Genomic DNA, 55345 nt, shown 5'->3' with positions numbered 1-55345 from the left:
CACCGCCGCCGGCGTGATGAAGAAGCTGGCCAGCGCGCACAGGAACATCACCGTAAAGCCCCACGCAACGGCACGCAGCATGAGCCGGTTGGCTTCCTTGAAGCGCCCGCCACCGATGAGGTGACCGATGACGATCTCCGTGCCGAAGCCGACGGAATTGACGAACAGCGCCACCAATTGCACCGATTGCCACACATAAGTGTGCGTGGCCAGTGCGGCGGCCCCCATGCTGCCGACCATTGCCACCGTCATGATGAAGCTCACGCGGTAGGCGACTTTTTCGCCGGCACCGGGCAAGCCGATATGAAGGATTCCCTTGAGCGCGTGAGTATCCGGGCGAAGACAATCGACGATGCCCGGCTGAACGCCCAGCTTGCTTTGCCAGCCCTGCCATAGCAACACGAGCGCAATCAGGCGCGACACGATCATCGCGATGGCAAGACCCGTCAGGCCAAAGCCGCCCCAGTCGCCGATGCCAAACATGAGCGGGAAACCCATCAGCACCTGCGCCACGTTCATCAGCAACACTATGCGCATCGACACGCGCGTATAAGTGTAGGCACGCAGCACGGCGATCATGGTCATCGCCACCGAATCCGCCGCCAGCGCCAGGGCGAGCAGGCCGAGGTACGGCACGCCGAGCGCGAACAGTTCGCCCGGCAAGTGCAGCGCGGTCAGTATCTGCGTGGCGCCAAGACCGACCAGCAAAGCCGTCACGACGCCGACCCACACCGCCGCCGACAGCCCCGCCAATGCCACGCGTCCGGCGCCGATCCGGTCGCCCGCACCGTGATGCTGGGTGACCACGACACTGGTACCGATACTGGCCACGCGGAAGACGATCTGCAGCGCACCGACGATCTGGTTGGACACGCCATACGTGGCGACGGCACCGTCCGAGAGGCGGCTCGCCATCCACAGACCGAGCAGCCCGATCAGGGCCATGAAAAGGTTTTCGACGAAGATCGGCCAGGTAATGCCGACCATATTGAGGCGGGAGGAGGAGTGCGACATGAATGCAACGATGCAGTAACACTGCTATCTTAACAGTTTGTCTGACATTTCTGGCTGCGCCCGATAGGCCTTGTCAGCATCCTCTTTTTCTTTCACACACGATAACGAGAGACATTTCCATGTTCCCAGACCTCAAAGGTAAACGCGTTCTGATCACCGGTTCATCGCAGGGCATCGGCCTTGCCACCGCCCGCCTCTTTGCCCGCGCGGGCGCGAAAGTCGGCCTGCATGGCCGCAAGGCTCCCGCCAATATCGACGAGATCATTGCCGGCATGCGCGCAGAAGGCGGCGACGCGGCATTCTTCGCGGCTGATCTGACCGCCTCGGACGCCTGCCAGCGGCTGGTCGATGAGTTCGTGGCGAAATTCGGCGGTATCGACGTGCTCATCAACAACGCTGGCGGCCTGGTCGCCCGCAAGCCGCTGCCCGAGATCGACGACACGTTCTACGACGCAGTCATGGATGCCAACATCCGCTCGGTCGTGATGACCACCAAATTCGCGCTGCCCCACCTGGCGGCCGCCGCCAAGGCATCAGGCCAGACCAGTGCCGTCATCAGCACCGGATCGATCGCCGGTCACACCGGAGGCGGCCCCGGCGCCGGCCTGTACGGCGCGGCAAAGGCCTTCCTGCACAACGTGCACAAGAACTGGGTCGATTTCCACACCAAGGACGGTGTGCGTTTCAACGTCGTGTCACCCGGCACGGTCGACACCGCGTTCCACGCCGACAAGACGCAGGACGTGCGTGACCGCATCTCGACTGGCATCCCGATGGGCCGTTTTGGCACCGCCGAAGAAATGGCGCCGGCATTCCTGTTTTTTGCCTCGCACATGGCAAGTGGATACATCACCGGGCAGGTGCTGGACATCAACGGCGGACAGTACAAGCACTGACCGCATGATGTGAGGATTGCGACGCTTCTCACCCACGAAAAGCCCGGTTTTCCGGGCTTTTTTCTCTCCGGTCGAAAGAAACGTCCGAATGGAACATTGGCATTATCCGATTTCCACCCTAGGCTTCGGAGCTAGCCATCAGATTGACTGGTTGCATTGATCCAGAGCAGCCGTCAAGACCTGCAGCACGACGAACATTCGGCCCGAACCGGCGCGAGCCGATCGGGTAATTCATTGCAAGGGGAGAAACATGGCAGTCACCATCGATTCGCTGAAGGCGAACTATCTGGACGTTCTGAAGAACAAGTACGTCGCCTTCCAGGGGCGCGCCAGCCGTGCCGAATTCTGGCAATTCGCACTGGTCAACTTCATCATCAGCATTGTCCTGGCCATCATTGACAGCATCATCGGCATGACGATCCTGGAAGTGATTTTCTCCCTGGCCGTGCTGCTGCCGGGCCTGGGCCTGACGGTACGCCGCCTGCATGACACCGACCGCAGTGGGTGGTGGATCCTCATCACGCTGATCCCCATCGTCGGCGCCATTATCCTGATCGTGTTCCTCGCGCAGCAGAGCAAGCCGGGCGCGAACCGCTTCGGCGCATAAGCCCGACGCAACACGAATGCAAACAAGGCCACCTGCGGGTGGCCTTTTTCATTCTGGCAACCGGACGATTCATATCAGCCCCAGATAGGCTTCGACCCTCTCGGTGTGACGCTCGCCATGGATCGCATAGGGCCGCGCGACCCAATGCGCGGCCAACGCGCGGTAGGCCCGCTCGCTGGCGCGCAGCTCGGCCGTGACGGGCTTGTCCCCGGCGAGCCGCCGCTCCAACGCGGCCTCGATTTCGCGTGCAATGAGCGCAAGTTGGCTATCGACATAGCGCATGCACCTTTGGCGACAGTTGGGAGACACATCGGCAAGTATCAGCAAGGCGGGCACGAGCGGCAGCGTGAGCATGCCGGCATCTCGCACACGTCCGCCAAGTTCGGGAAGCAGATGCTTAAATGCCGCGTCCGCCCAGATGCGGCGCTCGATGACGGACTCATCCAGTTGTCGCCGGAACGTCGCCGCATACCCGGCATCCACGATCAGCCCATCGTCGAAGAGCGGCGGCAGATCCCCATGTCTGCCCGGGCGGATGCAATCGGCGCCGATGTAGTGTTCGCCGCGGGCGCGGCGCAGCAACACCACGCCCTGCAGGCGTTCAGGCACCAATGGGTCGAGCGGCACGGCATGGCACATCGTCGGCTTGCGGTCACCGTGGATCGCGCACTGACCGTGCGGGTCGAGCGCCGGACAGGGCGCCGTCGGATAGCTCAACGCTTGCGCGTGCAGCGCAAAGCGGCGCGCCGCCGCGTCGCGCCACAGGTGCGCATCGGCGTGGGCGCGCACAGCCCTGGCGTCATCATCGTCGAACACATGCTCGCCATCGCCGGTCGCAATGCGATCGCCGGCACGAAACGCCGGTACGCAGCGCAGGCCGAGGGCACCGATGAAACGGCGCTCGTGATGGAACAACTCGGCCAGCGTCATCTGCGGCGCACTGTTGCAGCACTTGCCGCACGCCGTGCAACCGAACGAAATGGCCTGCCCGCTCACCAAGGCCGCCGCACGGAGTCGTTGTAGCGATGGAGGATGAACTGCTTCACCTCGGTCGATCGATACGCCGCCACCAACTGCCTGAGCCACCCGGCATCGACATCGCCCTGCCGCACGGCAAGCACCTGGGCATAGGGCACGCGGGCATCTTCCATACCGATGCCGTCGCGCGCGGGTTCCAGTTTCACGCGTGCCGCGGTGTCGGCGTTGGCCACTACGAAAGCAGACTGCGAACGAGCCCGCATCAAACGCGATTGGTCAACCTGACGGATTCGAAAACCCCGGCGATTCGACACGATGTCGTCGGGCGTGGCATTCAAGCCTGCGGCATCGTCGATCTCCAGCAGACCGTAGTTCTGCAGCAGGATCAACGCACGCGCCGCGTTGCGCCGGTCGCTGGGAATCGTGATGACATCACCGTTGTGCAGATCGTTGAGCCGCTGCAGGCGTGTGGAATAGAAACCCATCGGGAAGGTGACGGTGTAGCCGGCGTTCACGAGTCGATAACCATGCTTGCGGTTGGCGGCGTCCAGGTCGATCAGATCGCGCCCGGTCATGGCGTCAACGCGGCCCGATGCCAGGGCCGATTCGAGTTCAGAGGAACGCAAGGTCACCACCTTCAGATCCAGGCCGTTACGGGCGGCGACCTCGGCGGCAATCGCCATGATTTCGGCATGTGGGCCAGCCGGCACGCCGACACGGATGGTCTTCGCCGAGACAATCAATGGCAGCATCAGCACCAGCGTCGCGGCCAGACGAGTCAGACAAGAACGGATCATTGCTTCATCACTTCAGAAAGACAGGGGCGCAGAGAGGCTCGAGGTGCCCGCCCTGCGCCGGATCGCTTCATACGAAATGGCGCCCCGCCAGCAAGGCCGGGGCACCAGCGTCCACTACCTAGTAGTAGCCTCGCGGCTGCACCGGCTCGATTCCGCCGACGCTGCTCATGTAGGCCTTCCATTGCACCAGCAATTGCGCGAGCACGTCCGTATTCTGGCCGGAGATGTCCTGCGTCTCGCCACGGTCGGCGGCGATGTTGAACAACTGCCAGTGACCATCCAGCGGGCCCCACGGCGGCTCGGTCCACAACGCTTTCCACTTGCCGTCGGCGCTGTACACCTTGGCGCGGCCGTAGCTCTCTTCTCCGAGCGTGATGGCGTTATGCGCAACCGTCGTCGCCTCGCCGCGCAACACCGGCAGCAGCGAGGCGCCCGTCACGGGCCAGACATTGCGACCGTCATAGACCACCTTGCCCTTGTTCTTGTCGACACCATTGGAGTCGAGCAAGGGCGCGGCGGGCGTGGTCGGCGGCGTCACGCCGGCCAGCGCGAGGAAGGTCGCCGTGTTGTCGGTGACGTGAGTGAAGTTGCGGTATGCCGGTAGCTGCGCCGTCTGCCCGGGCAGGTGAACGATCGCCGGAACGCCGGTACCACCCTCGCCCATGAAGCCCTTGTGCAGCTTGAACGGCGTCGCGCTCACCTCCGCCCAGCGCAGGCCGTATTGCAGGCGCTGCGCGGATGCCAGGCCATTGTCCGTACCCAGTTTGGCGAACGCTGCCGCTTGTGCATTGGCCGTGTCGGTCGCCAGCGGGTCGGCACCGGAATCGATCGGCCAGCCTTCGGCGCCGTTGTCCGAGTGGAACATGATGAAGGTGTTGTCGTACTCGCCGATGTCCTTCAGGTGCTGGATCAGCAGGCCGATGTTGTAGTCGAGGTTCTCGACCATGCCGGCGTAGATCTCCATGTAGCGCGCCTGTGCCTTGCGCTCATCGGGCGTGAGACTGTCCCACTTCTTGTTGACCGGCCCCAGACCGTAGTCGGTGTAACCCTGTGCCGGTCCGTTCAGTGCGTTGATGTACTTGGGACTGCCCGCGACAGCCGGCGTGGTCGCAGCCGAACGCGTCAGCAGGTTGGGAGCACCCGGGTTTTCCTTGAAGTCCGTCGGGATGATGCCCAGCGCCTTCTGCCGCGCCAGCCGTTCGGCGCGGATCACTTCGTAGCCGACGTCATAGCGGCCCTTGTACTTCGACAACCAGGGTTCCGGCACTTGCAGCGGCCAGTGCGGCGAGGTGTACGCGGCATAGGCAAAGAAGGGCTTGCCGTCGGCCTTGTTGCTGTCGATGTATTTGATCAGGCGTTGCGTGTAGAAGTCGGTCGAGTAGAACTGGCCTTCGGCGCTGCCGGCCGCACCCGGTTGGCCGGACAGGCCGGGCTGCACGTAGGCGCCGTCTTCGGTGTAGTTCTTCGAGCCGGCGGCCTCATGCGCGAAGTGGTTGCTGGCCGCGCCCCCCAGTAGCGCAAAGCTGCGCTCGAAACCCCATTGGTCGGGCGTCTGCCCCGGACTGGCGGTGCCAAGCCCGGTGGTGACAGTGCCGGCCAGCGCGTTGCCAAGGTGCCACTTGCCGGCCATGTAGGTGTGATAGCCGGCGTCCTTGAGCAGTTGCGCGACGGACAGCGCACGGTCGTTCAGGTAACCCTCGTAGCCCGGCTGCCCCTTGCGCTCGGCATCGCTCGGCGCGCCCATGGTGCCCTCGCCGACGAGGTGGTGGTCGGTACCCGAAATCAGCATCGAACGCGTGATGGCGCACACGCTGCCGGTATGGTGATTGGTCAGCAGGCGGCCGCTCTGCACGAGAGCGTCGAGATTAGGCGTGTGGATTTCGCCGCCGAAGGCGGCGATATCGGAATAGCCCAGGTCGTCAGCCATGATGAACAGAATGTTCGGTTTGCGCTGCGCCACACTGCTGTTGCTACTGCTGGAGCCGGCACTGCTGCCGACGCTGCTGCTGATGCTCGAAGCACTGCTGGTGCTGCTGTTGCTGCTGCTCGCACCTGCGGGGGCAACGTTGTCGTCACTCGAATCGTCGCCGCATGCAGACAGCATCGACAGCGAAGCGATGGCCACGCTGATGAGTGCTTTTCGGTAGCGGGAAGGTACTGCGGGTAATGCGGCGTTCATCACACCCTCATTGGTCACGGAAAGGACCACAAGTTACGACTTGGGTTTCACTCTCCCAACCAAGAGTTTCTGCACTGTATATGACGTATAAATATATGGACAGGGTCGCTATTTGGGCGCTCACGCGTGCTGTGTCGTACGCGCCGCAAGCGGCGCAAAGTGCACCGGCTGCGCGCGGCGCGCCAGGTGTTGCTTGGCGATCTGGCGGATAGTGGGCGTGGCGTGATCGTAGAAACGCTTCCAGCCCGCGCACAGATAGCTGAGGTTGCCTTCACCCTCTCGCGTGCGCAGCAGACGGGTGCGCGGGCATTCACCCCAACACAGGTTGAGGTGACGGCAACTCTTGCATTCGCTTGGCAGCGAGTTCTTCTTGTCCAGTCCGAATTCGAGTTGCTGTAGCGAGAACACCATCTCGGCCATCGACTTGTCGCGGATGTTGCCCAGTTCGTGTTCCGGGTAGACGTAGTGGTCGCACGCGTAGACCGTCCCGTCGTGTTCCACGGCAACATTCTTGCCGCACACGGGGCTGCTGGTACACAACATCGACGGCTGCCCGAGCGTCTGCGCAATGGCCGTCTGGAACAGATTGACCTGCACGCGCTGCTGGTCGCGCGACGACCATTCATCGAACACGCGCGAGAGAAAATACCCCCAGTCTTCGGGATCGACCGACCATTCGGTGACCACCGACATCGGGTGATCGGGACGTGCGCGCGGGCTGCCGGCCAGCGGCAACGTGGACTGCGACCAGCGGCCCGTGGCCGTGTCCTTGAAGTCTCGCGGCTGCACGCACGGGATGAACTGCATGCGCGTCGAACCCAGTTCGTCGCGCAGGAACCGATACACATCGATCGGCCGGCGCGCGTTCTGCCGGTTGATGACGGTGAGCGTGTTGAACGGTACGCCGTGCTGCTTGAGCAGTCGGGCGCCCGCCACCACCGCGTCAAAGGTCGAAGCGCCCTGCTTGTCCGGGCGGAAGGCCTCATGCACGTCACGCGGGCCGTCGATGCTCAAACCGATTTCGAAATTGTTGCGCTTGAAGAAAGCGCACCAGGCGTCATCGAGCAGGGTGCCGTTGGTCTGCAGGTCGTTTTCGATACGCAGACCAGGGCGCGCGAACTGGCGCTGCAATTCGACGACCCGCTCAAAGTACGCCACGCCGAGCAGGGTCGGCTCACCGCCGTGCCAACTGAACACGACCTCGTCGCCGTCCTGGCTGGCGATGTAATTTTCGATGTAGCGCGCCAGCACGTCGTCGGCCATGCGACGGCTCTTCTGGTGAAGCAGTTGCTCCTTGCTCAGGTAGTAGCAGTAGGTGCAGTCCAGATTGCACGCAGAACCGACTGTCTTGACCATGGCGTACATGCGCCGCGCGACACCTTCGGCGAGGATGCCCTGCCCCGCGTCGAGGTACACCTTGAGCGCATCGGCCGGCAGGTTCAGTCGGGCGGCGTGCGCGAGCAGTTCGTCTTGCGTCATGGGGTTGATGTCTCGCTTCGGGCAAAGCGCCCGTGCGTTCGGGCAGATGCCGCAATCTACCAACCAGACCGGACACGCCGAACCACGAAAATCCGCTTAGCATTTTCGCTTTCGTGCAATACCGCGCCTCGCCGCGCGCCAGCGGCATTCCGGGCCGGGCAGGCCGCCCCGGCTTGGTGCATGACCGGGCCAAATGCGTGCCGGGGCCGCACGCACGGGATATATGAGTCATAAGGGCGCAAGGATGGGTAATATGCGACGCGGTTGATACAGTCTCGCCAACCGTGTACCGGCATGCCGCCGGCGCGAACCTGCCCTTAAGGAGAACACTTGATGTCTCGACTCAAAGTTTTCGCAGCCGGCGCCGCGCTCGCGCTGGGACTGACGACCGCCCTCACCGCGCCGGCCCAGGCGGCCGATCCGCTCAAGATGGGCTTCGTCTACATCGGCCCGACCGGCGACCATGGCTGGACGTATTCGCACGATGTCGCGCGCAAGAAGGTCGAGTCCGACATGGCCGGCAAGGTCGCCACGACCTACGTCGAGAACGTGCCCGAGACCGCCGACGCCGAACGCGTTTTTCGCGATCTGGCGCAGAAGGGCTACAAGGTCGTGATCGGCACCTCGTTCGGCTACATGAACCAGATGGAAAAGGTCGCCCGCGCCTTCCCCAACACCGTGTTCATGCACGCCACGGGCTACAAGACCGCCAAGAACCTGGGCGTCTACGACGTGCGCACCTATGAAGGCGCGTACATGCTCGGCGTGGTCGCCGGCAAGATGACCAAGAACGGCAAGCTCGGCGTGGTGGGCTCAATCCCCATCCCCGAGGTGATCCGCAACATCAACGCCTTCACCATCGGCGCACGCAGCGTCAATCCCAACGCCACCACACGCGTGATCTGGGTGAATTCCTGGTTCGATCCGGGCAAGGAGCGCGAAGCCGCCCTGGCACTCATCGCGCAAGGCGCCGACGTACTGATGCAGAACACCGATTCGCCGGCCGTCGTACAGGCCGCGCAGGAAAAGGGCGTCTATGCCTTTGGTTGGGATTCGGACATGAGCAAGTTCGGCGGCAAGGCGCACCTGGCGGCCTCCGTGCTGAACTGGAGCGTGGTGTACGACAAGGTTGCCGAGGATGTCATCGCCGGCAAGTGGAAGAGCGGCGACACCTGGGCCGGCGTGAAGGACAGTGCGGTCAACATCGAGGCCTTCGGCCCGTCGGTGCCGGCTGACGTGAAGAAGCTCGCCGAAGAGCGCCGCGACGCCATCAAGGCCGGCAAGCTGCATCCGTTCGCAGGCCCGCTCAAGGATCAGGCGGGCAAGGAATTCCTGCCCGCTGGCAAGACCATGGCCGACGCCGACCTGAAGAAGTTCAACTTCTACGTGGCCGGCGTGGAAGGCAGCATTCCCAAGTAAGCGACCCACTGCGCCAGCACATTGCGGCGCCATATTCGAGGCCGGCAAGCGTTGCGCTGCCGGCCTCGTCGTTTCATCATTGCCGCTTCCCTTGTTCCGCCCCTGACGAGCGACCCCATGGACGCACTCTCCTTCGCACTCGCCTGCCCCAAGGCCGAGCTTCACATGCACATCGAGGGCAGTCTCGAACCCGAACTGGCCTTTGAGCTGGCCCAGCGCAACGGGATCGCCCTGCCCTACGCCAACGCCGCCGAACTGCGTGCCGCGTACGACTTTGAAGACCTGCAGTCGTTTCTCGACCTGTACTACGCCTGCGCGCAGGTGCTGATCACCGAGCGCGACTTTCACGATCTGATGTTCGCGTACCTGCAACGCGCGCATGCGGACGGCATCGTCCGCGCGGAAGTTTTCTTCGACCCGCAGACGCACACCGAACGCGGCATCGACATCAAGACCGTGATCGACGGTCTGTGGTCGGGCGCGCAAGAAGCCGAACGCCGCTTCGGCATCAGTACGGCGCTGATCCTGTGCTTCCTGCGCCATCTGCCGGAACAAGCCGCCTTCGACACACTCCAGCAGGCCGAACCGTACCTTGACCGCATCGTTGGCTTCGGTCTGGACTCGTCGGAAAAGGGTCATCCGCCGTCGAAGTTCGAACGTGTCTTTGCCCGCTGCCGTGAACTGGGCAAGTACGTCGTCGCGCACGCAGGCGAAGAAGGCCCGCCCGCCTACATTACCGAAGCGCTCGATCTGCTCAAGGCAGACCGCATTGACCATGGCGTGCGCTCGGTCGAAGACGCCGCGGTGCTCGAACGCGTGGCGCGCGAACGTATCCCCCTGACCGTGTGTCCGTTGTCCAACGTGCGCCTGTGCGTGTTCGACAAGATGGAACTCCACACCCTCCCGCAATTGCTGGCCGCCGGTGCCAACGTCACGCTCAACTGCGACGATCCGGCGTATTTCGGCGGCTACCTGGGCGACAACATCCGCGCCGTACAGGCCGCCTTCGACTGGGACATCGCCACCTGGTACTCGCTGGCACGCAACAGCCTGGAATCGACGTTCGCATCGCCCGCGCAAAAGGCAAGCTGGGTCGCCAGGCTGGATGCGATGTTGCACGCGGCGTCATAGGCGTTTCGACGGCGCATGCGAAGAGGGGCGACGCAAACGCGTCGCCCCTCTTTTTTGAGTTACGGATCGGCCACACGCGCCAGCTACGTGGCGCGTTGGGGAACGCCGTCGATCAGCGCATCCCCGGCAGCATTCCCTTCATGCCTTTCATGCCGCGCATGAGCTTGCCGAGACCGCCCTTGCTGAACTGCTTCATCATCTTCTGCATCTGCTCGAACTGGTTGAGCAGGCGGTTGACCTCTTGCACCGACACGCCCGCACCCGTGGCAATGCGGCGCTTGCGACTGGCCTTGATGAGTTCAGGCTTCCTGCGCTCTTCGGGTGTCATCGAGTTGATGATGCCTTCGATGCGCCGCGTGGACTTGTCTTCCATGCCGGCCGGCATCTGCGCGGCCGCCTGGGCAATCTGCGCGGGCATCTTGTCCATGAGCGCGGACATGCCGCCCATTTTGCGCATCTGCGAAATCTGGTCCTTGAAGTCGTCGAGATCGAAACCCTTGCCCGTCTTGAGCTTCTGGGTGATCTCGCGCGCCTTTTCTTCGTCGACCGCCAGTCGCGCGTCTTCGACCAGGCCCATGATGTCGCCCATCCCGAGGATGCGCGAGGCCATGCGGTCGGGGTGGAATTCGTCCAGCCCGGTAAGCTTTTCGCCCACACCGGTGAACTTGATCGGCTTGCCGGTTACATGGCGCACCGACAGCGCCGCACCACCGCGCGAGTCGCCATCGAGCTTGGTCAGCACGACGCCGGTCAGCGGCAGTGCCTCACTGAAAGCCCGCGCGGTGTTGACGGCGTCCTGGCCGAGCATGGCGTCGACGACGAAGAGCGTTTCGATGGGGTCGAGCGCCGCGTGCAGGCGCTTGATCTCGTCCATCATCTGCTCGTCGATGGTCAGGCGGCCGGCCGTGTCGACCAGCAGCACGTCGAAGTAATGGCGCTTGGCGTAGTCCACCGCCGCGTTGGCGATGTCGACCGGCTTCTGGTCGGTCGTGGACGGGAAGAACTCTGCACCCGCCTGTTGCGTGACGGTCTGCAACTGCGTAATGGCCGCGGGGCGATACACGTCGCACGAGACCGTCAGCACTTTTTTCTTTTGCTTTTCGCGCAGGAACTTGGCGAGCTTACCGACGGTGGTGGTCTTGCCCGCGCCCTGCAGGCCCGCCATCAGGATGATCGCCGGCGGCTGCGTGTTGAACGACAGCCCGGCCTGCGTGCCGCCCATGATGCGGGCCAGCTCGTCATGCACCACGCCGACGAGCGCCTGCCCCGGCGAGAGCGAGCCGATCACTTCCTGGCCGACGGCTTTTTCCTTGACGCTGTTGATGAACTCTTTCACCACCGGCAGCGCGACGTCGGCCTCGAGCAGCGCCATGCGCACTTCGCGCATCATCTCGGTGATGTTCTCTTCGGTCAGGCGGGCCTGGCCGCGGAGCGTCTTGACGACTTTGGCGAGGCGGTTGGTCAGGTTGTCGAGCATGGGTATCGGTGTCGAGGCGACGCGCCAGGGCGCGAAGCGGGTTGCAGGAGTTGGCCGCGAAAATCGCCCCATGCCTGCGAACGGGCTGAGACGGAGGGACCGCGGGCGTTGTACAGTCACGGGTTGCGAAAAATGCTGAACCGTTTAGCGCTGTACACTTAGCAAATGCTGAACATTTTACTGCATCTGGTCCCCGCCGCGATTTACGCCGGTGTGGGCCTTGCCTACCGCCGGGTTGCCCCGTCCGAGGAGAGCGGGCACGTACGCCCATGGGCCCGCGTGCTGCTTTGCGCTGCGCTGGCGATCCATGGCGGCATTCTCTACGAGACCCTGTTCGGCGCCGGAGGCCTGACCTTCGGCTTTGCCGCCGCCTTGTCGCTGACCATGTGGGTGACGGTATTGGTGTATTTCGTCGAAAGTTTCTACGCCCGGCTCGAAGGGCTGCTGGCGCTGGTGATGCCCGTCGCGGCGCTGTGTGCCTTCCTGCCCGCCGTGATGCCGGGCCATCATTACACTGACATCCTCGAGTCATGGACCTTCCGCGCCCACTTCGTGGTGGCGATGCTGGCCTATGGTCTGTTTACGCTGGCCGCGCTGCATGCGCTGATGATGGCGCTGGCCGAGCGCCAGTTGCACCACGCCCAGTTGGGACGCGGACTCGCCGGTCTGCCACCGCTGCTGACGCTCGAAAATCTGCTCTTCCGCCTGATCGGCGTGGCATTCGTGTTGCTGACGCTGACGGTCGTGTCGGGCGTGTTTTTCTCGGAGCAGGTTTTCGGCAAGCCGCTGACGCTCAGTCACAAGACCGTATTCACGATTGCCTCGTGGCTGGTGTTCGGCGCCCTGCTGATCGGCCGGCGCGTACGCGGCTGGCGTGGGCGCACGGCCCAGCGCTGGACGCTGGCGGGCTTCATATGCCTGCTGCTGGCCTATGCGGGCACCCGCTTCGTGCTCGAACTCCTGCTGCACAGGGCCTGAGCCGCTGGCAAGAAGGCAAACGATACGTCCCCCATCTGAATCGACAAGGAGAACATCCATGCGCATCGCCAACAACGTTACCGAACTGATCGGCAATACGCCGCTGGTCAAGCTCAATCGCGTCACTGCCGGCATCGAGGGAACCGTGCTGGCCAAACTGGAGTTCTTCAACCCGGCGCACAGCGTGAAGGACCGCATCGCCATCGCCATGATCGAAGCCGCCGAGAAGGCCGGCAAGATCGGGCCAGATACTATCATTCTCGAACCGACCTCCGGCAACACCGGCATCGGTCTGGCGATGGTCTGTGCCGCGCGTGGCTACAAGTGCGCCTTCGTGATGCCCGAGACGATGAGCCGCGAGCGCCGCCTGCTGCTCAAGGCTTATGGTGCCGACCTGATCCTCACGCCGGGGCCGGAAGGCATGCCGGGCGCGGTCAAGCGTGCTGCCGAGATGGCTGCCGGCGATCCGCGCTATTTCATCCCGCAGCAGTTCGAGAACCCGGCCAATCCGGCGATCCACCGCGACACCACGGCAGAGGAGATCTGGCGCGATACGGACGGCCAGGTCGATCTGTTCGTGGCCGGCGTCGGCACGGGCGGCACGATCACCGGTGTAGGCGAAGTGCTCAAGGCGCGCAAACCGGACGTACAGATTTTCGCCGTCGAGCCGGAGGCCAGCCCGGTGCTGTCGGGCGGTGCGCGCGGGCCGCATCCGATCCAGGGCATTGGTGCCGGCTTCGTACCGGCAGTCCTCAATACGCACGCCTATGACGGAGTCATCAAGGTCGGCAACGCGGATACATTCGACATGGCGCGCCGCATGGCGACCGAAGAGGGGCTGCTGGTCGGCATCTCGTCCGGAGCCGCCGTATGGGCAGCTCTGCAGGTCGCCAAGCGGCCAGAGAATCGCGGCAAGACGACCGTGGTGATCATCCCGTCATTTGGCGAGCGTTATTTGTCGACGGCGCTGTACGAAAACCTGGCTGTATAGCCCCGGAATTCTTCGAAGAACCCAAAAAAAACGGCGCCCCCTAAGAGGCGCCGTTTTTTTGTTTAGCAGGTCGCAGTGTCACATGGAGAGCCCGAGGCCCATCGAATCAGTGTTTGCCGTGCCCTTTGCCATGGCCGTTGCCGTTGTTTCCGTTGCCATGACCGTTGCCGTTATTTCCGTTGCCGCCATGACCATTGCCGTTTCCGGGGCCATGACGCTCCTGGTAGCGCGGCACGTATTGCTGCTGATACCAGTTGTCCTGGACGAAGTAGACCGGCTGGCCACAGGCGTTATAGCGACCGCAGTACTTCTTCCAGTTTTTGGCATGTCCCGGAGGCACGTGCATGTAGACCGGCTGGCGAACCACGCCGACGGGCACCGGCTGAATGATGACGGGCTGCGGGTTGATCAATACAGGTTGGGGATAGGCATCGCCAATGTCGATGCGGCCATAGAAGCCCGGCTGGCCTACCGTGACAGAGACGCCCACGTCGGCCATTGCCGTAGCTGCGGTGCCGCACATCGCGGCAGCCAGGATGAGGCGTTTCAATTTCATATAGTTCTCCTCTTATTTCTGCATGCACCGAGCGACAACTTCACATCTGCTGCGCTCTGGTCATCATATTCCTTACAAACAACGTAAGCAGGCGCTAGCGTTTGCAAGCACTTGTATCACTTGCAACTCGCTGACGGCGGCGAATCGTCCGCGAGGGGTACGAGTTCTTCAATGGCAAGACGACGGCCGGCGGCAGCGGCATGACGACGCCTGGCCATATCGGCAGAAACGAGAGAAATGAGCGTGATCGCTGATCGGTCGCTCAGATGGCTATGATCGCTGCCCAGCCTCGCCGCTTAACATGGCCGACAGACCGCACTCGTCGACGAAGCGCATGAAGGTCGTTACGGCGGCAGGTTGATGCGCGCGCCCGGCGCTGATCATCCAGTAATCGTTGGTCGTGGGTGGTGCCGACGGCAGCAACACGCGCAGCGCGCCGGCAGACACTTGCTGACGGCACATGAAGTACGGCAGGAGCGCAACGCCCGCGCCTTCGACCGCCAGCTCGCCCAATTGCAGCAGGCTGTTGCTGACATGCGTCGGCGAAGGTTCGATCGACACCACTTGTTCATCCACGCGAAGCGGCCAGCGCGGCAATGGGTGATGAATGAGTCCTGCATGCCGCAATAGATCTGCTGCCGATGCGGGCTCGCCATGCGCGTCGAGGTAGGCCGGCGACGCGACCAACACGCGACGGATCGTTGCCAGCCGGCGCGACACGAAACTCGAATCGGCCAGCACGCCCGTGCGAAAAGCCACGTCGATACGCTCGGCGACCAGATCGAGGTGCGCATCCGTCACCACGCAATCGAGCTGAACGCCCGGATGGCGGTCGCGGAAAGCAGCCAGCAGCGCGGGGAACAATCGCACGCCAGAGGCTTCCGGCACAGTGATGCGCAAAGTGCCGGTAGGCGCCTCGCGTAGCTGGGACATGCTCGCATTGGCCACCTCGGCGGCTTCGACGACTTTGCGACAGTGCGCGTGGTAAATCTGCCCCGCGTGAGTAAGGTTGAGTCGCCGCGTGGTACGTACGATGAGGCGCACGCCCAAGGATGATTCCAGTTGCGCGATGCGCTGGCTGACGGTGGATTTGGGCAAGCCAAGCAGGCGCGCCGCGGCGGTGAAGCTGCCGCTGTCGGCAACCTGCGCAAAGATCGCCATGTGTTCGAGATCCAGCACGGATTGTCCATCTAGAAGAACAATATTTCCTGATTTTACCGCCTAATCAGACAGCCACACCGCGCCTAGACTTCGCTTACCGATTTTCGAAACAAGAGGGAGAAACATCATGAAAGCCGTCGGCCTGCGCCAATACCTGCCCATCGACCATCCCGAATCGCTCATCGATGTCGATCTACCCAAGCCCGGGCCCGGTGCGCGCGACCTGCTGGTGCGCGTCGAGGCGATCGCGGTGAATCCCGTGGACACCAAGGTACGCTCCCCGAAGGACAAGCGCGAAGACCCTGCCCGCGTGCTCGGCTGGGATGCCGCAGGCGTGGTCGAGGCCGTCGGTGCCGAGGTGACGCTGTTCAAAACGGGCGACCGTGTGTACTACGCAGGCAGCATCACCCGTCCCGGCACCAACGCCGAATACCAGATCGTGGATGAGCGCATCGTCGGCCACCGCCCGGCTTCGGTTGATGCTGGCGAGGCCGCGGCCCTGCCGCTGACCACCATCACGGCATGGGAAACCCTGTTCGATCGGCTGCACATCGATGCGCAAGGCGGCGATGCCGGCAAGACCCTGCTCATCGTCGGCGGCGCCGGCGGCGTCGGGTCCATCGCCATCCAGTTGGCGAAGCAGCTCGCCAAACTGCGCGTGGTGGCGACGGCGTCGCGCGAAGCGTCCATCAAGTGGTGCCGCGATCTGGGTGCCGATGAAGTCATCGACCACCGTGGCGACGTCGTTGCTCAAGCGCGCGCGCTGGGCATCCAGCATTTCGATTACATCGCGTGCTTCAATGACACGGACGGCCACTTCACAGCCATGGCCGAATTGATCCGTCCGCAAGGCACCATCGCCACCATCGTCGAGAACGCCCGACCGTTGCCGGTGGAACTGCTCAAATCGAAGAGCGCCGCGCTGGCGTGGGAGTTCATGTTCACCCGTGCCATGTTCGGCACACCGGACATGATCGAGCAGCACCACCTGCTCGAGCGCGTTGCGCAGCTCATTGACGAGGGACGCATCCGCACTACACTCGGCGAGCGCATGGGCAAGATCAACGCGGCCAACCTCAAGCGCGCGCACAAGGCGCTGGAAGAAGGCCACGTCGTGGGCAAGCTGGTACTGGAAGGCTTCTGACGGCGGGGCTGCCGGCCCAAGGCCGGCCGCAACCTCACGCCGCAGCCGTCGACATTTCGTCGTAGGCGGCCATGGCATTGGCCGAGTACATCAGCGAAGGGCCTCCGCCCATGTACACGGCCATTCCGAGCACTTCTTCGAACTCCTCGCGGGTCACGCCCAGCCGCACCAGCGCCTGAGTGTGAAAGCCGATGCACCCATCGCAGCGCGCCGCCACGCCCAGGGCGAGCGCGATCAATTCCTTCGTTTTCATGTCCAGCGCGCCTTCTGCGCTCGCCTCGCGAGCCAGGTCGCCAAACGCTTTCATGACGCTCGGCAGATCGCGCCGCAAAGCGCCAAGATTGCCGCTGATGGTTCGTGTGAGAGTCTTGTAGCTGGTCGTCGTATCGCTCATGGTTCACCTCTGTGTCGTTGCCGACGTTGTTTCAATATGCTTTACGATATAATATTATTTCAGATATTGAAAGAAGAGGATTTCCCGTGACGGCAAACAAGCCCGACATCGCCCGCATGCGGCTGGGGGCGACCGAAGCCGTGGCAGCGCTGCGCGCCCTGGGCAACGACGATCGCCTGCTGCTGCTCTGCCAGCTCAGCCAGGGCGAACGTTCCGTGGGCGAACTCGAAGACCTGCTCGACATCCATCAGCCCACGCTATCGCAACAACTTGGCGTTTTGCGGCAAGAGGGGTTGGTCGCCACGCGGCGCGATGGCAAACGCATCTACTATTCGGTGGCCGATCCGCGCGTTCTGGCCTTGCTCGAGACGCTGTACGCGCTGTACTGCCCGAAGGACTGAGCCCATGAACATCGACACGCTTCATTTCACGCCGTGGCTGTCGCTGGCCGGCGGCGCGCTCATCGGACTGGCGGCCGCGATACTGATACTCGGGGGCGGACGCATCGCCGGCATCAGCGGGATCGTCGGCGGACTGGTTGACCGGCTACCCGACCGCGCATGGCGCTGGGCTTTTCTGGCGGGTCTCATCATTGCGCCGATCCTCTGGCGCGCGGCACATTCGCTGCCTGACGCACGCATCGCAACCGGATCGGTGTGGTTGGCCGTGGCCGGCTTCGTCGTCGGGCTGGGCACCCGTTATGGCTCAGGCTGCACGAGCGGCCATGGCGTGTGCGGCTTGGCGAGACTGTCACCACGCTCTCTGGTGGCTACGCTCGTCTTCATGGCGGCCGGTTTCGCAACCGTCTTCATCGTCCGCCATGTGGTCGGCGCGTAAGGGGCGGATATGAACCTGTTGATCGCCTTCGTCACCGGCTTGATGTTCGGCGCCGGCCTGATTCTCTCTGGCATGAGCGACCCCGGCAAAGTACTGGGCTTTCTCGACCTCGCCGGGCATTGGGACCCTTCGCTGGCTTTTGTCATGCTCGGCGCCATTGCCGTCGCCACCCCAGCCTTTGCAGTGGCGCGCCGACGCGGTCGCACGCTCGGCGGGGCGCCGCTGACGCTGCCCACATCGCAAGCGATCGACCGACGCCTTGTCGGCGGCAGTCTGCTGTTCGGCATCGGCTGGGGACTGGCCGGCATCTGCCCCGGGCCGGCCTTCGTGCTACTCGGAATGGGGCTCGCGAAAGGCGCTGTCTTTGTGATCGCCATGCTCGCCGGCATGGCGGTCTTCAGTTGGCGCCAACGACGCTCAAGGTAGGATCAGACCTGGACCTCTAGTTGGCCTGATGTGCAGGGAGGTGTGTTTCCATGCAGCGCAAGGCCGCCTCATCGTTCGGACTGGAATAAAAGGTCTTTCGATATTCCTCCATCGTGCGGACACCGTAGTACAGCCGCATGGTTTCGCTGAACCAAAAATCGTAATCGATACTACTTATCGGCGACGCAACACCATACCGTAACCATTCGTCAAGGCCATAAGCGCCAAACCGCAAATTTGCGCATTCTTTTTCAAGAGAGTTAAGGTACGTATCCAGGCCAACAGGGTTCCTAAACACATCTGGAATACTGTCAGCGCCATATGAAAGCCATCCATTCAACCATATCTCCCGAGGAGCGCTAGCGGGGTTGCTACTATCCGCAGATATACTCATCTTCAAGTTTCTGAAAACATATCTGCTTGCGGAATAATCATCCACCATCGGATCATCAGGGGAATTTGTACAGCCATCCGCTTCGAAAAAATAATAGACGGGGCGATTTTCCACGAGCATCACGAAATGAGCTCCGCATTGATTGCGGGAAACGGACGCTGAATCAAAGGAATGCTGATGCTTCTGGTTAACGAATGCGCCCATTCCAAGATATGGGCCAGGCGCTCCCGAAGTCCACCAACGAATGTTGGGGCGATCAAGCACCGAATGAAATCTTCCTGCCATATCGGGCCGTATTTGCATACTGCCTCCATCGTAGGTGATGTTCAGCAGGCCCCAAGACGCAAGACTGCTAGCTTGGGAGGACGATGCCGAGGAGGTAGAGGAGCTCGATGATGCTGAATCAGCAGATGCGCTTGAGGAGCTAGAAAAATTGGCTCGTGAAGAGTCTGACGAGGAAGACGTTCCACTTGCACTCGATCGACTTGTCGACGCAGACGCACTGCTGGAATCACTCTGCTCCCCCCCGCCGTCACCCCCTCCGCATGCCGCAAATAGAAGAGCCACCGCTACAAAAACCCCTAGTTTCTTCAACATCGTGCAATCCATAAGAATCCCCACAGATCGCCACAATATGCTGAAACCCCAATTCATCCATTCGTCATACATCAATCAATAACCGTAGGAATATTCTCTGATTATTGATTTTCCAAGTCAGGTCTACTGACCAACGGTAATTGAGCCCTGCTCACTCGGTCGACGCGCTTCCACAGAGGGAAATTCAAGGCAATAGCAGTCCCTTTTGTGCGGGTCGGTCGGCCGGCAAGTGCCGTTCGATGCAATCCAGCGAAGCTGCATCGTCCGGCCCCGATCCCAGGAATGTCTCCACCCCGCTGCGATATGCCTCCATCGTGATCTGGCGGTAGTACAGACGCGAAGTCTGATCGAGCCAGTAGTCGTACTTGTCGCGCGGCAATCCGCCGTTGTATTGCAGCCAGTTGTGCAGATCGTGGCTGCCGATGCGGAAGTTCTCGCACTCGTTCTGCAGCGTGTTCAGGTAGGCGTTGAAGCCTGTGGCTTGCAGGTTATCGAGAGCATCGGGCGCGCAGGCACTCAACGACAACATCGCGCAGGCGGCGGCTGCGACAGGAAGACGTGACGCAAATCGCATGTTTTCTCCTTGTTGTGTATGGCGAGCCAGAGGGAAGTATGGCCGCCCCGATGCGCTGGTGCCAGCCAGAGAGACGAACCGCAGGACAGCATCGGAATGACTTTGGCGGCCATCCGGAACAGTCACTCCACATGGCGCCGGGCTCTTGTTGTTCGCGCGCAAGAAGCATGTCAGTCGTCAGTCGTGTGCGACTTCCACGCGGCCGCGCCCCAATACAATCCTCCTCTGAACGGGCCCACGGTAACAGCCCTATCCAGACAGGACTTTGCGCAATGCCTCTACTGATAGCTCTGCTGCTCGTATGCGGCCTGGCGATATTCCTGCTTTACCGGCCCAAGAGCCCAGCAAGCACAATGGCATCTTCCATCATCAAGGCCAGCGCCGCCGCGGCAGACGATGCGGCCCGCCTGGGCATCGCCTTCGTGTCGGACGGCAAGCTGTTCTACCGCAAAGCGGGCAGCCCCGTCGTGGAAGAACACCTCAGCAATCATGCGCAGACCGTGCTCGAACGACGGGAACGAAGCAAACATGTGCACGGCTGGAAGCAGGACACCAGTTTTGGTATTTCCGGCCGAGGCCATCAACGCGATTTTTCGGGTTCCGAGACGCCGTTGTCGATTACGTCAGCCGTCTTCGACGAAGCCCAGGGCCGCTTGATCTATTTTCTGCGCGACGAAAGCGTGGGCACCCTGCTCGCCTGTGAGCCAGGCAGCACGGCCGAGCAGCGTCTTCTGTCCAGACAGGGATTGGACCTCGAAGCGCTGAGCCTGTCACCCGACGGCCAGACACTCGCCGCATCCGCACCCATGCACGACGGTACGTACTGCATTGCGCTCGTCGACCGCGACGGCAACAATCTGCGCATTGTCACGACGGGTGATACCCGCGACACTGCTCCGGCGTGGATCCCGAGTGCTGCGCAGCGTTTGCTGTTTCAGTCGGTGGGATTCGGGCGGAACGAAGCCGGCTGCGTTGTCGCCATGGGCAACGCGACAGTCCAGATGCTCAATATGGAATCCGGCACCGTGACGCCGGTGCTGGAAGACGATCGGTACGACTTCATCCAGCCCCGCGTGTGTCCGCGCGGGAATCTATATTTCATCCGGCGCCCCTATGAGCGGCCAAAGTTGGACGCCAACAACGCGTTGCTCGACGCGGTGCTCTTTCCGTTCAGGTTATCGCATGCGGTGTTCCACTACCTGAACTTCTTCTCGATCATGTATTCGCGCAAGCCGCTGACCAGCGCATCCGGTCCGGCAGTGCAGGCGGACATGAAAGAAATCATGCTGCAAGGCAAGCGGGTGGATGCCGAAAAGATGCTGCGCCAAGGGCATCACGTCCACGGTGTGCCCTCGCTCGTGCCGGCGGACTGGCAACTCGTCAGCCGCACACCGGGTGGAACAGAAAGCGTGGTCGCCAGCCACGTCGCTTCTTTCGACATCGACGCTCACGGGCGCATCATCTACTCCAACGGACGAGGCGTATTCGTATTGCGTGATGACGGCACGTCGGCATTGGTCGTGAAGGGCGAGCTCATAACCAACGTGCTTGTGGCGCAGTCGCCGGCCGAAACCGGCAACTGATGTGCGAAGGCACTGAAGTTGGCGCGGACGCCTCCGCGCCGGCAGTCATCAGATCCCGCCACCCAGATCGAAGGTGTTGGCGTCCAGCGCCTGATTGCCCTGGAACACGCGCACGTTGCGCGGGCGCAGCCAGACGGCCTGGCCGGCGGTGAGCTGCAGCTGGTCGTGGCGCTCGCGTGAGAGTTCCACTTCGAAGATTTCGCCCTGATGCTCGACTTCCACGCGGACCAGCGGGCCGATCGCCTGCACGTGTTGTACGCGCGCCGCCAGCGAGCCTTCGGCTTGGTGGGCGAGAATTTCAATGTCATGCGGGCGCACGAAGGCGACGGTCTCATCCTTGCCCGGGCCGCGGTCGACTTCCGCCCACTGGCCGTGCACGCGGCTGTGGAAGACATTGACGTTGCCGAGGAAGCGATACACGAAGGGTGTGGCCGGTGCGGTGTAGACCTCGTCCGGCGAGCCGACCTGTTCGATGTGCCCCTTGTTCATCACCACCACGCGGTCGGCGACTTCCAGCGCTTCTTCCTGGTCGTGCGTGACGAACACCGATGCGATATGCATTTCGTCGTGCAGTCGGCGCAGCCAGCGACGAAGCTCCTTGCGCACCTGTGTGTCGAGCGCACCGAACGGCTCATCCAGCAGCAGCACTTTCGGCTCGACGGCCAGCGCGCGCGCGAGTGCGATGCGTTGCCGCTGCCCGCCGGACAATTGCGAAGGATAGCGATCGGCCAGCCAGTCGAGCTGCACAAGGCTGAGCAGCTTCATGACGCGGTCGCAGATGTCCGCTTCGGACGGGCGCTCGTTGCGCGGCTTGACGCGCAGGCCGAAGGCCACGTTCTCGAACACGCTCATGTGGCGGAACAGCGCGTAGTGCTGGAACACGAAGCCTACCTTGCGCTCGCGCGTGTGCACGTGCGTGGCGTCTTCGCCCGAGAACAGCACAGCCCCCTCATCCGCCGACTCCATGCCGGCGATGATGCGCAGGAGCGTGGTCTTGCCGCAGCCGGATGGGCCCAGCAACGCAACCAGTTCGCCCGTCGGGATGTCCAGCGAGACGTTGTCGAGCGCGACGAAGCTGCCGAAGCGCTTGGTGATGTTTTTGACTTCGATACCCATTTCTTACCCTCGCTCAGCCGGCAGATCGTCCGCATTGAGCATCGCGGTTTCCTTGTTCATGCGCCACTCCACGATTACCTTGGCCACCAGCGTGACGAGGGCCAGCAGCCCCAGCACGGAAGCGGCGGCAAACGCGCCCACGGAGTTGTATTCGTTGTAGAGAATCTCGACATGCAGCGGTAGCGTGTTGGTCTCGCCGCGGATGTGGCCCGACACCACCGACACCGCACCGAATTCGCCCATCGCTCGCGCGTTGGCGAGGATCACGCCATACAGCAGGCCCCACTTGATGTTGGGCAGCGACACGCGCCAGAACATCTGGGGCCCATTGGCGCCGAGCGACACGGCGGCTTCTTCTTCGTCCTTGCCCTGCGCCTGCATCAGCGGAATCAGTTCGCGCGCGATGTAGGGCACGGTGATGAACATCGTGGCGATGATCATGCCCGGCAGCGCGAAGATGATCTTGATGTCATGCGCGGCGAACCACGGGCCCAGCCACCCGTTGGCGCCAAAGATCAGGATGAACAGCAGACCGGCCACGACCGGGCTCACCGCAAACGGCAAATCGATGAGCGTGGTGAGCAGGCTCTTGCCACGGAAGTCGAACTTAGCGATAGCCCACGCCGCGGCGACGCCGAACACCACGTTGAACGGCAGTACCACCAGCGCGATCAGTACGGTCAGGCGGATGGCAGCAAGCGTTTCTTTCTCATGCAGTGCTTGCCAGAAGGCTGCCGAGCCCTGGCGGAAGGCTTCCTGGAACACGGTTGCCAGCGGCAGCGCGAGGAACAGGAACAAGAAACCCAGCGCAACGGCGGTCAGCGCCCAGCGCACCGGACGCGATTCGGTATTGATGCGACGCTTGCTCATGCCGTGGCCCCCGCGTCGACGTGGCGCCCCGAATGACGATTGGCGGCCCACCACTGCAAGACGTTAATGAGCAACAGCAGCACGAATGAAATCACCAGCATGACTACCGCCAGCACTGTGGCGCCGACGACGTCGTATTGCTCCAGCTTGGAGATGATCAGCAGCGGCGTGATCTCGGATACCAGCGGCATGTTGCCGGCAATGAAGATCACCGAACCGTACTCGCCGACCGCGCGCGAAAACGACAGCGCAAAGCCCGTCAGCAGCGCGGGGAACAGCGACGGAAACAGCACGTGGCGGAAGGTCTGCCAGCGCGTTGCACCCAAGGTCGACGAGGCTTCTTCGACTTCCGGCTCGATGTCTTCGATGACCGGCTGAACGGTGCGCACCACGAACGGAATGCCGATGAAGATGAGCGCCACCACGATGCCCCACGGCGTAAAGGCGACCTTGAAGCCCATCGGCTCGATGATGGCGCCAATCCACCCGTTGCTGGCGTAGAGCGTGGTCAGCGTGATGCCGGCGACCGCCGTGGGCAGCGCGAAGGGCAGATCGACGAAAGCATCGACGATGCGACGCCCGAAGAAGTCGTAGCGGACCAGCACCCAGGCCACGATCAGCCCAAAGAACGCATTGACGATGGCCGCCAGCAGCGAGCATCCGAAAGTCACGCGATAGGCGGCCAGCGCACGTTCCGACGTGGCGACCTCCCAGAATTGCGGCCACGACAGCGTCGAACTCTTGAGGATCAGACCGCCGAGCGGAATCAGTACCAACAGGGACAGGTACACCAGCGCGTAGCCCAGCGAAAGGCGAAAGCCAGGCAACACGTTCTTTTTCTTGTTTCGGGCCATGAGATACAAACCGGGGCAAAAAGGTGCGCCCCGCAAATGGATTGCGGGCGCTTGAGCGCCCGCAAGGTTAGCACCGACGCGGCCGGGCTGGCGCCCGGATGCGAGAGATGCGACTTTATTTCTGTTGATAGATCTGGTCGAACGACCCGCCGTCCTTGAAGTGCGTGGCCACGGCCTTGTCCCAGCCGCCGAAGGTTTCTTCAACGCTGAAGGTCTTGATCGCCGGGAATTGCGCGGCGTGTTTCTTCAACACTTCCGGATCACGCGGACGCAGGTAGTTCTCGGCTGCGTTCTCCTGGCCTTCCTTCGACCACAGGTACTCCAGGTAGGCCTGCGCCACGGCGCGGGTGCCCTTCTTGTCGACCACCTTGTCGACGATCGCCACCGGCAGTTCAGCCAGGATCGACTGGCTCGGATAGACCGTTTCGAAGTTGCCGCGGCCGAATTCCTTGGCGATCAGCTCGGCTTCGGATTCAAAAGTGATCAGCACGTCACCCTGCTGGCGCTGCATGAACGACGTCGTCGCGTCACGACCGCCCGAGGCGAACAGGGGCATGTTCTTGAGCAGCTTGCCGACGAATTCGGCGGCCGTCTTGTCGTTGCCGCCCGGTTGCTTGAGCGCCCAGCCCCATGCGGCGAGGTACGAATAACGGCCGTTACCGGTGTTCTTCGGGTGCGGGATGATGATCTTGACGTCCGGCTTGACCAGATCCGCCCAATCCTTGATGCCCTTGGGGTTGCCCTTGCGGACGATGAAAATCATCGTCGAGGTGTAGGGCGAGGCGTTGTTGGGGAATTTCTTTTCCCAGTCCTTGGCCACCAGGCCCTTGGAGGCGAGGAAGTTCACGTCGGTGGCCTGATTCATCGTCACCACGTCCGCTTCGAGCCCGTCCGCCACGGCACGTGCTTGCGCCGTGGAGCCGGCGTGCGACTGCTTGACTTCGATGGTCTGCCCGGTCTTGGCCTTGTAGGCGGCGATGAACTTGGGGTTGTAGTCGCGGAAGACATCGCGCGCCACGTCGTACGACACGTTCAGCAGCGACACTTGCTGTGCTTGTGCGGCCTGGATGCCGAAGGACAGGCTGGTGACGGCCAGCAGCTTGAGCAGCGTGGTCGATTTCATTTCGGAACAGCTCCATCTCATTGAGGATGAGGCGATTATCCGGAAAACTTTATTTTCTCCAATAACAAAAAAGGCGTTTCATTATGAAGAAATGGAATAACACGCCATATCAGCTTCCGTCAGCCCCGTGCGTCGCCGGCGCGTAGCTGCCAGAACAGCGGCCGATCAAGCGGGGACCAGAGCGGCACGCGCACGCCAATATCGGAAAGCGCGCGCCTTACCCATTCGTTGCAGGTGAAGAACAGGTTGTAGTGCCCGCGAGCTTCGAAGAAAACGTCGAAATCGCCATACGAGTGTTCGGCGATCTGCTGCGGCCGCCCGGCCGCGTCGGGCGCAAAGGCTGACTGCACGTAGGCGGCGAGCTGGACGTACTGGGCGCGGCTGAGCTGGAACGGTACGGCATCGTCCGCTGCGATCGGCTCGGGCAGGTACTCCACGTGCATGAGGGTGGCATCGAGGCCCGACGCGGCCCACAGCGCGGTCGATACCTTCAGGTCGCGCCAGCGCGGCGTATTGAGAAAGAAACGCCGGTCGCCCCAACCAAAGCTGACGTGATCGAAGTTGGCCGGAATCGCCTTGCCCCGCGTCCGGGCCAAGGTCTGCTGCGGCGGCAGCCAGGCGAACCAATCGACGCCGAGCGCATTGGCCGGAAACACCAATGAGGCATGCACACCGTTGGTGATGAGCCAGACAGTGACCTCGCCCTGGGTTGGCGGCTTCCAGTGGCGATGCGCCGGCAGCAGGCCAAGAATCGGTATGGCCAGCAGGTACAGGACGATGAATGCCAGTACGCAGAACAGCGCCCAGCAAACGCCCCGCCACAGCAGGCCGGCCATGTCGGCGACCTAGAACGTCACATGCGGCGACATGATGCGCCGGTAGAACTCATGGAAGTGCTGCATGCCATCTTCCATCGGCGACTGGTACGGACCCCACTCGTTGAGCCCCTGCTTGTAGAGGGCGAGGCGGCCACGATCCATGCGCTCACCGATTTCGTCATCCTCGATGGCGGTTTCCATGTACGCAGCCTGTTCCGCTTCGACGAAATCAGGCTCGAAGGCCGCGATGTCCTCGGGGTAATAGAACTCGACGACGTTGAGTGTCCTGTTCACGTCCTGTGGCACCAGCGTGCTCACCACCAGCACGTGTGGATACCACTCCACCATGATGTTGGGAAAATAGGTCAGCCAGATCGCACCCTGCGGCGGCAGCTGGCCACCGTAGTAGTCGAGCACCGCCTTGTGCCAGCGCGCATAGGCCGCGCTGCCCGGTTTGGCCAACGAGGTCACGCCGACCTTCTGCACGGAATACCAATCGCCGAACTGCCAGGTCAGGTCGTCACAGGTAACGAATCCGCCCAACCCGGGGTGGAACGGCGCCACGTGGTAGTCCTCGAGGTACACCTCGATGAAGGTCTTCCAGTTGTAGTTGCACTCGTGGTGTTCGACGCGGCCCAGCACGTAGCCCGAAAAATCAAGCTGGTCGGCCAGCTTCATGCCTGCCAGATCGGCATTGGCCGAACGCGGGCCACGGAACAGCAGCCCTTTCCAGGACTCGAGCTTGACGCGGTCCAGGTTCAGGCAAGGATTGTTGGGAAACTGCGGCGCACCGATGAGTTGACCGGCGTTGTCGTAGGTCCAGCGGTGGATCGGGCAGACGACGTTGCGCGCCGTGCCCTTGCCTTCGAACATGACGGCCTGCCGATGGCGGCAGATGTTCGACATCAGGTGGACGCCGTCTTCGGCCCGCATGAGCATGCGGGCGTGGTCCATCCAGCCGATCGTGCTGTAATCGTTCAGGCCCGGCACCATCAACTCGTGCCCGGCATAGCCGGGGCCGGCGTCGAACAGCAGGCGCTTCTCCAGTTCGAAGATTTTCTCGTCGAAATACGTGGAAACGGGCAGCTGGACAGCGGCGGGCGCGAGTCTGGCAGCAGATACGATGTCGGACATCCCAACCTCCAAGCGTTGCGATCCGCCGGAAACGAAAAGCCGTCGATTATAATTGGCTGTTTCGCGCGGGGCGAGCCCTGCGCATGCGACACGACTCCACTTTACTCGAACCCCTGCGACATGCCCGCCAAACCCGCCACCAGCCAGCCCGAAACGTTCGAAGCGGCAATTGCCGAACTGGAGCGCATCGTCGCCGCAATGGAGGCCGGCGACCTGTCGCTGGAGGCATCGCTGCAGAATTACCAGCGGGGCATCGCCTTGTTGCGCCAGTGCCGCGGCACGCTCGAAGCGGCCGAACAGCGCATCCAGATTCTCGAAAACGGCGAACTGACCGACGCCCCGGCTGGCCTGGACAAAGAATGACGACACTTTCCTTTGCCGACTGGATGGCCCGCGTCCAGCGGGACACCGAAAACGCGCTGTCCGCACGATTGCCCGCCGCAAGCCTGGTGCCCGAGCGCCTGCATGACGCCATGCGCTACACCACGCTGGGCGGCGGCAAGCGCGTGCGCCCCCTGCTGACCCACGCGGCCGGCGAACTGGCGGGCGCGTCAGCTTCGGCCATTGAAGCGGCCGCCTGCGCGGTCGAATGCATCCACGTCTACTCGCTGGTTCACGACGACATGCCGTGCATGGACGACGACGTCCTGCGCCGTGGCAAGCCGACCGTCCATGTCGAATACGATGAGGCCACCGCGCTGCTGGCGGGCGACGCGCTGCAGACACTGGCGTTCGAACTCATCACTGCGCCGGGCGCATTTGCCGATCCAGCCCGCCAATTGCGCGCCACTGCTTTGCTGGCGCGAGCGTCGGGTTCGCGCGGCATGGCCGGCGGACAGGCTATCGACCTGGCCTCGGTGGGCAAGGCGCTGACACGCCCCGAACTGGAGTTCATGCACATCCACAAGACCGGCGCGCTGATCCGCGCAGCCGTGCAACTGGGTGCGCTGGCCGGCGATCTGGACGATGCGCAGATCGAATCGCTGGATCGCTACGCCAAGAACATCGGCCTGCTCTTCCAGGTGGTGGACGACATTCTCGATACCGTTGCCGATACCGCGACGCTGGGAAAGACTGCCGGGAAAGACGCCGCCAACAATAAACCGACGTACGTCAGCATCATGGGCCTGAGCGAGGCGCGCGAACTGGCGCGGGGTCTGGCAGCCGACGCCCATGAAGCGCTTGCGGGCTTTGGCGACAAAGCGCTGCGTCTGCGCGAGCTTGCCGACTACATCGTGAACCGGCCTTTCTGACTTCGTCAGCAAGTACGCGGGTCACATCACAATCAGAACAAGACTTCTATGCCGTCTTATCCGTTGCTGGACACCATTCAGTCGCCTGCCGATCTGCGTCAGCTAGAGCGCAAGGACCTACCCGCGCTTGCGGACGAGTTGCGAGCCTTCCTGCTCGAATCCGTCTCGCGCACGGGCGGCCACCTGTCGTCGAACCTTGGCACGGTTGAACTGACCATTGCTCTGCATTACGTGTTCGAAACGCCCAACGATCGCATCGTATGGGACGTCGGCCACCAGACCTATGGTCACAAGATTCTCACCGGCCGACGCGACGCCATGGCCGGCCTGCGACAGTACGGCGGTATTTCGGGCTTCCCGCGCCGCTCGGAGAGCCCTTACGACACCTTCGGCACGGCGCATTCGTCAACCTCGATTTCCGCCGCACTCGGCATGGCCGAGGCCTCCCGCCAGACGGGGCAGGCACGCAAGGCCATCGCGGTGATCGGCGACGGCGCGATGTCCGCCGGCATGGCGTTCGAAGCGCTCAACAACGCCGGCGTGATGGATGACGACCTGCTGGTGATCCTCAACGACAACGAAATGTCGATCTCGCCGCCGGTGGGCGCGCTGACCAAGATCCTGGCGCGTCTGCTATCGGGCCGCACCTTCAATGCCGCGCGCCGCGCCGGCGAAAAGGTGCTGGGCGTGTCGCAGTCGATGCTGGAGATCGCCAAGCGCGTGGAAGAACACGTCAAAGGCATGATCACGCCGGGAACGCTGTTCGAGGAATTCGGCTTCAACTACATCGGCCCGATCGACGGGCATGACCTGGATGCGTTGATTCCCACGCTGCAGAACCTCGCCAAGCTCAAGGGGCCACAATTCCTGCACATCGTCACGCGCAAGGGCCACGGCTACAAGCTGGCCGAAGCCGATCCGGTGCTCTACCACGGCGTGGCGAAGTTCGATCACACCGCTGGCATCCAGGCCAGCAAGGGCGGCGGCAAGGCGACCTATACGCAGGTTTTCAGTGACTGGCTTTGCGACATGGCCGCCCGCGATTCGCGCCTGGTCGCCATTACGCCGGCCATGCGTGAGGGCTCGGGGCTCGTGCGCTTCGAGCAGGAATATCCGTCGCGCTATTTCGACGTGGGCATCGCCGAACAGCACGCCGTGACATTCGCCGCGGGCCTGGCCTGCGATGGCGTCAAACCGGTGGTCGCCATCTACTCGACCTTCCTGCAGCGGGCTTACGACCAACTGATCCACGATGTCGCGCTGCAAAACCTGCCGGTGATCTTCGCGATCGATCGTGGCGGCCTCGTCGGCGCAGACGGTGCCACGCACCACGGTTCGTTCGACCTGTCATTCCTGCTGTGTGTGCCGAACATGGTCGTCATGACGCCGAGCGATGAAGAAGAATGCCGACGCATGCTGACGACCGCATTCCACCACGACGGCCCTGCTGCCGTCCGTTACCCGCGCGGCAGCACCACTGGCCAGGCGCCGTCGTCGGAACTGAGGACGCTTGCCATCGGCAAGGGCGAGATCCGTCGCAAAGGCCAGAGCGTGGCCTTCCTCGCCTTCGGGCCACTCTTGCATGAAGCCCTGAAGGCCGCTGAAACGCTGGACGCGACGGTCGCCGACATGCGTTTTGCCAAGCCCTTAGACATCGACCTGGTGCGCGAACTGGCCGCAAGCCACGATCTGCTCGTCACGATCGAAGAAAACGCCATCATTGGCGGTGCGGGCTCGGAAGTCGCTCGTGCACTGGAGGACCTGAACATTGCCTGTCCGCTGCTGCGCATGGGCCTGCCGGATCGCTTCATCGACCATGGCGACCAGCAACAACTGTTGAACTCGGTCGGGTTGGACGCGATCAGTATTGTCGAACGAGTCCAAAGTCGTTTATCGAAATAGCAATCAACTATAAGTGGAATAGTTGAGTTTTTTAATCAACTATCTTAGACTCGGTCACACTTATCGGCGGCCTTGAGCCGCGCCCCCGGAAACCGGCCTACCCCCGCCGGTTTTCCGCAAGAAGATCGAAAGCTCATGCAGACCACATTGCAAGCCCCCAGCAGCACCATGCCGGACGTGCAGGGTTCGGAAGATCGTCGCCATATCGCCATCGACAAGGTCGGCATCAAGTCCATCCGCCATCCGGTCCGCGTGAAGGATCGCGCCGAAGGCGTGCAGCACACCATTGCCACGTTCAATATGTACGTGGGGCTGCCGCACAACTTCAAGGGCACGCACATGTCGCGCTTCGTGGAAATCCTCAACACCTGTGATCGCGAGATCTCGGTGGAGAATTTCGAGCCGATGCTGCGCCAGATGGTGCAACGCCTCGAGGCCGAAACCGGCCACATCGAGATGACCTTCCCGTTCTTCATGAACAAGACGGCGCCGGTGTCGGGCGTGCAGAGTCTGCTTGATTACGAAGTGACTTTCACGGGCGAGATCCGTGCCGGCGGCGAATACACTTTCAAGATGTCGGTGGTGGTGCCGGTGACGAGCCTGTGCCCCTGCTCGAAGAAGATTTCCGACTACGGCGCGCACAACCAGCGCTCGCACGTGACGGTGACCGCCGAGATCAACGACCACATCTGGCTGGAAGAAGTCATCCAGATGGTCGAAGGTCAGGCTTCGTGCGAACTCTTCGGTCTGCTCAAGCGCCCGGATGAAAAGTACGTGACCGAACGCGCCTACGACAATCCGAAGTTCGTCGAAGACATGGTCCGTGACGTTGCCGCCCAGCTCAACGCCGAAAAGCGCATCGACGCCTACGTGGTGGAATCGGAGAATTTCGAGTCGATCCACAACCACTCGGCCTATGCACTGATCGAAAAGGACAAGCGAGTGGCGCGCTGACCGCGCCGGTCGCTCGGCCCGGACAGCCCGGTTCCGCTACGCGGGCCGGGCTTTTTGTTTATCTACCTTCAATCGCCATGAAACAGAGCACCTCCCCCATCAAGCTCATCGCCTTCGATGCCGACGACACGTTGTGGCGCTGCCAGGACTATTTCGATGCGGCCCAGATCGAGTTCGAGCGACTGCTGTCCCGCTACATCGACATCGGCAACACACGCGTGGCCGAGCGACTGCTGGCCGTGGAGCGCGCCAACATCGCGCTGTTCGGCTATGGGGTCAAGGGTATGGCGCTATCGATGATCGAAGCGGCAATCGAAATGACGGATGCGCGAATCACGGCGTCGGATTTGCATCGCATCGTCACCATCGCCAAGGAGATGCTGACCCATCCGGTCGAATTGTTGCCGGGAATCCGCGAGGCGGTGCAGGCCATTGCCGACGTCCATGACGTTGTGTTGATCACCAAGGGCGACCTCTTTCACCAAGAGGCCAAGATCGCGGCCTCCGGCATGGCGAAACAATTCCGCCGCATCGAAATCGTCAGCGAAAAGGACGAGGCGACCTACGCAAGGCTGCTGGAGCAGTTCGGCATTGGTGCGCACGAGCTTCTCATGATCGGCAACTCGTTGCGCTCGGACATCCTGCCAGTCCTCGCCCTGGGCGGATGGGGTGTGTACATGCCCTATCACACCACCTGGCAACACGAAGCCGGCGAGGAATGCCCGGCTGATCACGCCCGCCTTGCCTGCGCGAGCACGCCCGCCGATCTGCCGGCCGCAGTAGCCGAACTCGTTCGTCGCGCGGGCTGATCCGGCGGAATAGACAACAAAAAACCCGCCGGCTTTCGCGGGCGGGTTTTTGGGTACAGCGTCCGAAACGGATTAACGCTTCGAGAATTGCTTGCGGCGACGGGCCTTGTGGAAGCCGACCTTCTTACGTTCGACTTCACGGGCATCGCGAGTGACGTAGCCGGCCTTCTTCAGCGACGACTTCAGCTCAGGATCGAAATCGATCAGGGCGCGGGTGATGCCGTGACGCACGGCGCCGGCTTGACCCGATTCACCACCACCCGACACGTTGACCATGATGTCGAAGCGATCGACGGTCTCGGTCAGTTGCAGCGGTTGGCGCACGATCATGCGACCCGTTTCGCGCGAGAAGAATTCGTCGACCGGCTTGCCGTTGACGACGATCTTGCCGGAACCGGCCTTGATGAACACACGGGCCACCGCGGTTTTGCGACGACCAGTGCCGTAGTTATATTGTCCGACGGGCATGTTTGCTCCTGATTAGATCTCAAGCGCTTGCGGTTGCTGCGCAGCGTGCGGGTGTTCACCGCCGGCGTAGCACTTCAGCTTCTTGAGCATGGCGTAACCGAGCGGGCCCTTGGGCAGCATGCCCTTCACGGCCTTCTCCAGCACGCGCTCAGGGAAGCGTTGTTGCAGCTTGGTGAAGTTGGTTTCGTAGATACCGCCCGGGTACCCCGAATGGCGGAAATACTTCTTGTCATTGGCCTTGTTGCCAGTGACGCGCAGCTTGTCGACGTTCACGACGATGATGAAATCGCCCGTATCGACGTGCGGCGTGTAGATCGCCTTGTGCTTGCCGCGCAGGCGGTGAGCAATCTGGCTGGCCAGACGGCCAAGCACCTTATCGGTCGCATCGACGACGTACCAGTCGTGCTTGACCTCATGGGGCTTTGCGGAAAACGTACCCATTTCAACTTCCTTTTGAGTTTCTTGGAAACCTTGTTGTTGTAGCTTTGGCCGAGGGGACAAGCCCAAGCGAACGACCAAAGCAAGACACTCCCCGACTTGCGGGAAGCACGCGACTATAGAACGAATGCCAAGCGCTGTCAAACAAGGGACAGCCAACGTGTGGCAGAAGGTCCGGCCGGGACGCTCCCGTGGGGGAACGTCCGGAAAAGACAAAAAAAAACGCAGCTCGGTGAGAGCTGCGCCAAGTCCACACCAAAGGAGGAGGGTGGAGGAGACACCGTTGGGATCGGTTTCGGGTCAATCACAAAACACGATCAACATGGATTGCATTATGACTATCGAGCTTGTGCAACGCAAGATCAAAAAGCCGATTTGTCAGTCAAATCTTTCTATCCCGAGATAAGTCTTGCTTATGTAATGTATCAAGATGTAATGCCTTAATTTATATGGAACTTTTCGGCATTCATTTTATCGCGGCAAGCCTGCTGCTCCAGCCACGATATTCGTGCAAAACCGATATGAGCGGACATATTATCGCATTGCAGCATATGCTCGAAAGCTACCGTTACCTCATTCTGGTAATTATCTGCGGCGCGGGCATGTTTTGTGCCCGTCGGTACGTAATTGTCATGCCGCCTCGCTATCGACGGCGCGTCCTGCGCTGCGAGCGGCATCTGCCCCACGGCGGGCGAGCGCATCGGCCCGCTCGTTCTCAACATGCCCTGCATGACCGCGCACCCACAGCCATTGAATCTGGTGCCTTGCCGCGGCTTCATCGAGCGCTCGCCAGAGATCTTCATTCTTGACCGGTTTCTTGTCGGCTGTCTTCCAGCCCCGAGCTTTCCAGCCGTGAATCCACTCCGAGATCCCTTTCTGCACATATTGGGAATCGGTATGCAGACGAACCGATACGGGGCGCTTGAGCATATTGAGCGCCCGGATGACCGCCATCATCTCCATGCGATTGTTGGTCGTCTGCGGCTCTCCGCCCCATAGTTCCTTCTCGGCGCCGTTGGCACGCAGGATGGCGCCCCATCCGCCCGGCCCCGGATTTCCGCTGCAGGCGCCGTCGGTAAAGATGTCTACTTGGTCCACGTGTGATCAAAGAGAAGGAATCAGAAGGCCGGCAAGACTAGCGCGGGCCGGCGCCGCTGCCAATGCGCCAGCACGAAGAAAATTCAGCGGGGCGAAGGGTTACGCGACCGCTGCGCCACGGGCACCATGGCTTTCTTGCGGCTGTCGGCCTCGCGCCACGATGGCGTGATGAGCCGCATCCCTTGTACGCGCTTGATGGCCTGGATCATGTAAGCGCCGCCGGCAAAGGGCCACCAGCGATCGCCCGCGGCATCCATGAACGACCAGCGCCGCAGCCATGGTTCGGTGCTCACAGGCGGGGCATAGCAGCCGAAGGCGCCGGCATGGGTCTCAAAGCTGAGCAGGCTCAGCCAGTCCTTGAGGCGAGGCACCGACAGATACTGGCCCACCCACGGCATCTGCCCGAGATTGCCCGCAAGACCGCGACGCAGCCCCCACAGGCTGAACGGATTGAAGCCGGAAATGATCACGCTGCCTTCCGGCACAAGCACACGCTCCACTTCACGGAGAATCTGATGCGGCAGATCGGCGAATTCCAGCACGTGGGGCAGCACCACGAGATCCAGGCTCTGCGTCTCGAAGGGCAACTCCGTTGGAGCACAAAGCACGGCGCCCCCCTCCTCCGACGCATGAAAGCGCAGGGGCATGCGGTTGTTGCGCAGGAAGTCGTGGCCCGGCAAGCCGACCTGCACGGCGTTGTAGCCGAACACATCGGCCACCACCAGATCGAACTTGTGCTGCTCCCATGCCAGCAAATATTGGCCACGGGGCGTGTCGAGCCACTCTTCAAAGGCTTGCATCAACATAGGCGTATTGGCGCGGGCATCAGATCGCCATGATGCGCCCTTTCGAGCGCGCCCTTACAATGAATGGATGAGAATTGTCCCCATCCCCGCTTTCCGCGACAACTACATCTGGGCCTTGTGTGCCGATGGCCGCTGCGCCGTCGTCGATCCGGGCGAGGCGGCACCCGTCATCGCCTTCATGGAACGCGAAGGCCTGTCACTGGCAGCCATCCTGGTCACACATCGTCATAACGACCACGTCGGCGGCGTACTGGACCTGCTCGCCCGGAGCCCGGGCGTTCCCGTCTTCGGGCCTGCTGCCGAACCGATTCCTGGCCGTGCCCATGCGCTGGTCGACGGCGACACCGTTGATCTGGATTCGCTCGGACGCTACCGCGTGATGGACGTTCCGGGCCACACCGAAGGCCACATCGCCTATGTCGGCGAAGGCGCACTCTTTTGCGGCGACACACTGTTTGCGGCGGGGTGTGGAAGGCTGCTCGGCGGGACAGCGCCGCAGCTTCACGCGTCACTGGCCCGGCTGGCATCGCTGTCCGGCGAGACACGCGTGTACTGCGCCCACGAATACACCCTCTCCAACCTGCGCTTTGCACGGACGGTCGAGCCCGACAACCCTGCCCTCCTGGCCCGACAGCAAGCCTGCGCGGACCTGCGAGAACGTGGTCTGCCTACCGTTCCTTCCACGATCGATCAGGAACGGGCCACCAACCCCTTCCTGCGCAGCAGGCAACCGGCTGTCAGGGCAAGCGCTGAAAATCATGCGCAGGCCGCCCTCGAAGACGACTTGGCGGTATTCACCGCGCTGCGCGCCTGGAAAGACAATTTCCAGGGTTGATGACTCGCCGGGCGGTTGCCGCCCATCCGCAGATTTGATGCAGAAAGACCACACTCGGCGCATGTTTGGCTAGAATGCGGCATCCTCAGAATTCCGGCCCACGCGAATGAAACCCTATTTTCGCCTCATAGGAGTCACCGCGTTGCTGTGGGGCTCCGCCCATGCCGCGGAAGTGACTGCTGCAGCCAGTGCAATCCCGGCCAACGCCACTGGAGCCTTGAGCTCGTTCCTGGCGGCCAATCCCGCTCCCGCCGACGTACCCGTCAAACCGGCGCGAATCGAAACCCTTGACCTGACCAGTCAGGATGCGGACATCTGGTCGCGCATGCGCAAGGGTTTCGGCATGGCCGACCTGGACAACGACCTCGTCCAGACCCATGAACGGTGGTATCTGTCGCATCCGCAAGCGCTTAAGAACACGCTCGAACGCGGCGGCAAGTACCTCTTCCATATCGTCAGCGAACTCGAAAAGCGCGGCATGCCGACCGAACTGGCACTGCTGCCGATGGTCGAGAGCGCGTACAACCCGATGGCCCAGTCGCCAGCCAAGGCCGTCGGCCTGTGGCAGTTCGTACCATCGACCGGCAAGGACTTCAATCTGCAGCAGAACTGGTGGGTCGATGAGCGTCGCGACATCGTTGCCTCCACCAACGCCGCGCTGCAGTACCTGCAGGCCATCTACGAGATGCACGGCGACTGGCAACTGGCGTTGGCCTCGTACAACTGGGGCGAAAATGCGGTTGCCCGTGCCATTGCCAATAACAAGGCAGCCGGCAAGCCGACCGACTACAACAGCCTCACCATGCCGCAGGAGACGCGCAATTACGTGCCGAAGCTGCAGGCGCTCAAGAACATCATCGCCCACCCCGACCAATACAACCTCGCACTGCCCAGCATCCCCAACCAGCCGTACTTCACCACCGTCGACAAGCCGCAGGGCATTGACGTGGCGCTGGCGGCCAGGCTGGCAGAAATGCCGGTGAGCGAATTCCTGTCGTTCAACCCCAGTTACAACCGCCCGGTCATTCCCGGTAGCCAGACTTCGCCGCTAGTGCTGCCGGTGACGAACGCTGCGCGTTTCCAGGCCAACCTGGCAAACCACGACGCGCCGCTGGTCAGCTGGCAGACCTATGCCCTGCCCCGCAGCGCGCGGATCGAAGAAGTCGCCCGCCAACTGCACATGGCCGTGGATTCGCTGCGTTCCGCCAATGGTTTGCCCGCCCGCGCGCGCCTCGCCGCCGGCTACATCCTGCTGATCCCTTCGGCAGCCGCCGAGAATCTGCAGAACGCGATCAAGGCGGTGCTGCCTGAACGTGAAGAACGTGCGGTATCGGTCAAGGAAAATACCCCGCGCAGCGGCGTGACCCCCACCAAGACCAAGGCACGTCCAGTCAAGGCCGCCAAGCCCGTCAGCCACCGCCGATAAAGCGTTTCGCGCTATTGGCGTCACGACAGAGCCGCGCTATCTTGCGCGGCTCTCGTCTTTTGAGCCCTGCCTTTTCATGTCGCCACCGCCACGGCTCGCCGAACTGACACGCTTTGCACTGCTCGAAGACAATCTCGCTGCGGAACCGCGCGCGGCACTTCTTCACGGCGCATGCGAATACCTGCGGTGCGAATGGCCACACGATCCACGCTCGAGCCTGGAACGCATCGAGCGCTGGCAAGCCGAGGGGTGGTACGTAGCCTTCGCAGGGCATTTCGAACTCGGCTATGCACTGGAGCCTCGTTTACAGACGCGATTGGTCAACGGGCAGTGCCTGCTGGAGGCATGGGCCTTTGCAGAACGCACCGAGCTCAGCGGCGCGGCGCTGGCGCAATGGTGGGCGGAGCAGCTCGCCACACTCACACCGCAAGCCGCCGAAGCCGGTCTGCTCATGCTGAAGCCGGGTGTCGATCAATCCACCCATGAGCAGCGCATCCAGCAAGTGCTGGATTACATCGACGCGGGCGATTGCTACCAGGTGAACCTCACCTTTGCGTGGCACGGCCAGGCCTTTGGGAGTCCGATCGCGCTGTTCTCGCGTTTGCGTGACGCGCAGCCCGTCGAATATGGCGCGCTGATTCGCGACGCTGACCATTGGATTCTGTCTCGCTCGCCGGAGCTTTTTGTCGCAAGGCGTGGGGACCGCCTCGCCTGCAAACCCATGAAAGGCACCGCGCCCCGTCACGACGACGTCGTGCGGGATGCCGCCAACGCTGCCGCTCTGGCAGCGTCGGACAAGAACCGCGCCGAAAACCTGATGATCGTCGATCTCATCCGCAACGATCTCGGCCGCCTGGCACCCGCCGGTGGCGTACACGTGGCGCGATTGTTCGAGCTGGAGCGCTACGCCACCGTGTACCAGCTCACCTCGACGATTCTTGCCGAACCCGTCGACCGCTCACTGAGCGAAGTGCTCCGCGCGCTGTTCCCCTGTGGCTCCGTCACGGGCGCGCCGAAGATCCGGGCCGAAGAAATCCTCAACGATCTCGAAAGCGGGCCACGCGGCATCTATTGCGGCGCCTTGGGCGAGTTGCTGCCGGGCGGCGATTTTGCGCTCAACGTACCCATCCGCACGCTCACACTGAAGGGGGACGCCTGCCGCCTCGATACGGGTGGCGGCATCGTGGCTGATTCCGTTCCGGCCGATGAATTTGCCGAATGCATCGACAAGGCCCGCTTCACGCACGTATTGACTGAAGGCATCGGTCTGATCGAGACGATGCGCTACGACGCCACCACGCGGAGCATCCCTCTGCTCGAACGCCATCTCGCACGACTCACCGCCTCGGCCCACGCGCTGCACTTCGTACTGGACACGGACGCCCTGCGCGACCGTGTTGGCGAATTGTGCGGGACGCTGACGGTAGACAGCCGCGTCCGCCTGCAATTGGCCCGCAATGGGAGCGCCACATTTACCCACGCACCGCTCGATGCCCTCACCGGACCACAGACAGTCAGCCTCGCGCCCTTCGCGCTCAACGCGGCCGACGCCCGGTTGCGCCACAAGACCACCGCCCGTGTCTTCTACGATCGCGCACTACGCGACGCGATGAGCGCCGGGCATTTCGACGTACTGTTCTTCAATGCGGCGGATGAGCTGTGCGAGGGCGCTCGCAGCAATGTCGTCGTCGACATCGACGGGCACCTGTACACGCCTCCGCTCAAATGCGGACTGCTGCCGGGCGTGATGCGCGCAAAGCTGCTGGACGATGGGGTCGTTCAAGAACGAACCCTATCGCGCGCGGCGCTGTTCGATGCAAATCGCGTATGGGTCGTCAACGCGTTGCGCGGGATGGTTCCGGTCGTCGTCGCGGGCCGCGATTAGCGCCCACCGCACTGGCTACAGTCCGTTGCGTTCCACCAGCCAGGCGTCGAAGGTTTCCGCTGTCATGGGCTTGCCGAAGTAGAAGCCCTGCATGTAATCGCAGCCCAGCTCCAGCAAGGCATGCTTCTGCGCCTCGTTCTCGACGCCTTCGGCCAGCACTTCGACACCGCGACTACGGGCCAGCATGATGATGCTGGCCACCACCGCGCGATCGCTGGACGAACGCGCGACGTCCGCGACAAAGCTGCGGTCGATCTTGATGAGATCGGCCGGCATGCGCGTGAGTTGCTGCAGCGACGAGAATCCCGTGCCGAAATCGTCGATGGCAAAGCGCACACCCATCGCGCGCAATGCCGCCAATCGCGTGCTGAGCGCCTCGTGAGCCTCGAGCCCGACCGATTCGGTGATCTCCAGCGTCAGGTCGACGGCCGGAACATCGGCCAACTGAAGTGATGCGCGCAGGCGATCGACAAACTCGTCCGAGCGCAGTTGCACGGGTGAGATATTCACCGACATGCGCAACATGCCCAGCCCGCGGCTGCGCCAGTCCGACATGCGCTCCAGCGCCTCTTCGAGAACCCATTGACCGAGCTCGTTGATCATGCCGGTGCGTTCGGCCAGTGGAACGAAGCGCTCGGGCGAGATCATCTCGCCATAGTCGCCGCGCCACCGCAGCAACGCCTCGACACCGAGCACCTCGCCGGTACGGCCGTTGACCTGCGGCTGATAGTGCACCGCCAGTCCGCGACGGAAGTCGATGGCAGCGCGCAGGTTGTGCAGCAAGGCGACGCGATCGCGGACTTCCTCCGACATCGCACGCGTAAACACGCTGCTCGTCACGCCGCCCGCCTGCCGCGCTTCGTTGAGCGCCAGATTGGCGCTGCGCAACAGTTCCGCCGCACTGTCGTGACCGTCGCCCGCACGCACGATGCCAAGGCGCACCTGCACCGAAAGTGCATGACCATGGACGAAGAACGGGGCTTCAAAAGCGTGCCGGATGACATCCGCATCGATGTGCGTGGGGTCGCCATACATGGCAAATGCGTCGCCTGAAATGCGCGCAATGATGACCTGCACGCCAACCGTCGCCCGCAAGCGCTTGCCGACCGCCATCAGCAAGGCGTCGCCACAACGATGGCCGAGCGCGTCGTTGATGTCCGAGAAGCGCACGATGTCCGCGATTGCCAGGCAGTGCGCCGCAGGTCGATCCGCCAGCAGGATCTTGTCGACGTCTGCCACGAAACGCGCGCGATTGGGCAGACGCGTCAGCGGATCGAAGAAAGCAAAGAAATCCAGCCGCTCGAAAAGATCGACGTTCTCGAAACCGGCCGAGATGCTGGTGGCGAACACATTGAGCAGGCGGCGCTCCACGTCGGACAGCATGCGTCCGGCATCGAAGCACGCGACGGCATCGCGCGTCATGCTGCCCAGCCACAGCGTCACGACCGGGCCATCGACCACCACCGTTCGCGCCGCGCGACAGCGTCGCACTGCACGGATGAGCGTACCGTCGCCGCTCTGTTCGACGTAGCGCTCCTGGCTGCCTGCAAAACGTCCCGTGGCGCAGATCACGCGCAGCATCGAAGCGCTCGCATCGTCATCGACCGAGTCGCCCGCGCATACCGCGCCATTCGAAGGACAGCTCAGCAACTGGCCGAGTCGTTCCAGCAACATGCTGGCGAAAGCGTGCGAGGAACGGACGCGGAACAGCTCGGTCGCCGAGCGCACGATGAGCGACAGGCCACGATTGTTCACCACCGCGGCTTCGAGCTGCGCGTAGGCACGGATCGCCGCCGTCAGCGTGGTGATGAGCCGCGTCTGTGTCAGTTCGGATTTGGTGCGGTAGTCGTTGATGTCGAAGCGGCGGATCGCATCCAGCTCCGGCGCGTAGCCGGGTTGCCCGGTACGCAGCACGATGCGCAGGGTATTGAGGCCGATTTCTTCGCGGATCGTCTGCACCAATGCCAGGCCGGCATCCGGCGTTTCCATCACCACGTCGAGCAACACCACAGCGATGCCCGGTTCGCGCATCAATATCTGGCGCGCCTCGGCGGCGCTGCGGGCGGTCAGCAGTTCGAGCCCGCACCCATCGATGTCGATGCCGCGCAGCGCGAACGCCGTCGCGCGGTGCACCTCATCGTCGTCGTCGACCATGAGCACGCGCCAGCGGAACCCACCGTCGGAATACGCGGGAATGTCGGGGAGTTCGTCCTCTTCGAGGAAAAGCAGCGGGTCGTCCGCGACCTCTGGCGCCTCTTCAGGCACAGAGGCCGGCGTGTCGCCGCTCATGTGCGCAGCCCTGCACGGTCGAAGAACAACATCGGGTCCGGCTGCATCGCGTCACGCCGCCCTGTCGCAGAAGCGCGCCAGCTCAATGTCCAGCGCCGTGATGCCGTTGGCGTCGTGCGTGCTCAACAGGATGTCGACGCGGTTGTAGACATTCGACCATTCAGGGTGGTGATCCAGCTTTTCGGCCATCATCGCCACCCTTGCCATGAAGGCGAACGCTGCGTTGAAATCGTCGAAACGGAAGCTGCGCTGGATTGCCTCGCGCCCCGGCACGCCGCGCCATTCGGGCAGCGTGGCAAGCGCTTCGGCCAGCTCTTCAGATGTCAGTTTGCTCGGTCTCATGTCGTGCCTCCTGTGGACGCCCCCGCTTACTCGAGCGAAAAATCCACCCTCGACGGTCTTGCCGTCTTGTTCTTCTCGTCACTGCCGAGTTGTACGGCCAGCACGAAAATCCTTTCGGCTGGCACTTTGCCCTGGTCGATCAACCAATTGCGCACGCGCTGGGCCCGCTGGTTGGCCAGCGAGCGGAGCTCTTCTTCGCCGATCTGGATGTGGTCCAGGATGAGCTTTTCCATTTCCGCCGCAGGCAGCGACTTGGAAAATCCGATCATGTTCTTCGGCTTATCGAAACGTTCGCCATCATAGACCGTTGTCAGTAGATGTGGCATTTCTTCAGCGGTGATCGGCAGATCATCGACTGCGCCGACAGACTGCCCCCGCCGCACCATTTCGTTGGCCTTGACCGCACGCATGCGCGCGTTGAGCGTCTCGCGCTTGAGGCCGGCGACGTCGGTGGCGGCATCCGCCCGCCCCGTCACCTGCAAGCGCAGTGCCGGCCGATCAAGGAGCGCCTTGGACAGCGCCTTGAGTTTTTCTTCGGCGCCCGCGGGCAGGCGCGACTCGCCCGGCGCGAATTCGATGTACGACAGTTCTTCGGGGTTGCCGCCGCTGAACACCGATCCGAGCAACGAGAACGGCGCGGTCACCGCCTTGCCGATGAGATTGACGATCACTCGAACGATCAAGCCGCCGACGCTGAATTCCGGGTCATCCAGCGTTCCGCTCACTGGCAGGTTGATGTCGATGACGCCATTGCGATCCTTGAGCAGGGCAACGGCCAGCAACACCGGCAGCTTGGTGGCGGTCGGGCTGTCGACGTGCTCGCCGAAAGTGAGCTGGTCGATATAGACCTGGTTCTGTGCGGTCAGCTTGCGTTCGCGAATCTGGTAGTCCAGCTTCATCGACAGCTTGCCCTTGTCGATGCCATAGCCGACGTACTTCACCGCATAGGTCGACACGCTCGTGAGGTCCACATCATCGACCTGCGCCTTGATGTCGAGGTAGCGATCCTGCCTGAAAGGATTTAGCTCACCCACCACCGCCACGGGCGCGGCGTGGTCCACGGCCGCCTTCAGGTCGAGCTTGGCCACCGAAGCCTGATCGGACGACAGTCCCGATAGCGTGCCGTTCACCTCGGTAAGGTTGGCGTCGAAATTCGGGCGTACCAGTCGGTCACTGTAGTTGATGTTGCTGTCGGTGATCGCGATGCGGTCGATGCGCACCTTGATCGGCTGGGACGGTGGCGCCACGGTGGTGCTGCCCGAGCTGGTGGCCGGGGCCGGCTCCACCTTTTGCTCGGGCTGGTTCGCATAGCCTTCCATCGGCTGCGCCACTTCACGCAGATTGATGTTGCCGTCGGCGCTCAGGATCAGGCGCGAATACGCAGCATCCAGACGGATTTCGCTGGCTTCGACGCTCAGCGGTGACAGACCGGTCCGCAGGCGCGTGACCTGCAGATTTTTCCAGCGCACGAAATCGGTGTTGTTGACACGGTCCAGTGAATTGAACCCGGTGACGCTGACATCCCCCGCAAAGGCAACTTGCGGCGCATCCGACTTCGTCAGATCGAAGTCCACGGTGCCCTTTACGTTGGCACGCCCCTGTGTGATCAGCACACGATATTCGCGATCCACATAGGGCTGCGCGGCCAGCAGATTGATGTTGCGCAGGTCCACGGCCATGCGCCCCTTGGCCGGTTGCGGCTGCACGTTGCCCGTCATCTGGATCGACCCGGTGTTGTCCGACCGGGCCTTGAAGGCGATCGACACCGGCTTCTTGCCATCGGTGGCGTATTCGCCGACTTCGAGCCCGATGCGATCCAGAAGGGTCACGACGCGCGTTGTGCCGTACTGGTTGTCAAAGCGCAGCGCCCAGTTGTCGATACGGGTGCTGCCCACGCGCACTTTCCACGGCTGGGCGGGCGCGCTGCTGGCGGCGGCCGGGGTCTGCTTTTGCGACTGTGGCCACATGGTGAGAATGTCGAAGTCGCCATTGCGGGCGCGTCCGACCTCCCACTGCGCATCGCGACTGCTGACACGGTCGACCGAGAATTCTCGCTTGGCAGGCGCCACGGCGAGACCTTCCAGCGCCAGCTCGGCCAGCTTGAGCGTTGGACGGCGGCTGTTGCGCGCCGCGACATTCACGTCACTGACGCGCAACTTGCCTTCGTGCAGCGCAAAGCCGGCGTCCTTGCCTTCAGGGACGAAACTGAACGCACTGCTCGCCTCCACCATGCCGCCGATGGCAACGTCGCCTGCCGCGTCGGCGAAGTACGGCCGATACCGATCGACGTTGGCGCCGGCGAGCGCGAACTTGCCGTTGGTCTTGAAGTGGGCATCGAAGCTGCCGTCGATGCTGAGCGTCTCGCCCGCATCGGACTGAGCCTTCAGGCTGACGACAGCCGGCGCTGCCTGGGGCGAGAGATCGAACCCCTTCAGGCTCGCTTCGAGTTTGCCGAGCGTCGCATTGAATCCCTTCGGCACCGCCTCGTCGTGCCAGCGGACTTCGCCATTGGCGATGGCGACCTCGCCCACGTGGATTTTCGGCGCCGGCGCAGGTTTTGCGTCGGCGGCCGGCTTGGCTGGCGCTTTTCCTTTGCCGCCCAGCCCCGCCAGATTGATACTGCCGTCGGAACGACGGCTGACGGCCAGTTGCGGTCCATCGAGCGCTACGCGCGCAAGGTCGAGCTCCAAGGGCTGAGCGAGCGGCGCCAGGCGCTTGATGTCGATGGCGAGCTTGTCGAACGCCAGCAATTGCGCGCCGCCAGGTTCGTCGATACGCGCATCGGTCACATCCAGCCTGCCGGAGAGAACCAGCGTCTGTCCGCCTTCATGCGGCTGGGTCCACACGGCGTCGATGTCGACGCCCAGCTTGCCCTGGCGAATCTTTACCGGCAGCGAATCAGGCGCGTAGGCCAGGTACTGCGACACCTCGAACGGCGCCAGCGCAAGCTTGATATCTGCCTCGCGCCGATCGGCGAACGGACGCGCCCGCCCGGCCAGGGTCAGGCGAGAGCCATTGACGACAGCGTCGAGCTTGGGCTGGACGTAGGTTTCGACCTTCGCCGGCATGTTCGATACAAAAGGCACGCCGATGTCGATGTGCTCGACGAGGTGTTTGACGCCGCTGACGCGGTCATCGATGCTCACGCGGCCTTCATGCAGTTCGATATTGTTGAGCGAGAAACGAACCGGCTCGCCCGTATCGGGCGACTTGGGACGCGCGTTGATGCGATCGACGATATCGGAAAAGTTGTAGCGGTTATCCGGCAGCCGTACGAGATGGACGTCCAACTGCTCGATCTGGACCCGCTCGAGGACGGGGCCGCGAAAGATCGAACTCAACTGAAGATTGGCGTAGGCGCGGCCGAGCTTGACGAAGTCAGCCTTGCCGTCGGGTTCCGCGATGCGCAGGCCATCCACCGCGGCACTGAGCATCAACGGGTTGAACGACACGCGTTCGACGGTGACGGTACGGCCCAGCAGCTCGGTCAGTTGTTTCTGTGCCTGCCACTTGGCCAAAGGCGGCACGGCCAGGAAGCCGATCACCACCAGTACGACGAATATCCCGATAGCCCACAGGGCGATGCGAGCAGCCTTCGCACGGCGTCCTGCGGGAATGCGAGAAAGAAGCTTGCGCGGTTCGCTCAGGTCGATCATCGGAAAAGACTACCAGCGCTTACGGATTCAGTGAAGTCATAGCATCAACAGCGCGCCTTTCGGAAGACGGGCTTTCCAGCGCTGCAAAGCGTCATACAGGCGTCACACGCAGCCGTTAGCGTGCCGATCCATGATCACTATCCATGCGGCGTGATATGCCGCGAGTCCGCTCGATCTTCCTGTCCGACATTCATCTCGGCACGCGGGGCTGCCAAGCCGACAGCCTTCTGGATTTCCTCCGACATTTCGATTCGGAATATCTCTACCTCGTTGGCGACATCATCGATTTCTGGGCGATGAGCCGGAGCATTCACTGGTCGCGCCACCAGAACACGTTCGTACAAAAGGTGCTGCGCCGGGCACGCAAAGGGGTGAATGTCATATTCATTCCCGGCAATCATGACGAAGCGCTACGCGAATACTGCGAAAGCGCGTTCGGCGACATCGTCCTCAGGTGCGAGGACGTTCACGTCACCGCCGATGGGCGCCGCTTTGCCCTGCTCCACGGCGACGAATTCGATCAGGTCACGCGCTACCACAAATGGGTCGCCGTGCTGGGGGACGTCGCCTACAACCTGCTGGTGCGCATCAATACGTGGCTGTCGCTGGTCCGCCGCACGCTGCGCATGCCCGGTTACTGGTCGTTGGCGGGTTACGCCAAACGCAGGGTCAAGAAAGCGGTGAGCTTCATCTTCGATTTCGAAGACTGCGTCGTGCGCGGCATGCGCGAACGTCAGGTCGACGGCGTCATCTGTGGCCACATTCACGCCGCAGCCATCAAGGAGATCGGCGGCATCACCTACGTCAACTGCGGCGACTGGGTCGATAGCTGCACAGCCATCGTCGAACACTTCGACGGCCGACTGGAACTGATCGACTGGCGCCAGCATGCTCCGCTCTACGCGGATTCGCCTGACGATGTCGATGCTGCGCCTGCCCCCGTCGCGCAAGCCATGGCGTGATCCTTCGCCTTATTTCATTGCCACAAATTCAACGGCATGAGCGCCCAGGTCGGGCCATACCCGGCCAAGAAGCGTCCGTCCACTGATCCTCCGCTGAAACGCACCCCACCCCGATCTTCACGCCCGGGGGTTGTGCGTTGTCTTCGTTCGTACCCCGCGCTCCGCCATCTGCCGCATTGCAACTTGACCACCGGTTGGCGACCGTTACCATCCACGCCCATGCTGCTCCGCAACCATTCCGGCTTCACGTTGATCGAACTGCTCGTCACGCTGGCCATCCTCGGCTTGCTGGCGACCATCACCGTGCCCCTCGCGCAAGTGTCGCTCCAGCGTCACAAGGAGCAAGAACTACGCATCGCGCTGCGCGAGATCCGCACCGCGCTGGACGACTACAAGCGCGCTTCCGAGCAAGGCATCATCGCCACGACGGTCGGGGGCAGCGGATACCCGAAGACGCTCGACGATCTCGTCACCGGCGCAAAGGATCAGCGCAACGCTGCGGGACGGCGCGTGTACTTCTTGCGCCGCGTACCGCGAGACCCGTTTGCCGACGACCCGTCCGTGCCCGACGTCGCCACCTGGGCGCTGCGTTCGTACAGCAGCGATGCCGAAAATCCGCGCGAGGGCGAGGACGTCTACGACGTCGCATCGAAGTCCGAACTCATCGGACTCAATGGCGTGCCCTACCGCAAATGGTGACGGCGGATCGCATGCGGCGGCCGGCCGGCTTTACCTACATCGGGCTGCTCATCCTGCTGGCCGTCATCGGGCTCGCCGCCGCGGCCACGGTGCAGGCCGGTTCCATCGCACAACGCCGGCAGGCCGAAGACGAACTGATTTTCGTCGGCCTGCAATTCAAGAAAGCGCTGCGCGCCTACTACGAATCCACGCCAGCCGGCTCGGCGATGACGGCCCCGCGCAAGCTTGAAGACCTGCTGCGCGACCCACGCTATCCCTTCACGCGGCGCTACCTGCGCAAGCTGTACGACGACCCGCTCACCGGCTCCAGCGACTGGGGAATCATCCGCAGCGGAGATGGCGGCATCGTCGGCGTCTATAGCGAAAGCCTCGACAAGCCGATCCGCATGGCCAACTTCCCCGACGAGCTCTTCTACTTCGAGGGCAAGAAGAGCTACCACGACTGGGTATTCGTCTACGGCGTCGTGTGCCAGAACAGTGGCTGCGAGTTGCCGCCGCAGAACGCCTTCGGCCCCTGAACGACGCTTTCCGCTTGGCAAGCGCGGGCGAGGTCGGCAAGAATGCGCGCCGACCACGAACCCTCCCGAGGCAACTCCATGAGCAGTTACCCGCAATTGCGCTTCGGCGTCATCGGCATCGACCACCGTCACGCCTACGACCAGGTCGGCAGCCTGCTGCGCGCCGGTGCCCATTGCGTCGGCTTCTACAGCGCGACCGAGCCGAAGACACTCGCAGGATTCACCGAACGCTTTCCGGACATCCCGCGCGTCGACGATCCCGCCCGCCTGCTTGAAGACCCGTCGATCCATCTCATCGTCAGCGCCGCCATCCCCGACGAGCGCGCCGATGTCGGCATCAGCAGCATGCGGCACGGCAAGGATTTCATGGCCGACAAGCCCGGCGTGACCACGCTCGAACAACTCGAACGCGTGCGCGCCGTGCAACGCGAAACAGGTCGCATCTACACCATCAACTTCACCGAGCATTTCGAGGTACGCGCCGTCACACGCGCCACCGAGCTCATCCGCGCAGGCGCCATCGGCCGCGTGATCCATACCGTGGGGCTGGGGCCGCACCGCTTCAATCGTCACCTGCGCGACACGTGGTTTTTCGACCCGCGACGCTATGGCGGCATCCTGTGCGACATCGCCTCGCACCAGATCGAGCAGTTCCTGCACTTCACGCAGGCGACGGACGCTCGCATCGTCGCTGCGCGATGCGGCAACGTGGCACATCCGCAAGACCCGGGATTCGAGGACTTCGGCGAAGTCATGCTGGCGCACGACACCGCCAGCGCCTACATCCGTGTGGACTGGTTTACGCCCGACGGACTCGCCACCTGGGGCGACGGCCGTCTGACCATCGTCGGCACCGACGGCTACATGGAGCTGCGCAAGTACATCGACATCGCCGGACGTGCCGGCAAGGATCACCTGTTCCTCGTCGACGGCAAGGGTACGCGCCACATCGATTGCTCGGACGCGGCCCTGCCCTACTACAGCGACCTCACCCGCGACATCTTCGAACGCACCGAGACCGCCATGCCGCAGGCGCACTGCTTCAAGGTCTGCGAACTGGCATTGACTGCACAGGCCGTGGCGGAAAAGTTGAAGCCCGCAATGTAAGGGCGTCGCGCCCGCGTGAGACCCGCGCCGCTCGGCCTGTCGGAGCGCGCCGACGGCGTCATGCAGATTCGCCGACATGCAAGCCCCAAGTCGGCGCTTAGCATGGAATCGTCGTCCCGCCGCCGGTGGGGCCCGCATATGAAGGAGAACGACATGCTGATTCGGACCAGAACCCTGCCGAGCGCCTCGCAATCCCTCAGCGACGCCGCGGCCTCGCTGCAGGCTGCTGCCCACGCCGTGCAGGCAACTACTTCGGAACGCCTGGTGGCCGCCCGCAGCGCGGTCAATCGCTCGGCCCTGAGCGCGCAGGCGTATGTTCACGAAAATCCTTGGCGCATCGCTGGCGCAGCGGCCGGTCTGGGACTTCTGGCCGGCGTACTCCTGGGCGCCGGCCGCCGTCATCTGTAAGGCCAAGCCCCCGTCAGCAAAAACCCCGCAGTGCGGGGTTTTTTGTTGCGGCGTTGAATGAGCGATACCCGTTCAGCGCAGAGTGGTCGCGTTCTGGCCGACGTCGGTATTGCGGGTCGAGTGCGTGTCGTGGACGAGGTTGTCGATGTCGAAGCCGTCTTCACGCGCCCGCACCAACAAACGGTGCAGCACGCTCGACGTCAGTTCGGGTTCGCGCGACAGAACCCAGAGGTATTTCCGGTCAGGGGTACCGACCAGCGCATAGCGATACGCTGAATCGAGTTCGAGAATCCAGTAGTCGCCCTTGGTAAAGGGCAGCCACGATAGCCATTTCGGCAGGAAGCTGACATCGAGCTGCCCGATACCCGGCTCGACCACCTCGGCAACGCCGCGCGCTTCGTCGACGGCGCCGCCGGCGTCGCGACAGCGATTGACGACGGTGATGCGCCCATCCGCGCGGGCGGCGTATTCGGCCGTCACGTCGGAGGCGCAATCGCGCTGGAAGCGATTGGGTAGCCGCACGATCTCGTACCATTTGCCGACGTACCGCTCCACCTGGAATCCCACGACGGGCATCAGCGGGGCGTCATCTTCCTCGGCGGCCGAGCCTGACACAGGCAACCACATCAGCGCGCCGCACGCGACCGTCGCCAGCGTGGCGGCGCACCAGATGCGCAGTTCGCTCGTCAGCATGATGCCTCCACGCCGATTTCACCGAAAAAGGCCGCCCGAACGGCGGCCGATGCCATGTTGGCCTGCGTCATCCGCGGCGCCCCATCAGCAGCGAGACAACTGTCAGGACCAGGAACACGACGAAGAGAATCTTGGCGATCCCGGCCGCACCGGCAGCGATGCCGCCGAAGCCGAACAGGGCCGCCACGAGGGCGATGATGAGAAAAACCACAGCGTAGTGCAGCATGATGTCTCTCCTTGCCGGATCGCCTCAGCCGGGGCCACGGCGATCAATGGGAATCTAGACCAGCACCGGATCGGCGACTGTAGTCGCCACCGGCCCCACCGTGTCGGCGTCCGCCGACACGGCATGGTGCGGGTTGGGCCCGCCTTACGAACCGTAACGGCTACGAACGTCGCTCAGACAATTGGTCTTGGCGTCGCCCGCAAGGCGGTCACACTTCTCCTTGGCCAGGTCGCGCTCTGCGTCGCGTTTCTTGTTTGCGGCCTGTTGATCGGCCTTGGCCGCGGTCGCGTTCTCATCGCGACGGGCGTCGGCCGTCTTGCGACTGGCTTTGGCATCAGCCTTGGCCTTCTCCTCGGCCGTCTTCGCGGCCTGCACACATTCGTCCTTGGCCTGTCCGGCCTTGTCGTCGCAACGTTCCTTGGCGACGCTGTACGTGGCTTCGGCACGCGCGACCTGAGCGTCGTAGCGAGCCTTCTCGGTACCCTTGGTCGCCGCTTCCAGGTCGGCGAGTGCAACCTTGCGGTTGGCCTTGGCCTCTTCGACGCAGACGTCCTTGCCGTTGCCGGACAAGGTATCGCACTGCTTCTTGGCAGCGTTGTACGTATCTTCGATCTGGTTGCGCGATTGCTTTTCCTGTTCGGTGGCGGCATTCGCGGCAAAGGGCAGCACGCTCAGCGCGAGAACACAGGCAATCGCGGTAGGTTTGATTGTCTTCATGCTGGGTCTCCTGCGTAGTTGGAATCGAGCCGGCGTGGTGACTGCCGGTTGATGCCAGTATGGAGAAGCCCCAGCCGCGGACTTATCGGACGCCCGCCCGGTGGCCGTGGGATTGGCGCGGCTCGGTGGTCGGCTCCACTCCTACGCGGACGGTGCCGCCACGGGCTCCAGCGGCAGGGTGACGGTGATGGTGGTGCCCGCGCCGGGGGCCGAGGACAGGTTGAGGTCGCCACGCAGGGCGGCCACGCGTTGCCGCATGCCGCGCAGGCCGTGGCTGCGCAGGCGACGCACGTCGGTGTTGGCCATGCCACGGCCGTCGTCCGCAATGCGGATATGCAGTGTGTTTTCTTCTGCCCGGAGGCGCAGCGACACATTGCGGGCCTGCGCGTGGCGTTCGATGTTGGTGAGCGCCTCTTGCACGATGCGGTAGATCGCCACCGACTGTTCGCGCGTGAGCACCGGCAGGTCGTCGCTCAGCTCGGTCTGGATACGGACCTCGCTACGGTGGGAGAAGTCCTCCATCAGCGATTCGAGCGCCGGCACCAGACCCAGGTTGAGCAGTGCCGAGGGGACCAGCCCTTCGATGATGCGCCGCTTGAGCGCCACGCCCTGGTCGAGGTGTTCGAGTACGCGTTGCAGCTTGGCAAGCACTTCAGGGGCGAGGTCCGGCGCCTTGCGGCGGACCCACGCAACGTCCATGCGCGACGCGGTGAGAATCGCGCCCAGTTCATCGTGCAGTTCGCGCGCCAGCATCGATTTTTCTTCCTCGCGTGCGCCCTGCAGGTGCGAAGCCAGTTCCGACAGTTCTTCCGTACGCTCGCGCACGAGCGAATCGAGCCGGGCGGATTCGTCGCGTTCGCTTTCCAGTTCGCGACGCACCGAGCGCAACAACACCAGCACCAGCAGAATGTTCAGCGCCACGGCGAAAGTGACGGCCAACCGCTGGAAGCGCAGGTCGTCCTGCCAGCGGCGGGCGTGCTGATTGGTACGCGCCTCCTCCAGTTCGAGGAGCGTGTTGATGGCGCCTCGAATGCGGTCTGCATTGACCTTGCCGGCGTCAGAGTTGAGCATGGCCAGCGCCTGCTCTTCGCGGCCGGCGTCGAACAGGGTGATCGTGGCGCGAAGCTCGTTGAATTTGTCGTCGACACGCTGCTGCAGCGCGTCGATCAGCGCCAGCCGTTCGCTGTCGCCCGCGCTCATCTGGCGGATGCGTTCGATCACCTCAGGCACTCTCGGGAAGGCTTCCAGGTATGGATCGAGGTATTCGCGCCGCCGCGTGATCAGGTAGCCGCGCTGCGCGGTCTCTGCGTTGGTGGCAAGCCAGCCCAGCGTGTAGAGCTCGCGACGCAGTTCATATGAATGGCGGATCTGGGCAACGACGTCGCCCAAGCGCTCATTGCCCAGTTCGGCAATGGCGATGCACGCCACGCCGGCGATGACGCACAACGGTGCGGCAAGGCGGAACGCGGCAGCCCGGCGCAGGATGCTGCGCGGGAACTCCAATACTTCATCGCCGGCAGCGTTGGCGGCCTTGAAGGCGCCCTTGAGGCTGGCGAGCTTGCGGGGGGTCTGGTCCATCTTCTCTCCACGTAGGAGCTGTCTTACACCGTTTCTAAGCCGCTGCCTACAGGTCGCGGCAGAGCATCTCGATAATCTGCAATCGTCATCTTGCGTCATCGTCGCAGTGCCGTATATGCGACGAACACCGACAAAGGAGAACGATCATGCTGCATTACGCAGCGGTCTTCCTGGTCATCGCGCTGATCGCCGCCGTCTTCGGTTTCGGAGGCATTGCGGCCGGCGCGGCCGAGATCGCAAAGATACTGTTCTTCATTTTCATCGTACTGACGATCGTGAGTTTCATCGCCAGCCTGCTGCGCCGATGACGCCACACCCGACCCACGACGCGCGCTGAAAGGCGCGCACGCAGGAGATCAGTCATGAACATCAATGCCCAAGTTCCTTTGTCCAACCAGCGTGGCGATTTCGTCCTGGACGTGGAAACCATCCGCCAGCGCGCCCGCGACAACATGACCGATGGGGCCGTGACCTCATCGTATGGCAAGGATCGCGACATTGCCGTCCGCGTGCTGAACCAGGCGCTGGCCACGGAGATCGTGTGCGTGCTGCGCTACAAGCGCCACGCCTTCATGGCCCAGGGGCCCAATTCGGAACCCATCGCGGCCGAGTTCCACACCCACGCCTCCGAGGAACAGGCCCACGCCGACCAGATTGCCGAGCGCATCGTGCAATTGGGCGGCGAGCCGGATTTCTCGCCCATCGGGCTGCTCGACCGTAGCCATTCCGAATACGAACCGGGCAAGAACCTGCGCGACATGCTTCGCGAAGACCTCATCGCCGAGCGCATCGCCATCGATACGTACCGCGAGATGGTGCGCTGGTTCGGCGACGATGACCCCACCACCCGCAACATGCTGGTTTCGATCCTCGCCAAGGAAGAAGAACACGCCGACGACCTCAAGGACCTGCTCTCCAAAGAGTAATCCGGCGCCCCAACCCAACCGAGAAGGAGAAACGTCATGCTGAAGAAAATCATCGCTCCTGTGCTGGCTCTGATGATGATTGCCATTACCGGCTGCAACACCATCGAAGGCGCTGGCAAGGATATCGAACGTGGCGGCGAAAAGGTGCAGGACACCGCCAAGGATACCAAGCAGAAAATGTGACGCGGCGCGCCAGCGGTGTCAAAATCGCCGCTGCGCCCTGTCACCCATGCGGAGACCTCTATGACGAAACACCGCGTACTGATTGGCGACGACCACCAGATCGTACGCAATGGCATCCGGCAGCTCATCGAGGATGAGCCCGACCTGGAAGTCGGCGGAGAAGCATCCACCAGCCTCGAAATCCTGGCCACACTACGCGACGGCCACTGGGATCTCGTGTTGCTGGACATCGCCCTGCCCGATCGCAGCGGCGTCGACACGTTACGGCTGATCCGCAATCTGCACACCGACCTGCCGGTGCTCATCCTGTCCGGGTACCCGGAAGACAAATACGCCGTCAACCTCTTGCGCGCTGGTGCCAATGGCTACGTGCGCAAGGACGCCGAGCCCGAGGACATTCTGCGCGCCATGCGCGTGGTGCTCCAGGGCCGTCGCTATCTGTCGCCGGCCTTGTCCGACCTGCTGGTCAACCGGCTCGACGGCGACGCCAGCGGACCTCTGCACCACGACCTGTCGCAGCGTGAATTCCAGGTGCTGTGCCAGCTTGCCTCCGGCAAGACGGTGTCGCAGATTGCCGACGAACTGTTCCTCAGCGTCAAGACGGTCAGCACGTATCGCACGCGCATCCTCGAAAAGCTCAACATGCAGACCAATGCCGAGCTCACCTACTACGCCATCAAGACCGGTCTGATCAACTGACAATGCGTGTAGGTTTCCGTCCGATTAACGCGGCGTGTTCCATGCGGAATACTGTCTTCACGAGGAACAACTCGTGAGTGACATCGACATGAACCTATCCGCCAACAGCCCTCTTGACGCCTCTGCCTCCGCGCCCCGCCCGGCGCTCAGGCCTGTGCAGGTGCTGCTGGTGGAAGATTCGCCCGTCATCCGCGACAGCCTCATCGATCTGGTCGAATCCGACCATCGCTGCATGGTGGGCCGGACGACCGATGGCGAGACGGAAGCCCGCGCCGCACTGCAAGGGCATGACTTCCAGATCGCCATCATCGACCTGCAATTGCGCGAAGGCAGCGGCCTGAACGTATTGTCATGGCTGCAACACCAGCCGGACCCGCCGCTGCGCATCGTGCTCACCAATTTCGCCGAGCCGCGCGTACGCGCGCAATGCCTGGCTCTCGGTGCGGATTACTTCTTCGACAAGTCGCGCGAATTCGAAGAAGTCTCGACCGCCATCGACCGTTACCTCTCGACGCTGGACAACATCTGAAGGCGCCCCTCCCGGGACGCCCTTCAACAGCTCAGTTGCGCGCCGTCTCGCGCGTCACCAGCCAGATACCGCCGCACACGAGCAGCAGCGCGATACCGTTCTTCAGTTCGAAGATGCTCTCGTTCAGGAAGATCGCCGACAACACCGCGCCCGATACCGGGATGAGGAAGTTGAACGGCGCCACCATGCCGACGCGGTTGTACTTGAGCAGAATGCTCCACAGTGCGAACGCTGCCGACGACAGCGCGACCAGATACGCCAGCAACGCCGTCGACGCCACGCCAAAACCGTGCAGTTCGCCGCCCGTGGCGTAGCCCGCCACCGTCAGCGCAATGCCGCCGATGGAAAGCTGGTAACCCGTCATGACGACGGAATCCATACCCTGCGACACCTTCTTGCCGTAGATCATCCC

At 62.7% G+C, this 55345-nt stretch carries 59 protein-coding genes (1 of these 59 cut by a window edge); 30 read left to right on the top strand and 29 right to left on the bottom strand.

The genetic code is table 11. The annotated features are described in order from the left end of the window. Nucleotides 1–1014 carry the 5' portion of an MATE family efflux transporter gene (locus tag ACDA63_RS11020; protein WP_373663290.1) on the bottom strand. It extends 357 nt beyond the left edge of the window, so the window shows 1014 of its 1371 coding nt (coding positions 1–1014); the start codon lies at nt 1012–1014; its stop codon lies beyond the left edge, outside the window. Between the two features lie 119 nt (nt 1015–1133). Between ACDA63_RS11020 and ACDA63_RS11015 the strand changes: the two genes are divergently transcribed. Continuing rightward, nucleotides 1134–1910, top strand: coding sequence for an SDR family NAD(P)-dependent oxidoreductase (locus tag ACDA63_RS11015; RefSeq protein WP_373663289.1), 777 nt, complete (start codon nt 1134–1136; stop codon nt 1908–1910). A 250-nt stretch (nt 1911–2160) separates the two neighbouring features. Beyond that, nucleotides 2161–2517, top strand: a complete 357-nt coding sequence (locus tag ACDA63_RS11010; RefSeq protein WP_373663288.1) for a DUF805 domain-containing protein — start codon at nt 2161–2163, stop codon at nt 2515–2517. 69 nt (nt 2518–2586) lie between these two features. On the opposite strand, the gene ACDA63_RS11005 is transcribed toward ACDA63_RS11010, so the two are convergent. The 3 genes from ACDA63_RS11005 to ACDA63_RS10995 form a co-directional block, all read right to left on the bottom strand. After that, on the bottom strand, nt 2587–3513 hold the full coding sequence (locus ACDA63_RS11005) for a hypothetical protein (protein WP_373663287.1): 927 nt from the start codon (nt 3511–3513) through the stop codon (nt 2587–2589). Next, nucleotides 3510–4292 carry a MetQ/NlpA family ABC transporter substrate-binding protein gene (locus tag ACDA63_RS11000; RefSeq protein WP_373663286.1) on the bottom strand — a complete coding sequence of 261 codons (783 nt, stop codon included), beginning with the start codon at nt 4290–4292 and terminating at the stop codon, nt 3510–3512. The genes ACDA63_RS11005 and ACDA63_RS11000 overlap by 4 nt, the downstream gene beginning before the upstream one ends. Nucleotides 4293–4410: 118 nt before the next feature. Further along, nucleotides 4411–6219, bottom strand: coding sequence for an arylsulfatase (locus ACDA63_RS10995; protein WP_373663285.1), 1809 nt, complete (start codon nt 6217–6219; stop codon nt 4411–4413). On the opposite strand from ACDA63_RS10995, the gene ACDA63_RS10990 reads away from it, so the two are divergent. Beyond that, the gene (locus ACDA63_RS10990; RefSeq protein ID WP_373663284.1) at nt 6218–6439 is read left to right on the top strand and encodes a hypothetical protein; all 222 of its coding nucleotides are present in this window, start codon (nt 6218–6220) and stop codon (nt 6437–6439) included. The two genes, ACDA63_RS10995 and ACDA63_RS10990, sit on opposite strands and share 2 nt — an antisense overlap. A 152-nt stretch (nt 6440–6591) precedes the next feature. On the opposite strand, the gene ACDA63_RS10985 is transcribed toward ACDA63_RS10990, so the two are convergent. Further along, on the bottom strand, nt 6592–7950 hold the full coding sequence (locus tag ACDA63_RS10985) for an anaerobic sulfatase maturase (protein ID WP_373663283.1): 1359 nt from the start codon (nt 7948–7950) through the stop codon (nt 6592–6594). Nucleotides 7951–8283: 333 nt separating this feature from the next. Between ACDA63_RS10985 and ACDA63_RS10980 the strand changes: the two genes are divergently transcribed. Continuing rightward, a complete protein-coding gene (locus ACDA63_RS10980; RefSeq protein ID WP_373663282.1) occupies nt 8284–9369 on the top strand; it encodes a BMP family ABC transporter substrate-binding protein in 1086 nt (361 codons plus the stop codon). Between the two features lie 117 nt (nt 9370–9486). Next, the gene (locus ACDA63_RS10975) at nt 9487–10500 is read left to right on the top strand and encodes an adenosine deaminase (protein ID WP_373663281.1); all 1014 of its coding nucleotides are present in this window, start codon (nt 9487–9489) and stop codon (nt 10498–10500) included. Nucleotides 10501–10612: 112 nt separating this feature from the next. Here the strand turns inward: ACDA63_RS10975 and ffh are convergent, their stop codons facing one another. Further along, complete coding sequence (gene ffh / locus ACDA63_RS10970) at nt 10613–11977, bottom strand: signal recognition particle protein (protein WP_373663280.1); 1365 nt, start codon at nt 11975–11977, stop codon at nt 10613–10615. A gap of 165 nt (nt 11978–12142) precedes the next feature. Here ffh and ACDA63_RS10965 point away from each other — a divergent pair, with 165 nt between their 5' ends. Both ACDA63_RS10965 and cysK read left to right on the top strand, forming a co-directional pair. After that, complete coding sequence (locus tag ACDA63_RS10965; protein ID WP_373663279.1) at nt 12143–12955, top strand: inner membrane protein YpjD; 813 nt, start codon at nt 12143–12145, stop codon at nt 12953–12955. A gap of 58 nt (nt 12956–13013) precedes the next feature. After that, nucleotides 13014–13946, top strand: coding sequence for a cysteine synthase A (gene cysK, locus ACDA63_RS10960; RefSeq protein ID WP_373663278.1), 933 nt, complete (start codon nt 13014–13016; stop codon nt 13944–13946). Nucleotides 13947–14052: 106 nt separating this feature from the next. Here the strand turns inward: cysK and ACDA63_RS10955 are convergent, their stop codons facing one another. Beyond that, entirely contained in the window at nt 14053–14502 is a 450-nt protein-coding gene (locus tag ACDA63_RS10955) for a hypothetical protein (RefSeq protein WP_373663277.1), read from the bottom strand. 270 nt (nt 14503–14772) lie between these two features. Further along, nucleotides 14773–15681: a LysR family transcriptional regulator gene (locus tag ACDA63_RS10950; protein WP_373663276.1), complete on the bottom strand. Its 909-nt coding sequence runs from the start codon at nt 15679–15681 to the stop codon at nt 14773–14775. Between the two features lie 109 nt (nt 15682–15790). Here ACDA63_RS10950 and ACDA63_RS10945 point away from each other — a divergent pair, with 109 nt between their 5' ends. After that, the gene (locus ACDA63_RS10945) at nt 15791–16807 is read left to right on the top strand and encodes a zinc-binding alcohol dehydrogenase family protein (RefSeq protein ID WP_373663275.1); all 1017 of its coding nucleotides are present in this window, start codon (nt 15791–15793) and stop codon (nt 16805–16807) included. Between the two features lie 34 nt (nt 16808–16841). Here ACDA63_RS10945 and ACDA63_RS10940 read toward each other — a convergent pair whose 3' ends face one another. Beyond that, on the bottom strand, nt 16842–17201 hold the full coding sequence (locus tag ACDA63_RS10940; protein ID WP_373663274.1) for a carboxymuconolactone decarboxylase family protein: 360 nt from the start codon (nt 17199–17201) through the stop codon (nt 16842–16844). An 86-nt stretch (nt 17202–17287) separates the two neighbouring features. On the opposite strand from ACDA63_RS10940, the gene ACDA63_RS10935 reads away from it, so the two are divergent. The 3 genes from ACDA63_RS10935 to ACDA63_RS10925 are packed head-to-tail and all read left to right on the top strand — an operon-like array spanning nt 17288 to nt 18464. Further along, nucleotides 17288–17602 (top strand): metalloregulator ArsR/SmtB family transcription factor, encoded by a 315-nt coding sequence (locus ACDA63_RS10935; RefSeq protein WP_373663273.1) that lies wholly within the window; start codon nt 17288–17290, stop codon nt 17600–17602. 4 nt (nt 17603–17606) lie between these two features. After that, nucleotides 17607–18038 (top strand): YeeE/YedE family protein, encoded by a 432-nt coding sequence (locus ACDA63_RS10930; protein WP_373663272.1) that lies wholly within the window; start codon nt 17607–17609, stop codon nt 18036–18038. 9 nt (nt 18039–18047) lie between these two features. After that, complete coding sequence (locus ACDA63_RS10925; RefSeq protein WP_373663271.1) at nt 18048–18464, top strand: DUF6691 family protein; 417 nt, start codon at nt 18048–18050, stop codon at nt 18462–18464. 16 nt (nt 18465–18480) lie between these two features. Here ACDA63_RS10925 and ACDA63_RS10920 read toward each other — a convergent pair whose 3' ends face one another. Together ACDA63_RS10920 and ACDA63_RS10915 are read right to left on the bottom strand one after the other, a co-directional pair. Further along, nucleotides 18481–19161 carry a hypothetical protein gene (locus tag ACDA63_RS10920; protein WP_373663270.1) on the bottom strand — a complete coding sequence of 227 codons (681 nt, stop codon included), beginning with the start codon at nt 19159–19161 and terminating at the stop codon, nt 18481–18483. Nucleotides 19162–19639: 478 nt separating this feature from the next. Next, complete coding sequence (locus ACDA63_RS10915) at nt 19640–20029, bottom strand: hypothetical protein (RefSeq protein ID WP_373663269.1); 390 nt, start codon at nt 20027–20029, stop codon at nt 19640–19642. Between the two features lie 38 nt (nt 20030–20067). Between ACDA63_RS10915 and ACDA63_RS10910 the strand changes: the two genes are divergently transcribed. Then, complete coding sequence (locus ACDA63_RS10910) at nt 20068–21612, top strand: TolB family protein (RefSeq protein ID WP_373663268.1); 1545 nt, start codon at nt 20068–20070, stop codon at nt 21610–21612. 48 nt (nt 21613–21660) lie between these two features. Here the strand turns inward: ACDA63_RS10910 and ACDA63_RS10905 are convergent, their stop codons facing one another. From ACDA63_RS10905 to ACDA63_RS10880, 6 genes are all read right to left on the bottom strand, one after another. Next, nucleotides 21661–22728 carry a sulfate/molybdate ABC transporter ATP-binding protein gene (locus tag ACDA63_RS10905; RefSeq protein WP_373663267.1) on the bottom strand — a complete coding sequence of 356 codons (1068 nt, stop codon included), beginning with the start codon at nt 22726–22728 and terminating at the stop codon, nt 21661–21663. A gap of 3 nt (nt 22729–22731) precedes the next feature. Beyond that, complete coding sequence (gene cysW / locus ACDA63_RS10900; protein WP_373663266.1) at nt 22732–23598, bottom strand: sulfate ABC transporter permease subunit CysW; 867 nt, start codon at nt 23596–23598, stop codon at nt 22732–22734. Further along, the gene (cysT, locus tag ACDA63_RS10895) at nt 23595–24452 is read right to left on the bottom strand and encodes a sulfate ABC transporter permease subunit CysT (RefSeq protein WP_373663265.1); all 858 of its coding nucleotides are present in this window, start codon (nt 24450–24452) and stop codon (nt 23595–23597) included. Before cysT ends, cysW begins: the two co-directional genes overlap by 4 nt. 115 nt (nt 24453–24567) lie before the next feature. Beyond that, the gene (locus ACDA63_RS10890; protein ID WP_373663264.1) at nt 24568–25575 is read right to left on the bottom strand and encodes a sulfate ABC transporter substrate-binding protein; all 1008 of its coding nucleotides are present in this window, start codon (nt 25573–25575) and stop codon (nt 24568–24570) included. A gap of 119 nt (nt 25576–25694) precedes the next feature. Further along, nucleotides 25695–26411: a TIGR02117 family protein gene (locus ACDA63_RS10885; protein ID WP_373663263.1), complete on the bottom strand. Its 717-nt coding sequence runs from the start codon at nt 26409–26411 to the stop codon at nt 25695–25697. Nucleotides 26412–26420: 9 nt separating this feature from the next. Continuing rightward, complete coding sequence (locus ACDA63_RS10880) at nt 26421–27527, bottom strand: aromatic ring-hydroxylating dioxygenase subunit alpha (RefSeq protein WP_373663262.1); 1107 nt, start codon at nt 27525–27527, stop codon at nt 26421–26423. 120 nt (nt 27528–27647) lie between these two features. Here ACDA63_RS10880 and ACDA63_RS10875 point away from each other — a divergent pair, with 120 nt between their 5' ends. The 5 genes from ACDA63_RS10875 (at nt 27648) to ACDA63_RS10855 (ending at nt 32445) form a co-directional block, all read left to right on the top strand. Next, nucleotides 27648–27890 (top strand): exodeoxyribonuclease VII small subunit, encoded by a 243-nt coding sequence (locus ACDA63_RS10875; protein ID WP_373663261.1) that lies wholly within the window; start codon nt 27648–27650, stop codon nt 27888–27890. Next, the gene (locus ACDA63_RS10870) at nt 27887–28780 is read left to right on the top strand and encodes a polyprenyl synthetase family protein (protein WP_373663260.1); all 894 of its coding nucleotides are present in this window, start codon (nt 27887–27889) and stop codon (nt 28778–28780) included. The genes ACDA63_RS10875 and ACDA63_RS10870 overlap by 4 nt, the downstream gene beginning before the upstream one ends. 48 nt (nt 28781–28828) lie before the next feature. Next, nucleotides 28829–30682, top strand: coding sequence for a 1-deoxy-D-xylulose-5-phosphate synthase (gene dxs / locus ACDA63_RS10865; RefSeq protein WP_373663259.1), 1854 nt, complete (start codon nt 28829–28831; stop codon nt 30680–30682). 135 nt (nt 30683–30817) lie between these two features. Next, nucleotides 30818–31636: a GTP cyclohydrolase FolE2 gene (gene folE2, locus ACDA63_RS10860; RefSeq protein ID WP_373663258.1), complete on the top strand. Its 819-nt coding sequence runs from the start codon at nt 30818–30820 to the stop codon at nt 31634–31636. Between the two features lie 77 nt (nt 31637–31713). After that, on the top strand, nt 31714–32445 hold the full coding sequence (locus tag ACDA63_RS10855) for an HAD family hydrolase (RefSeq protein WP_373663257.1): 732 nt from the start codon (nt 31714–31716) through the stop codon (nt 32443–32445). Nucleotides 32446–32517: 72 nt separating this feature from the next. On the opposite strand, the gene rpsI is transcribed toward ACDA63_RS10855, so the two are convergent. From rpsI to ACDA63_RS10835, 4 genes are all read right to left on the bottom strand, one after another. Then, entirely contained in the window at nt 32518–32913 is a 396-nt protein-coding gene (rpsI, locus tag ACDA63_RS10850; RefSeq protein WP_373663256.1) for a 30S ribosomal protein S9, read from the bottom strand. 12 nt (nt 32914–32925) lie between these two features. Beyond that, a complete protein-coding gene (gene rplM, locus ACDA63_RS10845) occupies nt 32926–33354 on the bottom strand; it encodes a 50S ribosomal protein L13 (RefSeq protein ID WP_373663255.1) in 429 nt (142 codons plus the stop codon). 627 nt (nt 33355–33981) lie between these two features. After that, nucleotides 33982–34449 (bottom strand): ribonuclease HI, encoded by a 468-nt coding sequence (gene rnhA, locus ACDA63_RS10840; RefSeq protein ID WP_373663254.1) that lies wholly within the window; start codon nt 34447–34449, stop codon nt 33982–33984. A gap of 83 nt (nt 34450–34532) precedes the next feature. Continuing rightward, complete coding sequence (locus ACDA63_RS10835) at nt 34533–35255, bottom strand: class I SAM-dependent methyltransferase (RefSeq protein ID WP_373663253.1); 723 nt, start codon at nt 35253–35255, stop codon at nt 34533–34535. Nucleotides 35256–35322: 67 nt separating this feature from the next. Between ACDA63_RS10835 and gloB the strand changes: the two genes are divergently transcribed. From gloB to pabB, 3 genes are all read left to right on the top strand, one after another. Then, complete coding sequence (gene gloB, locus ACDA63_RS10830; protein ID WP_373663252.1) at nt 35323–36090, top strand: hydroxyacylglutathione hydrolase; 768 nt, start codon at nt 35323–35325, stop codon at nt 36088–36090. A 106-nt stretch (nt 36091–36196) separates the two neighbouring features. Further along, nucleotides 36197–37516: a transglycosylase SLT domain-containing protein gene (locus tag ACDA63_RS10825; RefSeq protein WP_373663251.1), complete on the top strand. Its 1320-nt coding sequence runs from the start codon at nt 36197–36199 to the stop codon at nt 37514–37516. 76 nt (nt 37517–37592) lie between these two features. Then, a complete protein-coding gene (gene pabB / locus ACDA63_RS10820; protein ID WP_373663250.1) occupies nt 37593–39401 on the top strand; it encodes an aminodeoxychorismate synthase component I in 1809 nt (602 codons plus the stop codon). A 15-nt stretch (nt 39402–39416) separates the two neighbouring features. On the opposite strand, the gene ACDA63_RS10815 is transcribed toward pabB, so the two are convergent. The 3 genes from ACDA63_RS10815 to ACDA63_RS10805 are packed head-to-tail and all read right to left on the bottom strand — an operon-like array spanning nt 39417 to nt 45688. Beyond that, entirely contained in the window at nt 39417–41690 is a 2274-nt protein-coding gene (locus tag ACDA63_RS10815; protein WP_373663249.1) for an EAL domain-containing protein, read from the bottom strand. Between the two features lie 51 nt (nt 41691–41741). Continuing rightward, the gene (locus ACDA63_RS10810) at nt 41742–42032 is read right to left on the bottom strand and encodes a 4a-hydroxytetrahydrobiopterin dehydratase (RefSeq protein WP_373663248.1); all 291 of its coding nucleotides are present in this window, start codon (nt 42030–42032) and stop codon (nt 41742–41744) included. A gap of 26 nt (nt 42033–42058) precedes the next feature. After that, nucleotides 42059–45688 carry a DUF748 domain-containing protein gene (locus tag ACDA63_RS10805; RefSeq protein WP_373663247.1) on the bottom strand — a complete coding sequence of 1210 codons (3630 nt, stop codon included), beginning with the start codon at nt 45686–45688 and terminating at the stop codon, nt 42059–42061. Nucleotides 45689–45843: 155 nt separating this feature from the next. On the opposite strand from ACDA63_RS10805, the gene ACDA63_RS10800 reads away from it, so the two are divergent. The 5 genes from ACDA63_RS10800 to ACDA63_RS10780 all read left to right on the top strand — a co-directional run bounded on the left by ACDA63_RS10800 (nt 45844) and on the right by ACDA63_RS10780 (nt 49382). Beyond that, nucleotides 45844–46650: a UDP-2,3-diacylglucosamine diphosphatase gene (locus ACDA63_RS10800; RefSeq protein ID WP_373663246.1), complete on the top strand. Its 807-nt coding sequence runs from the start codon at nt 45844–45846 to the stop codon at nt 46648–46650. Between the two features lie 219 nt (nt 46651–46869). Further along, nucleotides 46870–47349, top strand: coding sequence for a type II secretion system protein (locus ACDA63_RS10795; protein WP_373663245.1), 480 nt, complete (start codon nt 46870–46872; stop codon nt 47347–47349). An 11-nt stretch (nt 47350–47360) separates the two neighbouring features. Beyond that, nucleotides 47361–47867, top strand: a complete 507-nt coding sequence (locus ACDA63_RS10790; protein ID WP_373663244.1) for a type II secretion system protein — start codon at nt 47361–47363, stop codon at nt 47865–47867. A 78-nt stretch (nt 47868–47945) separates the two neighbouring features. Beyond that, nucleotides 47946–48974, top strand: coding sequence for a Gfo/Idh/MocA family protein (locus tag ACDA63_RS10785; RefSeq protein WP_373663243.1), 1029 nt, complete (start codon nt 47946–47948; stop codon nt 48972–48974). Nucleotides 48975–49127: 153 nt separating this feature from the next. Beyond that, complete coding sequence (locus tag ACDA63_RS10780) at nt 49128–49382, top strand: hypothetical protein (protein ID WP_373663242.1); 255 nt, start codon at nt 49128–49130, stop codon at nt 49380–49382. 72 nt (nt 49383–49454) lie between these two features. On the opposite strand, the gene ACDA63_RS10775 is transcribed toward ACDA63_RS10780, so the two are convergent. From ACDA63_RS10775 to ACDA63_RS10760, 4 genes are all read right to left on the bottom strand, one after another. Then, nucleotides 49455–50075, bottom strand: a complete 621-nt coding sequence (locus tag ACDA63_RS10775; RefSeq protein ID WP_373663241.1) for a lipocalin family protein — start codon at nt 50073–50075, stop codon at nt 49455–49457. Between the two features lie 67 nt (nt 50076–50142). Beyond that, the gene (locus ACDA63_RS10770) at nt 50143–50301 is read right to left on the bottom strand and encodes a DUF1328 family protein (RefSeq protein ID WP_373663240.1); all 159 of its coding nucleotides are present in this window, start codon (nt 50299–50301) and stop codon (nt 50143–50145) included. Between the two features lie 144 nt (nt 50302–50445). Then, nucleotides 50446–51018, bottom strand: coding sequence for a hypothetical protein (locus ACDA63_RS10765; protein WP_373663239.1), 573 nt, complete (start codon nt 51016–51018; stop codon nt 50446–50448). 141 nt (nt 51019–51159) lie between these two features. Next, on the bottom strand, nt 51160–52596 hold the full coding sequence (locus tag ACDA63_RS10760; protein ID WP_373663238.1) for a CHASE3 domain-containing protein: 1437 nt from the start codon (nt 52594–52596) through the stop codon (nt 51160–51162). Nucleotides 52597–52742: 146 nt separating this feature from the next. Here ACDA63_RS10760 and ACDA63_RS10755 point away from each other — a divergent pair, with 146 nt between their 5' ends. The 5 genes from ACDA63_RS10755 to ACDA63_RS10735 all read left to right on the top strand — a co-directional run bounded on the left by ACDA63_RS10755 (nt 52743) and on the right by ACDA63_RS10735 (nt 54933). Next, a complete protein-coding gene (locus tag ACDA63_RS10755) occupies nt 52743–52904 on the top strand; it encodes a DUF1328 domain-containing protein (protein ID WP_373663237.1) in 162 nt (53 codons plus the stop codon). Nucleotides 52905–52958: 54 nt separating this feature from the next. Further along, on the top strand, nt 52959–53522 hold the full coding sequence (locus ACDA63_RS10750; RefSeq protein WP_373663236.1) for a bacterioferritin: 564 nt from the start codon (nt 52959–52961) through the stop codon (nt 53520–53522). A 36-nt stretch (nt 53523–53558) separates the two neighbouring features. After that, nucleotides 53559–53705 (top strand): entericidin A/B family lipoprotein, encoded by a 147-nt coding sequence (locus ACDA63_RS10745; RefSeq protein WP_373663235.1) that lies wholly within the window; start codon nt 53559–53561, stop codon nt 53703–53705. A 60-nt stretch (nt 53706–53765) separates the two neighbouring features. After that, nucleotides 53766–54404 (top strand): response regulator, encoded by a 639-nt coding sequence (locus ACDA63_RS10740; protein ID WP_373663234.1) that lies wholly within the window; start codon nt 53766–53768, stop codon nt 54402–54404. Nucleotides 54405–54477: 73 nt separating this feature from the next. After that, the gene (locus tag ACDA63_RS10735; protein WP_373663233.1) at nt 54478–54933 is read left to right on the top strand and encodes a response regulator; all 456 of its coding nucleotides are present in this window, start codon (nt 54478–54480) and stop codon (nt 54931–54933) included. A gap of 31 nt (nt 54934–54964) precedes the next feature. On the opposite strand, the gene ACDA63_RS10730 is transcribed toward ACDA63_RS10735, so the two are convergent. After that, nucleotides 54965–55345: EamA family transporter (locus ACDA63_RS10730; RefSeq protein ID WP_373663232.1), on the bottom strand; the 381-nt coding region annotated here is incomplete at its 5' end.

The organism is Uliginosibacterium sp. sgz301328 (assembly GCF_041807905.1).
Lineage (GTDB): Bacteria > Pseudomonadota > Gammaproteobacteria > Burkholderiales > Rhodocyclaceae > JBGVSA01.
This window is presented reverse-complemented; position numbering and strand designations above follow the sequence as displayed.

Bases quoted from the DNA above. Each gene is read 5' to 3' on its own strand.
- ACDA63_RS11015 (WP_373663289.1), top strand. From the start codon at position 1,134: ATGTTCCCAGACCTCAAAGGTAAACGCGTTCTGATCACCGGTTCATCG.
- ACDA63_RS11010 (WP_373663288.1), top strand. From the start codon at position 2,161: ATGGCAGTCACCATCGATTCGCTGAAGGCGAACTATCTGGACGTTCTG.
- ACDA63_RS11000 (WP_373663286.1), bottom strand. From the start codon at position 4,292: ATGATCCGTTCTTGTCTGACTCGTCTGGCCGCGACGCTGGTGCTGATG.
- ACDA63_RS10990 (WP_373663284.1), top strand. From the start codon at position 6,218: ATGATGAACAGAATGTTCGGTTTGCGCTGCGCCACACTGCTGTTGCTA.
- ACDA63_RS10995 (WP_373663285.1), bottom strand. From the start codon at position 6,219: ATGGCTGACGACCTGGGCTATTCCGATATCGCCGCCTTCGGCGGCGAA.
- ACDA63_RS10985 (WP_373663283.1), bottom strand. From the start codon at position 7,950: ATGACGCAAGACGAACTGCTCGCGCACGCCGCCCGACTGAACCTGCCG.
- ACDA63_RS10980 (WP_373663282.1), top strand. From the start codon at position 8,284: ATGTCTCGACTCAAAGTTTTCGCAGCCGGCGCCGCGCTCGCGCTGGGA.
- ACDA63_RS10975 (WP_373663281.1), top strand. From the start codon at position 9,487: ATGGACGCACTCTCCTTCGCACTCGCCTGCCCCAAGGCCGAGCTTCAC.
- ffh (WP_373663280.1), bottom strand. From the start codon at position 11,977: ATGCTCGACAACCTGACCAACCGCCTCGCCAAAGTCGTCAAGACGCTC.
- ACDA63_RS10965 (WP_373663279.1), top strand. From the start codon at position 12,143: ATGCTGAACATTTTACTGCATCTGGTCCCCGCCGCGATTTACGCCGGT.
- cysK (WP_373663278.1), top strand. From the start codon at position 13,014: ATGCGCATCGCCAACAACGTTACCGAACTGATCGGCAATACGCCGCTG.
- ACDA63_RS10955 (WP_373663277.1), bottom strand. From the start codon at position 14,502: ATGAAATTGAAACGCCTCATCCTGGCTGCCGCGATGTGCGGCACCGCA.
- ACDA63_RS10945 (WP_373663275.1), top strand. From the start codon at position 15,791: ATGAAAGCCGTCGGCCTGCGCCAATACCTGCCCATCGACCATCCCGAA.
- ACDA63_RS10940 (WP_373663274.1), bottom strand. From the start codon at position 17,201: ATGAGCGATACGACGACCAGCTACAAGACTCTCACACGAACCATCAGC.
- ACDA63_RS10930 (WP_373663272.1), top strand. From the start codon at position 17,607: ATGAACATCGACACGCTTCATTTCACGCCGTGGCTGTCGCTGGCCGGC.
- ACDA63_RS10925 (WP_373663271.1), top strand. From the start codon at position 18,048: ATGAACCTGTTGATCGCCTTCGTCACCGGCTTGATGTTCGGCGCCGGC.
- ACDA63_RS10920 (WP_373663270.1), bottom strand. From the start codon at position 19,161: ATGCAAATACGGCCCGATATGGCAGGAAGATTTCATTCGGTGCTTGAT.
- ACDA63_RS10915 (WP_373663269.1), bottom strand. From the start codon at position 20,029: ATGCGATTTGCGTCACGTCTTCCTGTCGCAGCCGCCGCCTGCGCGATG.
- ACDA63_RS10910 (WP_373663268.1), top strand. From the start codon at position 20,068: ATGGCCGCCCCGATGCGCTGGTGCCAGCCAGAGAGACGAACCGCAGGA.
- ACDA63_RS10905 (WP_373663267.1), bottom strand. From the start codon at position 22,728: ATGGGTATCGAAGTCAAAAACATCACCAAGCGCTTCGGCAGCTTCGTC.
- cysW (WP_373663266.1), bottom strand. From the start codon at position 23,598: ATGAGCAAGCGTCGCATCAATACCGAATCGCGTCCGGTGCGCTGGGCG.
- cysT (WP_373663265.1), bottom strand. From the start codon at position 24,452: ATGGCCCGAAACAAGAAAAAGAACGTGTTGCCTGGCTTTCGCCTTTCG.
- ACDA63_RS10890 (WP_373663264.1), bottom strand. From the start codon at position 25,575: ATGAAATCGACCACGCTGCTCAAGCTGCTGGCCGTCACCAGCCTGTCC.
- ACDA63_RS10885 (WP_373663263.1), bottom strand. From the start codon at position 26,411: ATGGCCGGCCTGCTGTGGCGGGGCGTTTGCTGGGCGCTGTTCTGCGTA.
- ACDA63_RS10880 (WP_373663262.1), bottom strand. From the start codon at position 27,527: ATGTCCGACATCGTATCTGCTGCCAGACTCGCGCCCGCCGCTGTCCAG.
- ACDA63_RS10875 (WP_373663261.1), top strand. From the start codon at position 27,648: ATGCCCGCCAAACCCGCCACCAGCCAGCCCGAAACGTTCGAAGCGGCA.
- ACDA63_RS10870 (WP_373663260.1), top strand. From the start codon at position 27,887: ATGACGACACTTTCCTTTGCCGACTGGATGGCCCGCGTCCAGCGGGAC.
- dxs (WP_373663259.1), top strand. From the start codon at position 28,829: ATGCCGTCTTATCCGTTGCTGGACACCATTCAGTCGCCTGCCGATCTG.
- folE2 (WP_373663258.1), top strand. From the start codon at position 30,818: ATGCAGACCACATTGCAAGCCCCCAGCAGCACCATGCCGGACGTGCAG.
- ACDA63_RS10855 (WP_373663257.1), top strand. From the start codon at position 31,714: ATGAAACAGAGCACCTCCCCCATCAAGCTCATCGCCTTCGATGCCGAC.
- rpsI (WP_373663256.1), bottom strand. From the start codon at position 32,913: ATGCCCGTCGGACAATATAACTACGGCACTGGTCGTCGCAAAACCGCG.
- rplM (WP_373663255.1), bottom strand. From the start codon at position 33,354: ATGGGTACGTTTTCCGCAAAGCCCCATGAGGTCAAGCACGACTGGTAC.
- ACDA63_RS10835 (WP_373663253.1), bottom strand. From the start codon at position 35,255: ATGTTGATGCAAGCCTTTGAAGAGTGGCTCGACACGCCCCGTGGCCAA.
- gloB (WP_373663252.1), top strand. From the start codon at position 35,323: ATGAGAATTGTCCCCATCCCCGCTTTCCGCGACAACTACATCTGGGCC.
- ACDA63_RS10825 (WP_373663251.1), top strand. From the start codon at position 36,197: ATGAAACCCTATTTTCGCCTCATAGGAGTCACCGCGTTGCTGTGGGGC.
- pabB (WP_373663250.1), top strand. From the start codon at position 37,593: ATGTCGCCACCGCCACGGCTCGCCGAACTGACACGCTTTGCACTGCTC.
- ACDA63_RS10815 (WP_373663249.1), bottom strand. From the start codon at position 41,690: ATGAGCGGCGACACGCCGGCCTCTGTGCCTGAAGAGGCGCCAGAGGTC.
- ACDA63_RS10810 (WP_373663248.1), bottom strand. From the start codon at position 42,032: ATGAGACCGAGCAAACTGACATCTGAAGAGCTGGCCGAAGCGCTTGCC.
- ACDA63_RS10805 (WP_373663247.1), bottom strand. From the start codon at position 45,688: ATGATCGACCTGAGCGAACCGCGCAAGCTTCTTTCTCGCATTCCCGCA.
- ACDA63_RS10800 (WP_373663246.1), top strand. From the start codon at position 45,844: ATGCCGCGAGTCCGCTCGATCTTCCTGTCCGACATTCATCTCGGCACG.
- ACDA63_RS10795 (WP_373663245.1), top strand. From the start codon at position 46,870: ATGCTGCTCCGCAACCATTCCGGCTTCACGTTGATCGAACTGCTCGTC.
- ACDA63_RS10790 (WP_373663244.1), top strand. From the start codon at position 47,361: ATGCGGCGGCCGGCCGGCTTTACCTACATCGGGCTGCTCATCCTGCTG.
- ACDA63_RS10785 (WP_373663243.1), top strand. From the start codon at position 47,946: ATGAGCAGTTACCCGCAATTGCGCTTCGGCGTCATCGGCATCGACCAC.
- ACDA63_RS10780 (WP_373663242.1), top strand. From the start codon at position 49,128: ATGCTGATTCGGACCAGAACCCTGCCGAGCGCCTCGCAATCCCTCAGC.
- ACDA63_RS10775 (WP_373663241.1), bottom strand. From the start codon at position 50,075: ATGCTGACGAGCGAACTGCGCATCTGGTGCGCCGCCACGCTGGCGACG.
- ACDA63_RS10770 (WP_373663240.1), bottom strand. From the start codon at position 50,301: ATGCTGCACTACGCTGTGGTTTTTCTCATCATCGCCCTCGTGGCGGCC.
- ACDA63_RS10765 (WP_373663239.1), bottom strand. From the start codon at position 51,018: ATGAAGACAATCAAACCTACCGCGATTGCCTGTGTTCTCGCGCTGAGC.
- ACDA63_RS10760 (WP_373663238.1), bottom strand. From the start codon at position 52,596: ATGGACCAGACCCCCCGCAAGCTCGCCAGCCTCAAGGGCGCCTTCAAG.
- ACDA63_RS10755 (WP_373663237.1), top strand. From the start codon at position 52,743: ATGCTGCATTACGCAGCGGTCTTCCTGGTCATCGCGCTGATCGCCGCC.
- ACDA63_RS10750 (WP_373663236.1), top strand. From the start codon at position 52,959: ATGAACATCAATGCCCAAGTTCCTTTGTCCAACCAGCGTGGCGATTTC.
- ACDA63_RS10745 (WP_373663235.1), top strand. From the start codon at position 53,559: ATGCTGAAGAAAATCATCGCTCCTGTGCTGGCTCTGATGATGATTGCC.
- ACDA63_RS10740 (WP_373663234.1), top strand. From the start codon at position 53,766: ATGACGAAACACCGCGTACTGATTGGCGACGACCACCAGATCGTACGC.